The sequence below is a fragment of the Vibrio sp. D54 genome (assembly GCF_021728075.1).
Lineage (GTDB): Bacteria > Pseudomonadota > Gammaproteobacteria > Enterobacterales > Vibrionaceae > Vibrio > Vibrio alginolyticus.
On the sequence record NZ_JAKKCS010000020.1, the window covers coordinates 1 to 57,671 of the forward strand.

Annotated in this window: 51 protein-coding genes and 1 tRNA gene (1 of these 52 running past the window's edge); 19 read left to right on the top strand and 33 right to left on the bottom strand. The window is 44.9% G+C overall.

Annotation, left to right across the window (positions count from 1 at the left end):
* On the top strand, positions 1–94 hold a 94-nt coding region (locus L3V37_RS20435; protein WP_155489908.1), incomplete at its 5' end, for an integrase core domain-containing protein.
* A gap of 65 nt (positions 95–159) precedes the next feature.
* Here L3V37_RS20435 and L3V37_RS20440 read toward each other — a convergent pair.
* From L3V37_RS20440 to rbsD, 8 genes are all read right to left on the bottom strand, one after another.
* The gene (locus L3V37_RS20440; protein ID WP_130546285.1) at positions 160–891 is read right to left on the bottom strand and encodes a nucleoside phosphorylase; all 732 of its coding nucleotides are present in this window, start codon (positions 889–891) and stop codon (positions 160–162) included.
* Between the two features lie 10 nt (positions 892–901).
* On the bottom strand, positions 902–1,633 hold the full coding sequence (gene pnuC / locus L3V37_RS20445) for a nicotinamide riboside transporter PnuC (RefSeq protein WP_237306919.1): 732 nt from the start codon (positions 1,631–1,633) through the stop codon (positions 902–904).
* Between the two features lie 499 nt (positions 1,634–2,132).
* Positions 2,133–3,155, bottom strand: a complete 1,023-nt coding sequence (locus L3V37_RS20450) for a substrate-binding domain-containing protein (RefSeq protein ID WP_025767871.1) — start codon at positions 3,153–3,155, stop codon at positions 2,133–2,135.
* Positions 3,156–3,190: 35 nt separating this feature from the next.
* On the bottom strand, positions 3,191–4,108 hold the full coding sequence (gene rbsK, locus L3V37_RS20455) for a ribokinase (RefSeq protein ID WP_047101385.1): 918 nt from the start codon (positions 4,106–4,108) through the stop codon (positions 3,191–3,193).
* A gap of 222 nt (positions 4,109–4,330) precedes the next feature.
* Positions 4,331–5,209, bottom strand: a complete 879-nt coding sequence (gene rbsB, locus L3V37_RS20460) for a ribose ABC transporter substrate-binding protein RbsB (protein ID WP_005373143.1) — start codon at positions 5,207–5,209, stop codon at positions 4,331–4,333.
* 87 nt (positions 5,210–5,296) lie between these two features.
* Positions 5,297–6,280 carry a ribose ABC transporter permease gene (gene rbsC / locus L3V37_RS20465; protein WP_005382618.1) on the bottom strand — a complete coding sequence of 328 codons (984 nt, stop codon included), beginning with the start codon at positions 6,278–6,280 and terminating at the stop codon, positions 5,297–5,299.
* A complete protein-coding gene (rbsA, locus tag L3V37_RS20470) occupies positions 6,277–7,782 on the bottom strand; it encodes a ribose ABC transporter ATP-binding protein RbsA (protein ID WP_025767874.1) in 1,506 nt (501 codons plus the stop codon). Before rbsA ends, rbsC begins: the two co-directional genes overlap by 4 nt.
* Before the next feature lie 23 nt (positions 7,783–7,805).
* A complete protein-coding gene (rbsD, locus tag L3V37_RS20475; RefSeq protein ID WP_005382620.1) occupies positions 7,806–8,225 on the bottom strand; it encodes a D-ribose pyranase in 420 nt (139 codons plus the stop codon).
* A gap of 473 nt (positions 8,226–8,698) precedes the next feature.
* On the opposite strand from rbsD, the gene L3V37_RS20480 reads away from it, so the two are divergent.
* Positions 8,699–11,059: an EAL domain-containing protein gene (locus tag L3V37_RS20480; protein ID WP_054574642.1), complete on the top strand. Its 2,361-nt coding sequence runs from the start codon at positions 8,699–8,701 to the stop codon at positions 11,057–11,059.
* A 139-nt stretch (positions 11,060–11,198) separates the two neighbouring features.
* Here the strand turns inward: L3V37_RS20480 and L3V37_RS20485 are convergent, their stop codons facing one another.
* Positions 11,199–11,774, bottom strand: a complete 576-nt coding sequence (locus L3V37_RS20485) for a DUF1629 domain-containing protein (RefSeq protein WP_053349404.1) — start codon at positions 11,772–11,774, stop codon at positions 11,199–11,201.
* An 848-nt stretch (positions 11,775–12,622) separates the two neighbouring features.
* On the opposite strand from L3V37_RS20485, the gene L3V37_RS20490 reads away from it, so the two are divergent.
* The 3 genes from L3V37_RS20490 (at position 12,623) to L3V37_RS20500 (ending at position 14,460) form a co-directional block, all read left to right on the top strand.
* Entirely contained in the window at positions 12,623–13,264 is a 642-nt protein-coding gene (locus L3V37_RS20490; protein ID WP_017633652.1) for a murein L,D-transpeptidase catalytic domain family protein, read from the top strand.
* A 327-nt stretch (positions 13,265–13,591) separates the two neighbouring features.
* On the top strand, positions 13,592–14,050 hold the full coding sequence (locus L3V37_RS20495) for a hypothetical protein (RefSeq protein WP_017633653.1): 459 nt from the start codon (positions 13,592–13,594) through the stop codon (positions 14,048–14,050).
* Positions 14,051–14,136: 86 nt separating this feature from the next.
* Positions 14,137–14,460 carry a hypothetical protein gene (locus L3V37_RS20500; RefSeq protein WP_054574645.1) on the top strand — a complete coding sequence of 108 codons (324 nt, stop codon included), beginning with the start codon at positions 14,137–14,139 and terminating at the stop codon, positions 14,458–14,460.
* 125 nt (positions 14,461–14,585) lie between these two features.
* On the opposite strand, the gene L3V37_RS20505 is transcribed toward L3V37_RS20500, so the two are convergent.
* The gene (locus L3V37_RS20505; RefSeq protein WP_237306921.1) at positions 14,586–15,266 is read right to left on the bottom strand and encodes a DedA family protein; all 681 of its coding nucleotides are present in this window, start codon (positions 15,264–15,266) and stop codon (positions 14,586–14,588) included.
* Positions 15,267–15,841: 575 nt separating this feature from the next.
* Positions 15,842–16,360 (bottom strand): DUF4136 domain-containing protein, encoded by a 519-nt coding sequence (locus L3V37_RS20510; protein ID WP_005382627.1) that lies wholly within the window; start codon positions 16,358–16,360, stop codon positions 15,842–15,844.
* A 371-nt stretch (positions 16,361–16,731) separates the two neighbouring features.
* Between L3V37_RS20510 and L3V37_RS20515 the strand changes: the two genes are divergently transcribed.
* Positions 16,732–16,806 (top strand) — tRNA-Gly (locus L3V37_RS20515).
* Positions 16,807–16,822: 16 nt separating this feature from the next.
* On the opposite strand, the gene L3V37_RS20520 is transcribed toward L3V37_RS20515, so the two are convergent.
* Positions 16,823–17,680: a sterol desaturase family protein gene (locus L3V37_RS20520; protein ID WP_005373167.1), complete on the bottom strand. Its 858-nt coding sequence runs from the start codon at positions 17,678–17,680 to the stop codon at positions 16,823–16,825.
* A gap of 7 nt (positions 17,681–17,687) precedes the next feature.
* Positions 17,688–18,698 (bottom strand): DUF2804 domain-containing protein, encoded by a 1,011-nt coding sequence (locus L3V37_RS20525; RefSeq protein WP_017633657.1) that lies wholly within the window; start codon positions 18,696–18,698, stop codon positions 17,688–17,690.
* 305 nt (positions 18,699–19,003) lie between these two features.
* Here L3V37_RS20525 and gdhA point away from each other — a divergent pair, with 305 nt between their 5' ends.
* Positions 19,004–20,356, top strand: a complete 1,353-nt coding sequence (gene gdhA, locus L3V37_RS20530; protein ID WP_005373174.1) for an NADP-specific glutamate dehydrogenase — start codon at positions 19,004–19,006, stop codon at positions 20,354–20,356.
* Positions 20,357–20,431: 75 nt separating this feature from the next.
* Here gdhA and L3V37_RS20535 read toward each other — a convergent pair whose 3' ends face one another.
* From L3V37_RS20535 to L3V37_RS20545, 3 genes are all read right to left on the bottom strand, one after another.
* Positions 20,432–20,899, bottom strand: a complete 468-nt coding sequence (locus tag L3V37_RS20535) for an OsmC family protein (protein ID WP_237306922.1) — start codon at positions 20,897–20,899, stop codon at positions 20,432–20,434.
* 99 nt (positions 20,900–20,998) lie between these two features.
* Entirely contained in the window at positions 20,999–23,356 is a 2,358-nt protein-coding gene (locus tag L3V37_RS20540) for an ATP-binding protein (RefSeq protein ID WP_237306924.1), read from the bottom strand.
* Entirely contained in the window at positions 23,349–24,239 is an 891-nt protein-coding gene (locus L3V37_RS20545; protein ID WP_225466146.1) for a cytochrome-c peroxidase, read from the bottom strand. The genes L3V37_RS20540 and L3V37_RS20545 overlap by 8 nt, the downstream gene beginning before the upstream one ends.
* A 576-nt stretch (positions 24,240–24,815) precedes the next feature.
* On the opposite strand from L3V37_RS20545, the gene L3V37_RS20550 reads away from it, so the two are divergent.
* Entirely contained in the window at positions 24,816–26,189 is a 1,374-nt protein-coding gene (locus L3V37_RS20550) for a nodulation protein NfeD (RefSeq protein ID WP_237306926.1), read from the top strand.
* A 14-nt stretch (positions 26,190–26,203) separates the two neighbouring features.
* On the top strand, positions 26,204–26,986 hold the full coding sequence (locus L3V37_RS20555) for a slipin family protein (protein WP_005373196.1): 783 nt from the start codon (positions 26,204–26,206) through the stop codon (positions 26,984–26,986).
* Positions 26,987–27,027: 41 nt separating this feature from the next.
* Here L3V37_RS20555 and L3V37_RS20560 read toward each other — a convergent pair whose 3' ends face one another.
* On the bottom strand, positions 27,028–27,462 hold the full coding sequence (locus L3V37_RS20560; protein WP_017633662.1) for a globin: 435 nt from the start codon (positions 27,460–27,462) through the stop codon (positions 27,028–27,030).
* Positions 27,463–27,705: 243 nt separating this feature from the next.
* Between L3V37_RS20560 and L3V37_RS20565 the strand changes: the two genes are divergently transcribed.
* Positions 27,706–28,362 carry an NAD(P)H-dependent oxidoreductase gene (locus L3V37_RS20565; protein ID WP_042523604.1) on the top strand — a complete coding sequence of 219 codons (657 nt, stop codon included), beginning with the start codon at positions 27,706–27,708 and terminating at the stop codon, positions 28,360–28,362.
* A gap of 96 nt (positions 28,363–28,458) precedes the next feature.
* Here L3V37_RS20565 and choV read toward each other — a convergent pair whose 3' ends face one another.
* The 14 genes from choV to L3V37_RS20635 all read right to left on the bottom strand — a co-directional run bounded on the left by choV (position 28,459) and on the right by L3V37_RS20635 (position 46,241).
* Positions 28,459–29,637 carry a choline ABC transporter ATP-binding protein gene (gene choV / locus L3V37_RS20570; RefSeq protein ID WP_042523602.1) on the bottom strand — a complete coding sequence of 393 codons (1,179 nt, stop codon included), beginning with the start codon at positions 29,635–29,637 and terminating at the stop codon, positions 28,459–28,461.
* Between the two features lie 2 nt (positions 29,638–29,639).
* Complete coding sequence (choW, locus tag L3V37_RS20575; RefSeq protein ID WP_005392552.1) at positions 29,640–30,482, bottom strand: choline ABC transporter permease subunit; 843 nt, start codon at positions 30,480–30,482, stop codon at positions 29,640–29,642.
* A 77-nt stretch (positions 30,483–30,559) separates the two neighbouring features.
* Positions 30,560–31,498: a choline ABC transporter substrate-binding protein gene (locus L3V37_RS20580; RefSeq protein ID WP_005382646.1), complete on the bottom strand. Its 939-nt coding sequence runs from the start codon at positions 31,496–31,498 to the stop codon at positions 30,560–30,562.
* 36 nt (positions 31,499–31,534) lie between these two features.
* On the bottom strand, positions 31,535–33,250 hold the full coding sequence (betA, locus tag L3V37_RS20585; RefSeq protein WP_005373209.1) for a choline dehydrogenase: 1,716 nt from the start codon (positions 33,248–33,250) through the stop codon (positions 31,535–31,537).
* A gap of 180 nt (positions 33,251–33,430) precedes the next feature.
* Positions 33,431–34,891 carry a betaine-aldehyde dehydrogenase gene (gene betB, locus L3V37_RS20590; protein WP_237306928.1) on the bottom strand — a complete coding sequence of 487 codons (1,461 nt, stop codon included), beginning with the start codon at positions 34,889–34,891 and terminating at the stop codon, positions 33,431–33,433.
* An 18-nt stretch (positions 34,892–34,909) separates the two neighbouring features.
* Positions 34,910–35,509: a transcriptional regulator BetI gene (betI, locus tag L3V37_RS20595; RefSeq protein ID WP_017820329.1), complete on the bottom strand. Its 600-nt coding sequence runs from the start codon at positions 35,507–35,509 to the stop codon at positions 34,910–34,912.
* Between the two features lie 605 nt (positions 35,510–36,114).
* Positions 36,115–38,163 carry a tetratricopeptide repeat-containing diguanylate cyclase gene (locus L3V37_RS20600; protein WP_237306930.1) on the bottom strand — a complete coding sequence of 683 codons (2,049 nt, stop codon included), beginning with the start codon at positions 38,161–38,163 and terminating at the stop codon, positions 36,115–36,117.
* A gap of 436 nt (positions 38,164–38,599) precedes the next feature.
* On the bottom strand, positions 38,600–39,358 hold the full coding sequence (locus tag L3V37_RS20605; protein ID WP_237306931.1) for an SDR family oxidoreductase: 759 nt from the start codon (positions 39,356–39,358) through the stop codon (positions 38,600–38,602).
* 9 nt (positions 39,359–39,367) lie between these two features.
* The gene (mmsB, locus tag L3V37_RS20610) at positions 39,368–40,264 is read right to left on the bottom strand and encodes a 3-hydroxyisobutyrate dehydrogenase (RefSeq protein ID WP_237306933.1); all 897 of its coding nucleotides are present in this window, start codon (positions 40,262–40,264) and stop codon (positions 39,368–39,370) included.
* A 19-nt stretch (positions 40,265–40,283) separates the two neighbouring features.
* Positions 40,284–41,414, bottom strand: coding sequence for an enoyl-CoA hydratase/isomerase family protein (locus L3V37_RS20615; RefSeq protein WP_237306936.1), 1,131 nt, complete (start codon positions 41,412–41,414; stop codon positions 40,284–40,286).
* Between the two features lie 10 nt (positions 41,415–41,424).
* Positions 41,425–42,201 carry an enoyl-CoA hydratase gene (locus L3V37_RS20620; RefSeq protein ID WP_140253821.1) on the bottom strand — a complete coding sequence of 259 codons (777 nt, stop codon included), beginning with the start codon at positions 42,199–42,201 and terminating at the stop codon, positions 41,425–41,427.
* A 49-nt stretch (positions 42,202–42,250) separates the two neighbouring features.
* Positions 42,251–43,405 carry an acyl-CoA dehydrogenase family protein gene (locus L3V37_RS20625; RefSeq protein ID WP_237306937.1) on the bottom strand — a complete coding sequence of 385 codons (1,155 nt, stop codon included), beginning with the start codon at positions 43,403–43,405 and terminating at the stop codon, positions 42,251–42,253.
* Positions 43,406–43,498: 93 nt separating this feature from the next.
* Positions 43,499–44,992: a CoA-acylating methylmalonate-semialdehyde dehydrogenase gene (locus L3V37_RS20630; protein WP_005373229.1), complete on the bottom strand. Its 1,494-nt coding sequence runs from the start codon at positions 44,990–44,992 to the stop codon at positions 43,499–43,501.
* 70 nt (positions 44,993–45,062) lie between these two features.
* The gene (locus tag L3V37_RS20635) at positions 45,063–46,241 is read right to left on the bottom strand and encodes a thiolase family protein (protein ID WP_025767891.1); all 1,179 of its coding nucleotides are present in this window, start codon (positions 46,239–46,241) and stop codon (positions 45,063–45,065) included.
* Between the two features lie 209 nt (positions 46,242–46,450).
* On the opposite strand from L3V37_RS20635, the gene L3V37_RS20640 reads away from it, so the two are divergent.
* The 7 genes from L3V37_RS20640 to L3V37_RS20670 all read left to right on the top strand — a co-directional run bounded on the left by L3V37_RS20640 (position 46,451) and on the right by L3V37_RS20670 (position 54,081).
* Complete coding sequence (locus L3V37_RS20640; RefSeq protein WP_005373242.1) at positions 46,451–46,837, top strand: MerR family DNA-binding transcriptional regulator; 387 nt, start codon at positions 46,451–46,453, stop codon at positions 46,835–46,837.
* A 45-nt stretch (positions 46,838–46,882) separates the two neighbouring features.
* Complete coding sequence (locus L3V37_RS20645; RefSeq protein WP_237306940.1) at positions 46,883–48,052, top strand: isovaleryl-CoA dehydrogenase; 1,170 nt, start codon at positions 46,883–46,885, stop codon at positions 48,050–48,052.
* A gap of 114 nt (positions 48,053–48,166) precedes the next feature.
* A complete protein-coding gene (locus L3V37_RS20650; RefSeq protein ID WP_237306943.1) occupies positions 48,167–49,774 on the top strand; it encodes a carboxyl transferase domain-containing protein in 1,608 nt (535 codons plus the stop codon).
* A 104-nt stretch (positions 49,775–49,878) separates the two neighbouring features.
* Complete coding sequence (locus L3V37_RS20655) at positions 49,879–50,661, top strand: enoyl-CoA hydratase-related protein (RefSeq protein WP_237306945.1); 783 nt, start codon at positions 49,879–49,881, stop codon at positions 50,659–50,661.
* Positions 50,654–52,702 (top strand): acetyl/propionyl/methylcrotonyl-CoA carboxylase subunit alpha, encoded by a 2,049-nt coding sequence (locus L3V37_RS20660; protein WP_237306948.1) that lies wholly within the window; start codon positions 50,654–50,656, stop codon positions 52,700–52,702. The genes L3V37_RS20655 and L3V37_RS20660 overlap by 8 nt, the downstream gene beginning before the upstream one ends.
* On the top strand, positions 52,683–53,585 hold the full coding sequence (locus tag L3V37_RS20665) for a hydroxymethylglutaryl-CoA lyase (protein WP_237306950.1): 903 nt from the start codon (positions 52,683–52,685) through the stop codon (positions 53,583–53,585). Before L3V37_RS20660 ends, L3V37_RS20665 begins: the two co-directional genes overlap by 20 nt.
* A 175-nt stretch (positions 53,586–53,760) precedes the next feature.
* Entirely contained in the window at positions 53,761–54,081 is a 321-nt protein-coding gene (locus L3V37_RS20670) for a DUF1840 domain-containing protein (protein WP_130546308.1), read from the top strand.
* Between the two features lie 98 nt (positions 54,082–54,179).
* On the opposite strand, the gene L3V37_RS20675 is transcribed toward L3V37_RS20670, so the two are convergent.
* Positions 54,180–55,046: a mechanosensitive ion channel family protein gene (locus tag L3V37_RS20675; protein ID WP_104976175.1), complete on the bottom strand. Its 867-nt coding sequence runs from the start codon at positions 55,044–55,046 to the stop codon at positions 54,180–54,182.
* Positions 55,047–55,379: 333 nt separating this feature from the next.
* Here L3V37_RS20675 and L3V37_RS20680 point away from each other — a divergent pair, with 333 nt between their 5' ends.
* Positions 55,380–55,928 carry a sugar O-acetyltransferase gene (locus tag L3V37_RS20680; RefSeq protein WP_005373259.1) on the top strand — a complete coding sequence of 183 codons (549 nt, stop codon included), beginning with the start codon at positions 55,380–55,382 and terminating at the stop codon, positions 55,926–55,928.
* 9 nt (positions 55,929–55,937) lie between these two features.
* Here L3V37_RS20680 and L3V37_RS20685 read toward each other — a convergent pair whose 3' ends face one another.
* Complete coding sequence (locus L3V37_RS20685; protein ID WP_275949460.1) at positions 55,938–57,371, bottom strand: PLP-dependent aminotransferase family protein; 1,434 nt, start codon at positions 57,369–57,371, stop codon at positions 55,938–55,940.
* A gap of 136 nt (positions 57,372–57,507) precedes the next feature.
* Here L3V37_RS20685 and L3V37_RS20690 point away from each other — a divergent pair, with 136 nt between their 5' ends.
* Positions 57,508–57,671, top strand: partial view of a cytochrome ubiquinol oxidase subunit I gene (locus L3V37_RS20690; RefSeq protein WP_005373264.1) — the 5' portion only. 1,201 nt of this gene lie beyond the right edge of the window; only the first 164 of its 1,365 coding nucleotides appear in the window; the start codon lies at positions 57,508–57,510; the stop codon falls past the right edge of the window.

Genomic DNA, 57,671 nt, shown 5'->3' on the forward strand with positions numbered 1-57,671 from the left:
GATGGTAGCAGAGTCCGTAGATATCTATAATCAAATGAGGCCTCATACGGCTTTAAAATACAAAACGCCCGATGAAGTACATCGAGCGTTTTAGTTAAAAAGTGTCAACCCATATCAGGACGGGTCACTGTTTATGTGACTTACTGAGATAGAGACTGGCTAACGCTGAGCAACCAAGGCTTCTAATGCCGTAATCGCGGCACTCTTCTCACCTTGCATCATTACTTTGGCTTCATCAACGTACTGACCAACACCTTCTTTCACATCTTGTTGATACAGCACCACGTTGTTTAATATCGAAGCCACATGAAGGCCTCGTAGTCGACCGACCGTAAACAGCGCAGAGGTTTCCATATCGGCACCTAAGATGCCTTTCTTGTTCCAATGTTGGCATATTGCATCTTCGTCATCGGTATAGAAACTGTCGTGAGAACGCACCACACCAAAATGATAATGCACTTTTTGCATCGACAAGTAACGCTCAACTTCCTTTAACAGTGAAAAGCTTGCGTAGGCTGGATAAGACGAATCGACATACGCTTTAGAGCCGCCCTCATCTCTTACCGCGCCTTCGGCAATGATCAACTCGCCAAGGTGAATGCCTGATTGCATTGCCCCCGCCGATCCAACACGTACCACATGAGTCACACCGCACTGTTTTAGCTCTTCCACTGCGATGATCATCGATGGCGCACCTATACCTGTACTACACACTGAAACAGGCTTGCCTTTGTAGTTGCCGGTAAACACACGGTACTCGCGGTTTTCCGACACCATTTCTGCATCATCAAATAATGCCGCGATACGATTCGCTCGATCTAGCTCGCCGCATACAATAACGAGAGGAGAGATTTGTGTTTCATCCACTCCGATATGAGGTTGTTTGGCCATTTTTCGTTCCTTACACAGCAGCGTGCGCTAAGGTTTTATCGCCATTGCGCTTAGCGCTACGAGCCCACTCACGCGTGCCATTGGCAGCGATGAACATAAGAATCGCGTACTGAACAGACATTGCGTAAACACCTTGCGTCGCGTAGATACCCACACTGATAATGTTAATCACGACCCATAGAATCCAGTTTTCGACGTATTTACGTGTCATCAGAATTTGTGCAACCACAGAAAGCACTGTCATGGTTGCATCCCAGAACGGGAACGCGTCAGGCTCAAGCACCGGTTCAGCCAAGCCAGCACCAAAGAGATTCAAGCTATCAACAGCAATGTTTGCTAGCGAAAAGAAAAATGGGTCGATATAGATCGTTAATAATGCGATACATGCAACGCTAATAGAGGCAGTAGTAATAAGTTTCTGTTTATTTAACCAGCGAACTTCCAGCGTTTCACCTTGTGCGTTTGGGCGGGTCCACGCATACCAGCCGTAAATGTTCGCACAGAAGAAAAACAATTGAAGAAGCAATAATCCGTATAACTGAATTTGAAAAAAGATAACGGCAAAAAGCGTGACATTCAGCAAACCGAATAAGTAGTTGATGGTTTTTTCTTGGCTGGCAAACCAAATGCAAAGCAGTCCAAAAACGGTACCGAAAGCTTCGATCCAACTCATTGCGTAGCCGTCGCCGATCGGAATGTTAACGAGAGTATTATTAATATCGAGTAAGGCAAAGAGGTCCATAACATGTCCTTTATTATTTTGTTTGGAATACGCTTATATTAGAGCGTGATCCCCAACAAAAAGGAGGACATTTGTCCTCCTCTTGATGCACTCGATCATAATTCAGTTCAATGTTTACTTGAAAGCAATAAATGATGCTATTGAACGATGTTGGAAATAGACGTGCCTATGAATCCAAGCCTAGATAGCGTTTTTTGAATGCAGAAGCTGATGCAAATAAAGCTGACGCCAAAAGTGTAATAATAAAGCCAATTGCGTACTCAAATGCTTCATTAACCAGTAGCTGATAGCAGCTCACAAAAAAAATCAATACAACTGTAATAACATTAACTCGGTGAAACCAAGGGTGTTTTACAGATAACTTAGCGTAACCTTTTGATAACATTTAACTAATCCGCCAGACAACAATTAATAGTTTTATTTATAATCAACGACGATAGTAAGGCTTTATCGTATAAAGAGAAACGACTTTTTTAATTTTTTAGCTCAACATCACACGTCATTCAGTGACGTTTGACTTTAACCTCTTGACGCTTTTTCGTTCCACTAGAGTCGGCTCTAATTGTACGACCTGTGCCTCTGTTGACTTTTCATCCAACTTTCGGACAAGAGTCTCAACGGCAGCCTGCCCCAAACGGTACTTAGGCTGATGAATGGTAGTTAGCGATGGCGACATAAATTTCGCGATATGGATGTCATCGTAACCAATAATGGACAGGTCGTCCGGCACTTTAATATCGAGCTCATTTGCGGCGTTAATCACCCCCATCGCCATCATATCGTTAGAGACGAAAATCGAGCTAGGTAATGCGCCACGCTGAGCCATTTTTTTGAACGCTTGATACCCACCCTCACACTCGAAGTCCGATTCAATGATCCAATTGGCATTAAATTCCAAGCCAGCTTCGTTCATTGCTCGCTTGTAACCTTCGTATCGCATTTGCGCTTGGTGTTTAATCAAAGGGCCAGTGATGCACCCAATTTCGGTATGGCCGCAATCAATTAAGTATTTCGCCGCTAAGTAACCGCCACGAAGTGAGTTGTCTTGGATTTTATCGCTTGTAAATAGCATCGGCCCCCAGTCCATTACCACAACTGGGATATCTGGGTAACGCTCAAATACATCGATACGCTCTCCTTCTAGCGACGAGCACATCAAGATCAAACCATCGACACGCTTTTGCAATAGCGTATTAATGGATTGACGCATACGTTCGTTATCACCCTCGGTGTTACATAAAATGAGGCTGTAGCCTTTTTGGTAGCAGCTGCGTTCGACGCCTTTTACGACTTCGCCAAAGAATGGGTTGGTTGAGGTTGTCACGAGCATACCAATGGTTTTGGTACGATTGACTTTGAGGCTACGCGCCAACGCAGAGGGCGCGTAGTAGTTAAGCTCTTTTGCGGCATTGTTAACGCGTTCAGAGATCTCTTCGCTCACAAAACGCGTCTTGTTAATAACATGGCTCACTGTTGAAGTGGAAACCCCTGCCAGTTTTGCGATGTCTTTCATCGTCGCCATGTTACTACTCCTATTTTAATGAGGCGTTGTGCGCCTTATTGTTCAGCGAGAAACGCGTCCACCTCTTCGCGGGTTGGAATCGACGTTTGCGCGCCAAAGCGGGTCACAGAAATTGCAGCCGCCGCATGTGCAAACTTAATCGCTGATTCTAAAGGTAAATCTTCTAGGAGACCAGTGACGAATGCCCCATTAAATGTATCGCCCGCTGCGGTAGTATCCGTCGCTTCAACGCGGAAACCCGAGATGATTTCGCCTCGACCGTTTTGGCTTAGCCAAACGCCTTTTGCACCGAGTGTGATCATGACAATTTCTATACCTTTACCATGTAGCACATTCGCCGCTTCTTGCGCGCTTTCGTTGTCTGTTACAGTAATACCTGTCAGAACTTCAGCTTCCGTTTCATTTGGTGTAATCACGTCAATGCAAGACAGTAATTCATCTGACAGTTCGCGAGCTGGCGCTGGGTTCAGAATGACATTGGTTTTGGCATCTTTCGCTACACGCGCAGCTTTCTCAATGCCGCACATCGGCGTTTCCAATTGCATTAGCAAGTAATCTGCTTGGCGAATACGCTCTAAATCTGGCTCAATCGCTTCTGCTGTCAGTTTGGCGTTTGCTTCAGCTGAAATGCAAATGCTGTTCTCACCACTGTCCGACACTTGAATCATCGCGATACCTGTCGGGCAATTTGGCTGCATCTTCACACCAGTGATATCGATGCCGTCCATTTTGAAGTTTTCGCGAATGTTAATGCCGAATGAGTCGTCGCCCACACAAGCGATAAAACCGATGTCTGCATTTAATCGCGCCGCCGCGACGGCTTGGTTGGCACCTTTGCCACCTGGGATAACTTGATAGTTGCGACCATGCAGCGTCTCGCCTGGGCGAGGGAAAGAAGGCACTTGAAGAACATGGTCAGCGTTTACACTACCTAACACCACTAACTTATTCATACGGTTATCCTCGGTTCTGAATGAACCCTTTTTAAAAACTGTTTAGGAAAATACATTAGATGACTTTAACTTCTCTTCCTGATGAAGGAGTCTCGATAAAAAGCCAAAGGCATCTATACCCCACACTTTGCAGTATTTTGGGTAAGTTTGCCCTCACCTCCTAAACGACAGATATAAACGGAGGAGAGAGCAAAAATTAGGATGATTTATTGAACTTAAAACTTACTTAGTGACTACTTTTAGTGGTACTGGGATGTACTCTTCTACTTCTTCACCTTTCAAAACTTTGTCAGCCGTTTCAACACCTAAAGCACCGATAAGGTCTGGTTGCTGAGCAATAGTTGCCGCTAGTTTGCCACGGTTAACTGCTGCAATGCCGTCTTCCGTACCATCAAAACCAACGATAACGACATCTTTGCCAGAAGCTTGAACTGCGCGAAGTGCACCTAGCGCCATTTCATCATTCTGTGCAAATACCGCTTGTACATCCGGGTTAGCCGCTAGCAGGTTTTCCATTACGTTTAGACCTTTCGTGCGGTCAAAGTCAGCCGGTTGGCTAGCAAGAAGATCCATATCGCTGCCCTTCACGGCATTCATAAAGCCTTCACCGCGCTCACGCGCTGCCGATGTGCCCGCAATACCTTCAAGTTGAATGACTTTTGCTTTTTCGCCGACTTTTTCCATGATGTAGTGGCCTGCCATTTCACCACCAATTACGTTGTCCGACGCGATGTGACTCACAACTTCACCACGGCTTGCACCACGGTCTAATGTCAACACAGGGATCTTAGAACGGTTCGCCATACGAATTGCATTAGACACTGCATCAGAATCCGTTGGGTTGATAAGAATTGCTTTTACGCCGCGAATACTTAAATCCTCGATGTTCGACAGTTCTTTACTCGGGTCATTTTGCGAGTCCAGTACAATTAAGTCGTACCCCAATTCTTTCGCTTTTGCTTCCGCACCGTCTTTCATCGTTACGAAGAACGGGTTGTTTAGCGTCGAAACCACAATCGCCATGGTATCTTGAGCTTGCGCCGCTACCGATACGGTTGAAGAAAGAAGTGCAGCAGAGATAAGAGTTGCAAGTTTTTTCATCGTTCTAGTCCTTTGTGTAGGGTGAGCCAGTACACGTCCCCTGACTCGGTTTGTATTCACTGTTTTATATATACAGATTGTTATGAATTACTTGTTTTTGTTGTCTACCAATACCGCCAGCAAGATAACCACTGCTTTTGCAATCATTTGGTAGTAGGAAGAAACATCAAGTAGGTTAAGTGCATTGTTCAAGAAACCGATGATCAGCGCACCAATCAAGGTACCCATGATACGGCCTTTACCGCCCATCAAGCTGGTACCGCCAAGAACAACCGCTGCGATAGCGTCTAGCTCGTAGCCCATACCCGCTGTAGGTTGCGCCGAAGAAAGACGAGACGTTACGATAATACCTGCAAGCGCTGCTAGCATACCGCAGATGGCGTAGACACCAATCTTCACTCGGTCTACATTGATACCTGATAGGCGAGTCGCAGACTCATTGCCGCCTAGTGCGTAAACATAGCGACCAAAGCGCGTGTGGTTAAGTAAATACCAAGCCGCAGCGAACACAACCACCATTAACCAAACAGGAACTGGAATGCCTAGCGCGTAGCCAGTACCAAACCATGCGAACGCATCCGCGGTGTCAGTAAAGCCTGTCGAGATTGGACGACCTTCGGTGTACACCATGGTCACACCGCGTAGTAACGTCATGGTAACCAGCGTAGCGATAAATGCCTGCACCTTACCCTTCGCAATAATGATACCGCTGATCGCACCTAACGCTGCACCTGCGACTAAAGCAGTTGGAACCGCCACCAGCACCGGAACCTCAAGCGCAATCATGCTTGCCGCAAAGGCACCACACAATGCCAATACCGAACCAACACTTAAGTCGATGCCTGCTGTTAAAATAACTAATGTCATACCCACTGCGATAATGGCATTCACGGAGGTTTGACGAAGAATGTTGAGAATGTTGTCGACCGTAAAAAAGTTCGGGTTCAAAAATGACACAACAACGATCAGAAAGATCAAAGCTATCAGTGATTTTTGCTCAATCAGCCACTCTTTTGTGAACAACTTCTTGTTGCCAGTTTCGGTTGGTTTGCTCATGGTATTCGTACTCATGCTGCTTCCTCATTGATCTCTTTGCCTACGGCACAGGCGAGTAATTTTTCTTGATCGGCGTCTTTCGCATCAAATTCGCCAGTGATACGACCTTCATGCATCACTAAAATACGGTCGCTCATGCCGAGCACTTCAGGCATCTCGGAAGAAACCAAGATGATGCTCATGCCTTCGGCCTTAAACTTGTTGATGAGCTGATAAATCTCTTTTTTTGCTCCGACATCAACACCACGTGTCGGCTCATCCAGAATCAGAACTTTAGGTTTCGTCATTAACCCTTTCGCTATCGCAACTTTTTGCTGGTTACCACCAGATAAGTTGCCGATGATTTGATCTCGCGTTGGGGTTTTAATGTTGAATAACTTAATAAAATCTTCCACTGCAATCACTTCGTCGCTGTGTTGAATCTGGAAGCCTTTGGTCAGCTGGTTTAGCGAACAAAGTGACATGTTCTCCTTAACCGAAAGACCTAAAACCAAACCATCGCCTTTGCGATCTTCAGAGATGTAAGCGATACCATTTGCCAAGCCATCTTGCGGGCTAACCGGGTTAATAGTTTTGTTATCAAGATTGATAACACCATGCTCACTAGGTAATGCGCCGTAAATGACTTTCATGAGTTCAGTGCGGCCTGCGCCCATCAAGCCAGAAATTCCAAGAATCTCACCACGCTTGAGAGTAAAGCTCACATCCTGAACGCCAGACCCAGTCAAACCAATGACTTCAAGACAAGTTTCGCCATGTTGGACATCAATACGTGGATATTGCTCTTCTAATTTTCGGCCAACCATCATTTCAATTAGGCCATCTTCATCAGTGTCGGACACCTTGCACTCACCGATAAACTTACCATCACGAAGCACGGTAATGTCGTCACAGATTTCAAAGATTTCTTTAAGACGATGCGAGATGTATACGATGCCGCATCCTTGAGCACGAAGCTCATTAATCACTTTAAACAGTGATTCCGTTTCGGTATCGGTCAATGCGTCCGTTGGCTCATCCATAATGATGACTTTCGACTCAAACGAAAGTGCCTTTGCAATTTCCACCATTTGTTGTTCACCAAGGCTTAAATCGCCAAGCAATGTTTTTGATGAATGCTTTACATTCAGACGTTTTAAAAGCTTGTCAGCCTCGTCATACATTTTGCCCCACTGGATACGCCCTAAGGAGCCAGTGAACTCTCGTCCCAAGTAAATATTTTCGGCAATCGTCAGTTCAGGAATCAGGTTCAGCTCTTGGTGAATAATGCTAATACCAGCTTCCTGTGAATCGCGTGGACCTTTAAAGGCCGCCGGCTGACCTTGATATTGAATGCTCCCCGCATCCATGTGGTAAATGCCTGTCAACACCTTCATTAACGTTGACTTGCCTGCTCCATTTTCACCCATCAGTGCCATAACACGGCCTGGATAAACATTCAGGCTTGCTTTGTCGAGTGCTTTTACGCCCGGAAACGCCTTCTCAATTTCGCTTAGTTGTAGAATGGCTTGAGTCATAATCTGTCCTCAATATCTCTGGCTTAAAAAACCACGCCCGCTTGGAAAATAACGTTCGCATATGGCGAGCATTCGCCCGTTCTTACGATAGCGCGACTTTGGGCCGTGCGTGCTTTAAACGCTTCATGTGACACGTAGCTCACCTCAATAGATTTGCCCGTTTCTTCACTCTCTTTGCTCAGTTCGTTGAGCAACGCTTCATGCAAAACTGGGCTTGCATCAGAGAACTCTTCCGCAATGATGACCCCTTCGATTTGGGACTCAGATAGAATTACGCGAACAGTATCAAGAAAACTTGGTACCCCATGCGTTAGCGCCAAATCGATTCGCTGAACATGCTCTGGGATTGGTAGACCAGCATCACATATCGTGATCTCGTCGGTGTGGCCTAGCGTCGCCACCAAGTAAGAAATATCTGAGTTAATTAGGGTACTTTTTTTCATCTCATCGACCTTTCGGTTACACGTTCATACAACCATGAGCGCCTGTTTTAAAGTGTTTTCGTTATTAACAGAAAACTCATCGAAACGTTTCGATGAAATAATAATTCGTCATCGCAATTTGACCAGTGTGAGATCGATAAGGTGTGAGAATGATCTGTAATTCAATTGTCATTGAATAGGAAAAGTGCACTTGAGTCACACTTTGTCATCGAAACGTTTCGATGACAGTATTTCCCTGTCATTACAGTTAGGTTTTATACAGGGAGGGAGGAAAAGAGACGTCCAACTACTGAGAAAACCTCTAGTTAATAAGCTCGAAACCTTTCACGTCATCACAATTCTTAGATAGCTGCCTGATTTTGGAGAACGCTCACCTTACAATCTGGTTACAATTTGCCAAAACACATCATCCGTTCAGTACCTTACCTGGTACGCGACGTTTGTAGGGACACAAACGGAAACTAAGAACCATAATGAAGTTAAGCAATAGAGTCATTTTGCTTGTCGCGCCAGTGATCTTATTAAGCGCGTTAGTATCTAGCTATATTATTTATAGCATTCAAAAAGTGACGCTCATCAAGCGGGAAGACAGCTATATTCAGTTGCAAATGGAAAAGCTCGCCGGGCAGTTTCGACAAGCGAATATTTTTCTTAATAGCTATGCCTATACGCTCAGTAAAAGTGATGTATTACAAGACTATTTGGTTAATCATAACAACCCCTATCGTGAGCGAGTCTTGTTTAATCGATTAGACGAGACCGCTGAAGTATTAAGCCATGGTTACAAAGGCGATGCGAGCATGGCGATCCTCGACGGCAAACAAAACCTTCTCTACTACACAGAAAACAAATATTACGAATCATCAGGTGTGGTCGACCCAAAGGTGTTAGAGTACATATCACGAAGTTTCAATGAGAGAGAGGCTTTCAGTCACACTGGCTTTATTTATAACTCCAGTGGACAAAGCATTCTTCTTCAATATGAGGTCGTCGACAAAAGAACGGGGACTCACCCTTTGAGCTTTGACTCGAAAAATGTGTTTTTTGTGGTAGTTTCCGTATCACTTGAAGCCTTTAACGAGATTAAGCATGACATCGAGTTTGACACGCACAGCGTGATTACTTTCGCCGACAAACCCATTTATCTTGATATTCCTCTAGCTCAAACCATTGAGCTGCTGCCGCACTTTTATGCCGTGCTTTCTCCTGCCGAATATTTAATGTGGAACAAAGTCGATAAAGTGTGGCTAGAACTTGCTTTCTCCTTTGGCGTAGCGGCGTTTTTCACCATCACATTAATCATTTTGGTGTTGTACCGCTATGTGTTGCGCCCTGTTTCTCGCCTTGATAAGCAGCTGAACGAACTTGAATCTAATCAACGTGACAATATTGAAAAGCTAGAAACAAACGATGAAATAGGACGCCTCTCTGCACGCTTTTTTGATATGTATGAGGAACTTAATGTCATCTATAAAAAGACAAAACGCCTAGCTGAAACGGATCACCTGACGCAACTCGCCAATCGCCATCGTTTTCATGAGCTTGCCACTCGTGAACTTATCTCCCCTTCGCAGTTTCTGTGGGTTGTTTACGTCGATCTTGATAACTTTAAATACGTGAATGATAAATACGGGCATGAATTAGGAGATAACTTATTAAAAGTGTTCTCATCACACATCAAGAATGCCTGTCAAAAGTTCTCGCACGATTACAACAGTCCCTGCTTTGCCGCCAGGTTATCTGGTGACGAATTTGCGATTTTGCTGAGCTCAAATCAAGAGGTAAAACGCTTGCCTGATTTGCTTGCATCAGAGCTGCTAAAACCGATTAGTAATCTCAGTTCATCTTGGAGTAATTCATTTCCCGTTACGGCAAGCGTAGGTATTGCACAATATCCTCAAGACGGTACTGACATCGCGAAGTTACTCTCCAGTGCCGATGCGGCTATGTATCAAGCAAAACGGGCAGGGAAAAATCAATACGCCTATTATTCAGCCGCTCTCAATATTGAGTCTCAAAGACGAAGTCAACTTGAACGTGCGCTCCGAAAAAGCAATGTAGAGGAAGAATTTCACCTTGTTTTTCAACCCTATATGAACAATCGAAGCAACGAAATTGAGGGGTTAGAAGTCTTGTTGCGCTGGGAAGCCGAAGGTATCGGCCCTATCCCTCCAAAGGAGTTTATTCCAATTGCAGAGCAAGCCGGATTATTTGATAAAATTGACCGCTGGGTTTTCGCCAATGCAACAGCGGAATACCATCAATTAAGGAATATTTTCGGTAAGGATATTGTTCTTTCGGTCAATCTTTCATCAGCAGAGCTAAACTCGATAGAAATGGCAAACTACATCCATGAACAAGCGACACTGCACAGTGTTAAACCAGAATGTATTGAGATAGAAATAACCGAAACCTTTGCCGCAGAACAACAAGGCACGGCTCTACTTGATGAGCTATCAAAACGTGGCTACCGTCTTGCAATTGATGACTTTGGTTCTGGTTACACATCGTTAACTCAGCTCGTTCAGTATCCGGTTCAAAAAATCAAATTTGATCGAGAGTTCCTCGTTACATTGATGAACACCAACAACGGCCATGTGATCAAACCTATTATTGAGCTATGCCATGCCCAAAATAAAACGGTTACAGCAGAAGGTATTGAACACAATATGATGCATGAATGGCTATCGGCATACCGCTGCGACTATATGCAAGGCTATTTATTTGGCAAACCAATGACTAAAGAACAATTGAGCTTGTGGTGGCAATCGGCAAATGACGACAGTCGATTTGATGCGTCCATGGTCAGCTCAATTAGGGTTTCAAGAACATAAGTTAAGGGGAGACGTACAGCAGTCATAACTGTGGCGGCTGTATTTAGCTGTATATGAGCTTCATTGATAGATGCTCAGCTTTTGTTCCCCCATACCTATATCTATGACTTTAGTTGAGTAAATCACTATTTATTCGTTTTTAAACCAGCACTTCCTTGAAATCCAAACCGGTCAAATTCAGCGCTTTGACGCTATCGTACAAGCCACCTTTTTTGTCCGTGCAAAACGTTCTGAGCCCAGCACCTTTTACTCTGAACAAGTCAGATTCATTAACGGCTTCTCTATTCAAAACGAGTTTCTTAAACGGTCTAGCACGACTTAGCTTACCATGACGAAGATTATACTCGGTAGCAGAGGTATCAATGGCATCAATTTGAGTGACAATGTTTAATGCTCGCCAAGGCTTTCCTTGTAGATTTAATGGTAAAAATTCGACATTCTCGCTCAACACATCGAGCTTATCCGCAATAGAAGCGGATACAGCAAGAGTAAAAGATCCCCATGCTGCAATATCAGGCCTGGGTAATGGCTTTTCACCCTTAACGTCTAACCATTCAATATCAATACTTTTCCAACTGGCTTTAACAGACTCTCCATAGAGTTGGATAGGTTTGCTTGCCGTTACTTGAAGAGACATTTCCAATGGCGACTCTTGCAACATTGCAAAATCATTAACATTGGGAGTGACAATAAACACTTTATTAAATGCTGTCATAACCGTCCTTAAATAAATTTGAGCGCTTTTCTTAATGAGACGAGCACTCTCACACCAAACCAAACATAATAGATAGAGTTTACTTTCATGTTCAAAAATTTAATGAATTCAGATATGGCGTTCTTATCTTTTAATTTCGAATTTTTACTATTTATATTTTTTAATCCACACGATAGAATTATTTTTTCAATTTTTACCATGTACCCTTCCTTATGTAATCGAATAAATTAGAGAATAAACAATAGCACGCATCACTTCACTTTTGTCGAGCTCATCACTCTCACTTAAACGATACATTCACAAGTTCAATTTTTGTACGACTTAGACTTGGCTTTGTCAATCGTGAATTAAAAACAACCGATTCACCGCTGTTTTACTGCCTTTTCTTACCACCCTGTTGTTTATTCATACATTATAAATGCACTTATACACATAACGATTCGGCGTTACGATTTGTTACGAGTTAAATCACAAACTTTTGAGGTATTGGATAAAGCGTAGAAAAAGAAAACACATTGAAATAAAAAGAGTTTCTAAAGTACGAAAAATAAAACGCCGTTTTTATAAATTGGCAACTTCACAAATATCCTTAAACACAGTTTTATTAATTACATATATCAGATATTATTTACGCCGAAGTTTATAGAAACCATCGTCAAACTTCATATTTTATATAAGTTTCAAACAGTTAGTTTTTAACTCGATAAATTATCGTCAACCCAATATCAAGCACCTAAGCGTGCAATAAGAAACATTGGGAATAGAATTATATTGATGTGCATGTTGTTTTAACGAATGCATGAAGCAATCGGTAAATTTGTAACACCATAGAGTTTTATTTAGCCAAGATGAAAAAGTTAATTATATTATTTACATGTGCGCTGTTGTCTGTCTCACCTTTTGCTTTTGCAAAACAATCAGATAACGAACCCAGGGATCATTTACGACCAAAGCAAGTTGAACATGTGTTTAAACAAGCCAAGCTAGATGGCATAGTAGACTTTAAGTTGTTCAGTGACGCTTACATCGCTTATCAGAAGACACCCGATAGAAAGAAGTCGGTACTAACGATCATCGACTATAGTAAACCGTCAACTGAAAAGCGTTTTTATGTGGTTGATTTAGATAAAAAGAAGCTAATTTACAATACGTATGTTTCTCACGGCGTGAACAGCGGAAAGAAAACAGCGACACAGTTTTCAAATGTCGTGAACTCGCGAAAAACATCATTGGGCACTTTTTTGACTGATACCACTTACTACGGCTCAAATGGCTATTCACTTCGATTAGATGGGCTAAGCTCTGGATTAAACGACAAAGCTCGCGAGCGTTACATTGTCGTGCACGGTGCCGATTACGCAAACCCTTCCTTCATCAAGAAGAATGGATACCTCGGACGCAGTTGGGGTTGCCCTGCTTTGCCAGAGAAGTTGTCTCGCGAGATCATTGACACTATAAAAGGCGGAAGCGTTATTTACGCAAGCGCGTAATACCTGTGTGACACATATGGGGAAGAAAAAAGAAGATTCTATTTCTTCCCCAGTAATAATCCTGTTAGCTTAATCGTCCTGTGCAACAACTCTCTTTCCATTTTCGCTTACTCGAAAGCGAAAATTATTGTGTTATTCGCTCATATGCCTAAGTGCGATCAGAAAATTCTGTTCATCCCCCTTCCATCTCGTTAGTATACGCTGAGTTGATCAGACACTGGCTTTCATCGTTATCATAGTTCCACTAAGATTCCTTAATCATGGTGGGTAACTGTGGCTTTATATGTTTAGGGTTACTTCTTGCGTTATCTACACCGTATATTATTGATGCTTTCTTTGTCCCTGCTCTCAGGGCTCATCACAGCTTCATATGCGCATGAGTGGCACCACACCAAACATTACACTTCCGAGCGTTTACTTAAACTCTCACAACAAGACGATTTTGAGCTAGCACACACTGATTTTCATGCCTCAGCTTCTCTGAGTTCTTGGGGATCAGAAAGTTACTACCTACATATAAAGCGCGAGTTGTTCGGGCTTGTCTCCTGTCGCCGAACATCAGCTACTGATGGCGTTTTATCATCAGATTTTACTCCTGATTATTTTTTACTTATTGCTTTCTCTTCTCCACCACTACTGGAGTTGGCAAAACAAGCATCTCGCTTACCTCTAGACAGTTATGGCGGACTCATGAGTCAACGCTCTCTTTATCGCCTCTCAGGAAGAAAGGAAGCGAACTTAATGTACGTCTTTACTCATGGTCGCAACGCCTTCTCTGTTGTTTAACTTTTTATGACATACAGAGAACACGAAAATGTAACGATAAGAGCCAATATGCTCATTGTTACTAGAACCAATTTGAGGTCCATATAATGACAAGAATCGCTACAACCATCGCACTAGCATTACTATTTTCAGCGGGCTCAACGTTAGCAAACACAGAAACTAAGCCAGAAGAAATGAGTAACGACACTCTGTTAGAGTGTGCCAACGTTTCTAACGCACGTATTGCAGTTCCGGAACACAGAGCGATGTTCAGACACTACTTAATGTCTGAGAGAGACTACAGCTTTGACCAGCTATCGTCTGCCGAACTCGAATTTAAAGCAGCAGATAAGAATGAGTCTGAAGTAGAGAACATCTACAAGTCTCAGTGTAAAGAAGTTGGTGAATACCTATATAGCATTGGCTATTAAATTCGAAACCCTAACGACACTCAAAAAGAAAGGCGCAATGTATGCGCCTTTCTTTTTACTGACAAAAACCTGTCGATTAGATGTCTAATCTGCATACAAGCTTAAAAGTGCAAATCAAAGTAAACTTACTGGGAAAACTCTGACACATCCTTGGGTTTACAGAACGCTCGACGTGCTTTAACAAACAAGAAACTAAGCACTCCAATCACAAGAGTAATTATTGGTGCCGCCATTAATAGCATTGTGATTGCTTTGCTCATATTTTCTGGTAGCAAAGGAAGTAATGAACCAAAACCGCATAATATCAGCGTCCATAAAATCGCACTCAGCCACGCAAAGTAATGGAATTTACTAATACGTTTCACTCGCAACCCCATCATTAATGGCAATAGGGAACGAACAACCGGAATAAACCGCGCACAAAAAAGCGCAATCAATCCATGTTTACTGAGTAATACGTCGACTTGTTCCAGGCGCTTTTGAGGAACCGCACTCACCCAGCCTTGGACCTTAGGTAAGCGATTTAGCCACTTGCCTTGTAAATAAGCCGCCCAACTTCCCAATCCCGCACTAACAGCTATCACCAACATGATCATAATTGGGTCAAGGGCGCCAACCGCCGCCAGCGTACCGGATAATACGACGACACTGTCGCATGGGAAAGGTGCAGCAGGAATAAAGCCACTTTCCAAAAAGATAATCACAGCAACAACAAAATAAACCAAACCTGCACTGCTTGGCGCCATTAACGCCGTGAAATCTTGATGCCAAAAGGCACTCAAGACCTGAACTATCGAATCAAACATAAACCGCTCCTAAGCATAATTAACCAAAAGTTGCAAAAACATGGAGTGTGTTAGCGAGCATGTATAAAGCGGTATATGAAATTCGATTTTTTTCTCACGCCGATTCTGTATTTAGAGTGGGTAAAAATACATTCAATACAACAATCTAAAGCCTCATTGCCGATGCGTTTTAGCCACTTCATCGAGTAAATTGCCGAACGATGCGCCCACCATGCTACATCAAGCATTTCAAACCATTCGGGTTCTACATCGTCGTTCGAGCTCATTTCCTTAGCATGGCTAACCCTCAATCTATTCCGGCTGTTTAAACTCGGATAGTCTTGTTGTACTGGAGAGATAGGATGTTCTGAAAAGTGCTTCGACTTAGCGTCAACAGCAATATTCTGGTTATGAAAGGAAAGAAAATTTGGGTGTGAGTACGCAAGGCTCATGCTCGGAGCCAACAAGCAGAAAAGTAGTCCGAGTAAAGCAATCAGAGTCGTACGCACAAAGGTAACCAGAACCAAAATGATAAGTTCTTTTAACCCTGTGCGTAACTATTGGCAATTAGTATTCTTAATCGTTAAGAATACTAATTATTTTTCACCGTAAGGGTAGCTTTCAAACATCTTCGCGATTTCTTCTTGGATGAGAGATTCTCTTTTCTCAGAGCTCATTGACTCAGACAGTTTACGACTTGAAACGCCTTTCCAAACGACTTGATTAGCCTTTGCATCAACCAGTTCAACCACCAACTTCCCATACTTACGTTCTTTATATCTTTCTGGGCTTGAAGTGATCACACCAAAGCTATTCCAGCCATAGCCAAAGCTCACCGACGATCCTGAAGAAACAAGCTCGGATTCTTCTACGATATCATGATGTACGTAAAGGTCACCGCCACTGTTTACCTTAATTAACCCCTTACCCTCAAGCTGTTCAGCAAGCCCTTGCTCAATACGTCGACCATCAATACTGGTAGGAGCTTCCGCCTGAGCACCGAAGTCAAACGTTCTGTAAGCTGAAAAGTCGGCTTGTTTATCTACATCGGTTGTAACGGTAGTACAAGCAGATACCAGCATCACCACCAGCCCTAATATCAAACCTCTCATCATGTTAAATCTCCTTTGGTTAAGCTGACTGTTTCAGCAGAATTACCCTGTGTTATACATACGCATCAACAGTAAAAAGTAATCATTTCAATATCTAGTCTTGACCATGAAACGTGACTGTTCAATAAACGAGATTAACCTTTACACAGAAAATCTTGAATATCATCAACATCTAAACACCTAAGAATTCGGTGTTTACGACCTAATTGGAAGCCCCTAGGCTTCGTAGCGGAATCGCGAGTGCCACAAAAAACCAGAGACAATGAACACTTTAACATCAGTCCGCTACTTTTTTAGGCAACTGACAAACATTTGATGAGAAAAGACTTTTCTTTTTCGTCCAGTGTGGCATATTAACTGAGTCCTATCGATGCGCGGGCATCGTATAATGGCTATTACCTCAGCCTTCCAAGCTGATGATGCGGGTTCGATTCCCGCTGCCCGCTCCAATCTCTTTATCCCAATTTACTCATAAAAATCCGATGGCGGAGCGAACAAACGGCGGCAGCGTTGTTTCCATGATAAGTTTGGTCGAGTTACGTCATAAAACATGTCTTTCCATTCTGCAAACGTCACGCGGATGGGATTAAAGCTGTTTACAGGTTTAGAAACCCCATACCGAACCGTTTCCACCTCTGGTTCAAACGTTCCGAACATTCGATCCCAAATAATTAATACACCCGCATAATTTTTGTCGATGTACTGACGGTTCACACCATGATGAACGCGATGATGAGACGGCGTGTTAAATACCCACTCTAGTGGCCCGAGCGAACGAATTGATTGGGTGTGAACAAAAAACTGTAAGCCCAGATTAAACAACACAACGAAGACAACCCATTTTGGCTCAAAACCAATAATCACCAAGGGCAACCAAAAAATCCACATCCCCGCTAGCGGATACATTAAACTTTGACGAAATGCGGTACTGAAGTTCATTCTTTCCGAACTGTGATGAACAACGTGCGCGGCCCACATCCAACGAATACGATGGCTAGCCCGATGAAACCAGTAATAGAAAAAATCTTGCAGGACAACAAGTAAAAGAAAAGCTGAGACGCTCATTTCGATATCAAACAAACGCCAATCGAACCACCACAAATACAACTGAGCAATCAGTAAACCCGTGAGTATGTCTGTCGCTTGGTGTAAGCCCGCAAGAACAAAATTACACGCTACTTCAGGGAAGTAATACGTCGCGCTTTCAGGCAAGCGTCCCCTTCTTTGTCCGAACCAATATTCGGCAAGCATGCAGAAAAAGAAAACTGGAGCCAGAATCATCAGAAGTAATTCTGGGCGGTCCATCAACTGCGTCCAATCCATTGTGTTTCTACCATTTTGCATAGTGATCTTCAGTAAGACCCATAACTTCTTCTAACTGATGTTTGATGCCATTTCCATCGATAATATAGCCAGAGAAATAACCGATGTACTGACGAAAGTTACTTTTGAGAAGCCAAAAATTTTTCTTCTCTGAGCGTCGATTCAAAGGCGTGAACTGTAAGTTAACTCGTTTATCTTCAGACGTAATATGCCACTTTTGCCCTTCATCACTTCGTGAAAACTGAAACTGCACAGGTTGCAAAAAGTGACGCTGACCATTAATCCACAATACATTTTCGCAATAGCCAGTTTCATTAACGCCAGCTGCCAAGTTCAACCCCAGACGCCTGTCATCCTCAAAGCAATTGATACTCGCCCAGCGCCAACTTGTTTCTCGCCGCATGTACCCAGCGGAAAAATCGTAACCAGCAGCCACCTCTGAAAGATCTTGCTCTTTTCCTAATATGAACAAGTTACCGTCTACTGCTAACGCATTGTGCTTCTGAGTATATGTCCAACCCGCATAACCTGTTGGCGTACACAACATTAATGGCAAACTCATATTTTCTGGACGTAAATAGAGATCCGCATTGACTGACTCTGTCACAAAGTGGACGTGCCAAATACCATCCTTAATAGAAAACTGAACTCTTTTGTTAGCAAGATGGGCAAGACTGCACCAACTGGAAGGCTGAGTTTGATAACCTATATTAAAAGGTTTCAACCATTGTTGCTCAATCAACTTATTCTTTTTAATATCAAACAGGTAGCAAAAGCCGGATGCTAAATACCGTATATCAGCAATCGCTACTCCAATGACGTAATCAGGTGTGACCAAATTGACGAACTGAAACTGCTTATAATCGCGGTAACGGCGCCACTTAGACACTGGCTTATCCATCTCATCGAGGTAAGTAAATTTATCTAGCTGTAACGATGTTGGAATTCCATCAAGGTGGCCAAACGCTGGTAGGCCATTCTGCTGAATAAACGAGTTCAGAACCTTAAGCTCATCCATATAGTTGTCTTTTCACAAGTTATCACACACAAAAACTTTAACATGACGTTAACATAAACAATTTGCGTAACTGCACAACAACATCGACTAAAGTGATTTCTGCTTGTTATATGTGAAACTGATCACTCAACCACCCGCTTACTTAGCTCGCCCTACCTATCTCAACCAACACAGCCCGGGTTAGAAGCTGCACATTCTCATCCGCAGGAAAGACCACTACAGCCATTGAATCTTGGTCAAAATCACTATTTAATGGAAATACATTCATATAAACTGATTGCTTATTCACATCAAGGAAGAAATCTATGTCATACATACACGATACTATTGTTGCGTTGCAACACAGTAGCCCTGCGCAAAAAGAATTTTACCAAGCGGTAGAAGAAGTATTAACTTCTCTCGCGCCGGTAATAGAAGGCAATAATAAATATAAGGAACAAGCGATTATCCAGAGGATCGTCGAGCCAGAACGTCAAATCATGTTTCGAGTTCCTTGGGTTGATGATGCTGGAAATGTACAAGTAAACAAAGGTTATCGAGTTGAATTCAACTCTGCTTTGGGGCCGTACAAAGGAGGATTGAGATTCCATCACTCAGTCAATGCGAGCATCATAAAATTCCTCGGCTTTGAGCAAATCTTTAAAAACGCACTGACTGGCCTTCCTATCGGTGGCGGCAAAGGCGGTTCAAACTTCGATCCTAAAGGAAAATCCGACGGCGAGATCATGCGATTTTGCCAATCATTTATGAACGAGTTGTACCGTCACATCGGTCCTACCACCGATGTGCCCGCAGGCGATATCGGTGTCGGGGCGCGCGAAATTGGCTATATGTTTGGTCAATACAAACGATTGACGGGGCGCTACGAAGGTGTGCTTACAGGCAAGAGTCTGCTTTGGGGTGGCTCACTCGCCAGAAAAGAAGCGACAGGATATGGCGCCGTCTATTTTGCAGAATGCATGCTCAACGACCGCAACGATTCATTGAAAGGGAAAACTTGCCTCGTTTCTGGTGCTGGCAACGTGGCTATCTACGCCATTGAAAAACTGTACCATATGGGAGCAACGCCAGTCACATGCAGCGACTCTCGAGGTACGATCTATCATGAGCACGGTATTGATCTTAAGCTCCTAAAACAACTGAAAGAAGTGAAAAGAGCAAGCTTAGAAGAATATTTAGAAACTTACCCTGAAGCAGAATACACACCAGAGGGCGACTATCCTAATGAAGGACATGCTGTTTGGCGATATCAGGCTGATGCTGCCTTCCCTTGTGCGACTCAAAATGAATTAACGTCAGACGACGCACTGGCTCTTATCGAAAACGGATGTATTTTGATTAGTGAAGGGGCGAACATGCCAACCACCCGTGATGCTGCCAATATTATCGTGGACTCAGACATAGCTTATGGGCCTGCCAAAGCAGCCAATGCAGGCGGTGTTGCAACCAGTCAACTTGAAATGGCGCAAAACGCCAGCATGCAAAACTGGACTTTTGAACAAGTGGATAGTCAGTTGCAAACCATCATGAAAAATATTTTCATCAATGCAAACGAAACCAGTAAAGAGTTTGGCCAACCTGGAAATTTAGTTTTAGGCGCCAACATTGCAGGCTTTAGAAAAGTCGCTGATGCAATGATTGAGCAAGGTGTCGTCTAGATGAACGAGCCAGCAGGATGACTGCTGGCTTAATATAACTCTGTAATAGGCCGCGCTTTTGATAAAGAGCTCCACTTAATTCGCAATAAGCGTTGTCACTTCTGTTTTAACGGAGTTGGCGATAAAGCAATTCTCATGGGCCATGTGGTGCAGTTTTTCTAATTGAGATGGTGTCGGTTGTTTTTCACCTGAAAATGTTATCTTAGGGTTTAACGTTACCTTTGATACCCACTCTTTTCCGTTTTCGCCTTTTTCAAGCTCCCCTACCGCTTCATCGAAGTAACTGTCCACAACGTAACGCCGCTTTGCTGCAATAGACAGGAAAACGAGCATATGACAACTAGAAAGTGCCGCGACAAACGCTTCTTCTGGATCAACGTTTTCTTCTACGGATAGTGGTAATGGTACTACGTGGGGAGATGGAGATGCTGGGACTTGCAACCCTCCATCAAATTGCCAAATGTGTGCCCTACTATACTTATTATCCTTAAACTCTTCGCTAGCTTTACGATGCCATTTGATTAAAGCGGAATGCTTACTCATTCTAACTCCCTGATTTTCCGACGACGAATCAACACTATCCGTCCTTGCCACAGTAAACCACAACAAAATGAGTTAAGGAAAGCATCGCACTCACAGGGACTATAAAATCTGTTGAGGATCGGCATTGTTCTTCTGGATATCATCCAAAAGTCTATGAGACTGATGGATGTTGACCTGTAACCGATTGATCAGCATCTGCAACTGCTCAATCTCGGGACTTTGGTTGGCTTTAAGTTGAGTTTCCAGGGCCTCCGTTTGGCTCGCCAAAATAGGTAAACTTAGGTTCAGTGCCATCCCTTTCGTTTTGTGCAACGTCAGCTCTAATGAAGCAAAGTCTTCAGCCATAAAGTATTCAATAAGCTCATCAACAGATGTCTCAAAATCGACAATAATGCTTTTTAGCAGCTCGTCGATCGCTTCTGGCTCATCTCGTAAAGAAGCAAACATGCCTGAGCGGGAGAGTTCTTCCTCTGTTAACCTTAAGTTCTCGATTGGCTTACGTTGCAACTGAAGCACATTGCTGTCACTCGTTAGTGGCGGATTCTGTTTCGGTTCGAGTCTGGCTGCAAACTGTTTGAGAGCGTCTGAAAAGCTCTCATGCTGTAGCGGTTTTGTAAGCACATGGTCTGCTCCTGCTTGAATAAAGCTATCATGGGCTTCACGAAATACGTCTGCCGTGTACGCAAAGAGTAATGTCTTGATACCTAACTCTTGTCGGATAACGCGTGTCGCCTCAACGCCATTCATCTCGGGCATATGGTTGTCCATCAAGATCAGGTCGTACTCGTTCTCTTTCGCCTTTTTAACCGCGATTAATCCATTTTCTGCAACATCCACTTCATGCCCAAGCTTTTCGCAAAAACCCTTTGCCACAATGGCATTCACACGGTTATCATCAGCAAGTAGTATCTTTAAATGGTGTGATTTTGCGCGAGGTTTCGGTGCTTCTTGCTGCTTTTTCGGAGCAGATTCTACCCAAGGAATCGGCAACTCAACGATAAATTGACTTCCAACGCCTTCTATACTCTTCAGAGTAATATGGCCACCCATCAAATCGGTTAGTTTTTTGACGATGGCTAACCCAAGCCCTGTTCCGCCGAACCTTCGAGTCGTTGATGAGTCTGCTTGCTCAAACGAGTTAAAAATATGCTCGTGCTTGTCTGGCGCAATACCAATACCGGTGTCGCTCACGCGCATGACCAACAACTGATTCGATTCATCTAACTCAGTTCTAACCAGCACATGCCCTTCATTGGTAAACTTCACCGCGTTACCGGCGAGATTAAACAAGATCTGTCGTAAACGCGCACAATCTCCAGTAAATTCAGTATATTCAGAAACCTCGTTTTCCAAGATTAACTCGATATTTTTTTCATCAACAAGTGGTTTTATTGCGCTACACACCGGAGAAAGCACTTGATCGAGCTTAAACTTAGCTTGCTCAAATTCCAGTTTGTTTTCTTCAACTTTAGAAAAATCCAAAATATCGTTGAGGATAGTCATCAGATGCTGGCCAGAATCAAGAATAACCCTAATATGCTCTTTCGTCGTCGGCTCTTTGGTCTCTTCTGCAATCATTTGAGAAAGCCCTAGTACACCATTCATCGGCGTCCTTAGTTCGTGACTCATTGCAGCGAGAAAATTTGATTTCGCTTTTGCCGCTCGCTCGGCTTTGTTTCTCGCCTCTTCAATTTCAAGATTCAACTGTTTTAAGTTATGCATTCGGTGATGTGACTGATAAACAAACGCGCTAACCAGAAACATCACCGCGATAAATACAAACAACCACGTAAAACGCGCCTCACTTTGAGCAATATTGAGTAACCGATGCTCTGAGCTTTCGACAAACTCAATATAAGTGTGATCAAGCAGTTCATTCGTCAGCAATTCAATTCTTTTATCACTCGTTTGAAGCCGTTTAAGGAAGTTCGCTTCCTTTTCACTCTCAACTTCAGTTTGTGTTAGAAGCAACTGGTTGAGAAATTCAAAATAACGACTGCCACCCAATGATTGACCGCTCTCGATAGAAACCTCTTGCTGATATAAATTGAACAACATGAGTAATGCATACCGATTTTCTACCTGAACACCAATTAACATATCAAGCTTCAACGTTGTTTGAAGCACTCGCTCCTTAAACTGTTCAAGCGTATCCCTAACTTTTATACGATTGGGTGTCACGGGAAACCAAACTGATGCCTTTGATGATTCCAACAGTGCCTGTGCTGCGATTTCTATCTCTACTAAAGATGTTGTTAACTCATAGTTTTTCCTATCTTCAACGGCATATCGGTTCACGATAACATCACGCTCTTCAATCAACTCATGTCCGATATTCATTAGCTCTGCATGAAATTCTTGAGCGTTTTTTGAGTTCATATACGACATATACGCCAGTGTGCAACACGTCAGTATCCCAATAAAAAAGCAAAAGTTGATCAGTTTGAATTTATTCATTTTCCAACACCTCTAAAATTATGGGTCTAGGTGCTGTCAACGACTGCAAGAATGCTTCAATGTCCGCGACATTCTCATCGTTCATCGTTATACCGAGCTGGGTTTTAGCCATGATTTGTATCGCGTCGGATAACTTATCGACTTGCCCATTATGAAAATAAGGACTCGTTAGCGCGACATTGCGTAAACTGGCTACTCTAAAATAGAATCGCTCTTCATCTTCTATCGTAACGAGTTGCCTGCCCGAGTCCTCTACTACTGGCTTATCCTTGAAATAGGCGAACCTTTGGATCATCGCTCCGCCGATATTTTTGCCCTGATGACACTGCACACAACCTGAAGTCTGAAATGTTTTCCAACCTCTGATTTGCTGTTCACTCAGTACATGCGTGTAACCCAATAAGTAAGCATCGAATGGTGCGCCAGGCGTCTGCAGCCCTTCAACAAACTCCACAATAGCGGACTTGATATTATGAACGTTAATCGGCAATTCACCGTCACGATTAAATAGCGCTTGATAATGTTCACTCTCTTTTACATATTGCTCTATTGTTTGCCAGTTTGAGTCCATTTCCATTGGATTATGGATTGGACCATCAATCTGAGCCATCAAGGTGTTTTCCGTACCATCCCATAAAAAACGATAATTTAACGCTGCATTAAACACTGTTATAGAATTTCTAATTCCATCACCTTTCACCCCCGTAGAGACAGGTGTATTTTCAGCGCCATTGGTTTGCAGATTGTGGCATGTCGCACAGCTGACATTACCATTTGACGATAATTGAGGATCGCGGAAGAGATGCCAGCCAATTCTCGCTAGCTTAATATCCACATTAGGATCACCCTGTATGGGCTGAACTAGGGAGATATCACCTAACATCTTCGCGTTTCTTGCGGTTGTTGTTTGGCTCAAAATGAGTGTTACAACAGCTAGTGCGATTGCGCTGAATTGCCTCATCAACTACATACCTTAAACTTGTCATTGATATGAATTTAGTTGCATTTTGGCGTTTTTTCCACCGACAGGAAGTTGAAAAAACGAGTTAAGTATTGCTTTGTTTAAGGCTTTGGTTGAAGAGGGAGTAATAAGGCGAATAGGAAGAAACCTATCGCCTTATGAGTAGCTAACGTATTGAAATCTGAGTTTAGTGTAGAAAAGCCAAAAACCGTTGAAACCAAGTCACCTCTCCATACGAGATCAGATCGAAAATAGTAAAGAATACGGCACAGATAACGGCCAACTTAATCAAACGCTGAACAATAAACATAAACATCACAATTACCAATAATTTGCTTTAGTTTACTATCTCACACAGCGTTTATATATAAAAAAGTAGTCTCCTAATTAGCCTCGGCAACTTATTCATTAGAACCTATACTCAAGCATCTCTAAGTTATTTGGATATACTTGAATTAGGATTTCAAAAAGTCCCTGTGACCACACAAGGAGGACTGCATGAAACGACTATGGATATGGTTCTTACCTTTACTCTTGATTGCCAGTCAAGCACTGGCGAATACCGTTTGGATTGTTCCTGTCAAAGGCGCTATAGGGCCTGCTACTAGCGACTATTTATCTCGTGAAATAGAAGAAGCTCAACTAAACGGTGTCAGTTTAGTGATCTTAGAGATGGACACACCAGGCGGCTTAGATAGCGCAATGCGAGATATTATTCACGCGATTACCACCTCCTCGACTCCCATTGCGACTTGGGTCGGCCCATCTGGTTCTAGAGCCGCCAGTGCCGGAACATACATCTTGCTCGCTAGTCACGTAGCCGCCATGGCTGAAGCGACAAACCTCGGAGCTGCAACGCCCGTCGCGTTAGGTGGTGCGCCTCAACCTCCTTCATCGGATGATGGCAAAGATCAAAACGCGGAAGAAACGCCAGAAGGAACCAACGAAAGCTCAGAGAAAGTTCCCGCTAAAACCGCAATGGAGAAAAAGGTAATTAACGATGCCAAAGCCTACATTAAAGGCTTAGCAAAACTTCATGGACGAAATGCAGAATGGGCAGAGAAAGCAGTAAGCGAAGCAGCGAGTTTGGACGCCACAGAGGCATTGGAATTAAACGTTATTGATTATATAGCCAACTCACCAGAGGATTTAGTCAAAGCCATTGATGGACAAACTGTTAAAGTTAACAATCGTGATGTGACATTGTCACTGGAAAATCCCGTATGGATTGAAAGAACACCCGATTGGCGAGCAGAAATGCTAGCCGTTATAACCAATCCAAACGTTGCCTACATTCTAATGCTCATCGGCATCTACGGTTTACTTCTTGAATTTTACAACCCAGGAATTGGCTTACCCGGTGTGCTAGGTGGGATTTGTCTGCTTCTTGCCATGTACGCACTACAAATGATGCCTGTCAACTACGCAGGTCTTGGTCTGCTGTTACTCGGTATTGCACTAATGATAGCGGAAGCATTCAGCCCGAGCTTTGGTATTTTGGGCTTAGGCGGCGTTGTCGCCTTTGTACTCGGTTCGATATTTCTCATGGACAGTGAGTTACCAGGATTCCAGATCGCCCTTCCTTTGATTTTTGGTATTGCCATATTTTCCGTGGCTCTAATCGTGCTGACCGTCGGCCTGCTGCTCAAAATTCGTCGCCGGCGTGTAACGACGGGTTTAGAGACTTACCCTGGGAAGGTCGCCGTGGTAAGCGATGACTTTATCGATGGCGAAGGACGCGTTCAACTCAACGGTGCGTTATGGCGAGCTAAAGCCAAAGACCATCAACAATTCAAACAAGGTGATCACGTCACCATTGTTAATGTTAAAGGGCTGACCTTAACTGTGATGCCTGATGACCGCCCAAAATAAATAGGAGGCGCTTTATGATGCTCTATACCGTTGCGGTGATCGTGGTGCTGCTGTTCGCACTAGCGACCCAAATGTTCAAGGTTTTGAGAGAATACGAACGTGGGGTTGTGTTCTTTCTTGGTCGATTTCAAGAAGTCAAAGGACCTGGTTTGATCATCCTTATCCCATTTATTCAGCAAATGGTGAGGGTTGATTTACGTACTGTCGTTTTGGATGTGCCGACACAAGATTTAATTACCAAAGATAACGTTTCTGTGCGCGTCAACGCGGTCGTTTATTTTCGCGTAGTCGATCCTCAAATGGCGATTAACAATATTGAAAGCTACAGCGATGCTACCAGCCAGCTAGCACAAACCACGCTGCGCTCGGTATTGGGTCAGCATGAACTCGATGAATTGCTATCAGAGCGAGAACGCCTCAATAAGGATTTACAATCCATTCTCGATCAACAGACTGATGACTGGGGAATCAAGATTGCTACGGTTGAAGTCAAACATGTTGATTTAAATGACAGCATGGTCAGAGCCCTAGCCCGTCAGGCAGAAGCAGAACGTAACCGTAGGGCGAAGATCATTCACGCTACTGGTGAGTTAGAGGCTTCAAATAAATTAAAAGAAGCAGCGCAAATGCTCAACGAAGCACCGAATGCACTGCAATTACGTTACATGCAGACACTCACTGAAATCACTACAGACAAAACATCCACTATTATTTTTCCAATGCCGATCAATCTTGTCGAAGCTGTCAGTGATATCGCCGAAGCGGTGAAAAAGAATAAAGAGACACAAGATAAGTAAGATTCTGCCCCTAGGAAGTAACGACCACTCACGTTACTTCCTTATTTGGTACTCGCTTTAAGGATGTGCCCATCTTCTTTATCACATTCTTGTTTCATTACTTCTAAGCCCGTTTTAAAGCATGTTCGCCAAGCGGTTTCAACATCGGCATCATACCCGGAATCACACTGTCGAACCGTTTCTAACAAACTCTCAAGCCAAACATCAAAATCCTGCGGCTCTATACCAATATCTGCACTTGCATGCTTTTTCCCATACTTTTCCACCATTTTGTGCGCTTCGGTCGAGGTATCTGCCATCATAAAAAATACGATAGACCCTCTAAGCATTCTCACTTGTTGGTGCATGTCTATACCGTCAAACTTCTGTCTAAAGTTGGCACTTTTCGACCATAAATTTTTGTAGAACAAGTCGAAAAACTCCTGATCTGAAGTACAACGTTCATAGCTATCATTAAAAACTTCAATCACGTTCATGTTGCTTTCCCCTACGCCTCAATATGAGTTTAATTTAGTATCAAATAAAAGCTTCCAAATAAGGACATTTAAGTTTCAAATCGATCAACTCACATCGATTTTCAACAAAAAGTAAAAAGTGATTTAAATAAACACCCTCTTATCAATGAAAAAATATCCATTATCATGAACCCATATTCGAGGTACGCATGGTTGCCGATGCTAGTGCATCCTCATCTGTCATCACATAAAGAGGATATAAACGTGTCCCATCAAATCATTACCGATCTAAATAACCGTTACACTGCAAAAAAATATGATGAAACCAAGCGCGTTTCTCAAGAAGACATGGCGATAATCAAAGAAGCACTGCGTTTGTCGGCGTCTTCTATCAACTCACAACCATGGAAATTCATCGTTATTGAAAGTGATGAAGCGAAGCAACGTTTCCACAATACGTTTGCAAATATGCACCAGTTTAACCAACCACACGCGAAAGCCGCATCACATACGATTCTGTTTGCTTACGATCCTAAATTTACTAAAGAGAAATTTGCGAAACGTGTGGATGCAGAAGTAACATCTGGCCACTTGCCAGCGGAGATGTACAACAACTTTATGGGTGCTTACGCTTTTGCCGATGCAAATACGGACGAAAATGGCTTCAACGGAAACTGGACAAAAGCACAAGTCTATTTGGCACTAGGCAACCTACTACACACATTGGCACGACTAGGCATTGATTCAACACCGATGGAAGGTGTCGATCCGGCTCTGATTGGAGAAGAGTTTAAAGAAGAGCTCGAGGGCCATATTTGTGAAGTTGCGCTGGCGATTGGCTACCATAAAGATGGGGAAGATTATAATCATGGTCTTCCAAAAGCACGCCTTGCAATGGATGACGTAATTACGACTCTATAGTCGACCATTGTCTTAGCTTAGCGACTTAAATCATTGTTTAAACTAAAAAGAGCCGCATTAATGTGCGGCTCTTTTTTACTTGGTTCTGCGTCAACTTTACGCAACTTGCTCTGACTTAAAATTACCAAGCAATGCATCGTAAAGCTCATTGTCGCTTAACACACCAACCAGCTTATTATCTTCAACCATAAGCAGAGGCTGATTGCTACGCTGTTTAAGTTCAATCGCTTCTCGCATACTGATTTCTGGACTAACCTGAACCAGAGAGTTTTCATTAACTTCGTCAAGGTTCGAAGAGTCGCTCTTCCATTGAATCAACGATTTATCTTTATCCGCTAAACTTAACCCCTTGCTCTCTTGTATCACCCAAATATCTTTGTCAGGGCAAATCAGAACACGCGTATCTTCGCGAACCAAATCGTCACGCATTAAGGAACGTCCCTTCAGCACATTTAATGGATTAGTGTGAGCAACAAAGTCCGCCACATAATCGTTTTCTGGAGCAAGAATGATCTGTTCTGGCTTGCCATGTTGAATCAGCTTTCCTGATTCCATAATGGCGATGTTGTTACCGATTTTAAGTGCTTCATCCAAGTCGTGACTCACAAAAAGAATGGTTTTGTTTAGCTTTTCTTGAAGCAGAATCAATTCATCTTGAAGCTGAGCACGAATCAATGGATCAAGTGCTGAAAACGGTTCATCCATTAACAAGATATCAGTGTCCATCGCAAACGCTCGCGCTAGGCCAACACGCTGCTGCATACCACCAGAAAGCTCGTGCGGGAATTTGGTTTCCCACTCAGATAAACCGACCATTTCGAGCTGTTCACGCGCCTTTTTACGACGCTCTGCTTTACCAATGCCTTGCATCTCTAGACCAAACGCTACATTGTCTAACACCGTTAACCAAGGCATCAATGCAAACTTCTGAAACACCATGGACACGCGGTGCGTACGAAGGTGGCGCAGTTTCTGTTCGTCACAGTTAGAGAGCTCAACCATATCGTCGCCATCTTTAATTTTCAGAGAGCCACGAGAAATATCGTTCAATCCGTTAACCGTTCGCAGCAAACTTGATTTACCCGAGCCTGAAAGCCCCATCAAGACACAGATCTCACCCTGTTTCACGTTCAGCGAAACATTATCAACCCCAACCACTTGGCCAGTTTCATCAATGATTTCTTGTCGAGACTTCCCTTGATCTAGTAGTGCTAGCGCCTGTGCTTGTTGCTGACCAAAAACGACATCAAGATTTTTAATAGTAATAGCGTCCATGATTATGCCTCCTTCTGGTTTGGTGCTTTACACAAGCGATCAAGAATGATGGCAACGAGTACAATCGCTAAACCAGCTTCAAAACCTTGCGAGATGTTTACCGTATTCAGTGCGCGTACGACTGGTTTACCAAGTCCATCAGCACCAACAAGCGCCGCAATGACTACCATAGACAGAGACAACATAATGCACTGCGTAACGCCAGCCATAATACTTGGCAATGCCGCAGGTAACTCCACCTTAAACAGTAGCTTCATGCGGCTGGCACCAAATGCTTTACCCGCTTCAAGTAGCTCCTCCGGAACTTTAATAATGCCGAGGTACGTCAATCGAATTGGCGCAGCGATAGCGAAAATGATGGTCGAGATTAGGCCAGGGACAATACCTAAGCCAAACAGAACCAAGGTTGGAATTAGGTAAACGAATGTCGGTACGGTCTGCATCAAATCGAGTATTGGCCGCAACAAGGTGTATAACCAAGGACGGTGCGCCGCCATAATGCCCAACGGCACGCCAATTAATACGGAAATCGTTGTCGCTGCAAACACAAGGACAAAGGTTTCCAGCATTTCTTGCCAGTAACCAAGGTTGAGAATTGCGAGTAAGGCCAACACGATAAATACGACAAGAGGAATGCTGCGATGTAAGAACCAAGCAATTGCCGCCGTCATAATGATTGGCGCTGCAGGTGGCATCCATTTAAAAATGTCCACCACGAAAAGAATGATCGTTTCAAGTGTAATAGAGATTGCATCGAAAAAACCCGATGCATTGATGGTTAACCAATCGACGCCAGTTTCCATCCATTGGCCCAACGGTAGTTTGTTGTCCGTAATAAAATTCAAAATAAAACCTTTGTGTTAATGAAGCGGGCAAAACTCTGCCCACTTTCTTTTAAAAAAACGAGCTCAAATACTGCTTATTAAGCGTTTGTTTTTAAGTAGTTTGTAATAGCTGTTAGCGCATCTTGGCCATCTACCGTTTTCACGCCCTCTAGCCACGCTTCAATTTGCTCTTGGTTTGCATTCAACCATGCTTGCGCTGCTTTTGATGGCTTCTGTTTCTGGTTAAGAATCGCTTCCATCAGTTCATTTTCCATTTCTAGGTTAAACTCTAGATTTTTCACTAGCTGACCTACATTTGGACACTCAGCGAGGTAATTTTTACGTACGTTTGTGTAGACGTTCGCGCCGCCGTAGTTAGGACCGAAGAAGTCATCACCACCCGCTAGATATTCCATTTCAACGTTACTATTCATTGGGTGCGGCGCCCAACCTAGGTACACAATCCATTGATTGCGGCGTGCGGCACGTGATACTTGAGACACCATGCCAGCTTCACTGGACTCAACTAGGCTGAAATCTTTTAGGCCGAATGCGTTGCTATCAATCATTGACTGAATTAAGCGGTTGCCATCGTTTCCTGGTTCAATGCCGTAAATGCGGTCTTTAAATTTGTCGGCATGTTTTACTAGGTCAGCGAAGTTGGTTACGCCTGCGTCATAAACGTATTTTGGAACCGCTAGCGTGTACTTTGCGCCAACGAGGTTCGCGCGTACGGTTTCAACAGTACCTGCATCACGGTATTTCGCGATATCACCTTCCATCGTTGGCATCCAGTTACCTAAGAAAATGTCGATATCGCCATTAGCCATAGAGGAGTAAGTTACAGGCACAGACAGAAGATCGGTCTTCGTTTTGTACCCCAACCCTTTAAGTAACTCTGATGTAACGGCAGTGGTCGCTGTGATGTCAGTCCAACCTACATCTGCGAAACGAACCGTTTCACATTGGTTGGCGTAAGCGCCTGTTGCTAAAGTACTTAGTGCAATTGTTGAGAAGATTTTTGTCATCTTAGACATGTTGAATTCCTTGTAATGATTACTGACTTTTTCATTTTATGAGATCGAATCGAGATCTCTTTTTGGCGGATGCATTCGTTGCATCTCTTGCCAGTCCGGTGCAATCCAAACTGGTACGTTGTTCGACGTTTCTAGGGCGTTATCCAAAATCATATCCGCGGCGCGTTCTGCCACCATAATCGTTGGCGCATTTAAATTACCGTTCGGAATGGTTGGGAAAATAGAAGAGTCCACCACACGCAAGCCTTGAATACCGCGTACTTGGCATCGCTCATTTAAGACGGCTAATGGGTCATTATCTGCGCCCATTTTGCAGGTACAAGATGGATGGTAAGCACTCTCGACGTTTTGCTTCACCCATTCATCAATCTGTTCATCCGTTGTGATGTTCAGACCGGGTTGGATCTCATCCCCACGAAACTCATCCATGGCTGGCTGATTGAGGATCTCGCGAGTAAGGCGAATACAATCACGCCAATCCTGCTTATCTTGTTCAGTGGAAATGTAGTTAAACTCAATCTTCGGCTTATCATTCGGATTCGCAGAGACAACTTCGACCGACCCGCGACTTTCTGGCTTGTTAGGTCCAACGTGCACTTGGAAACCATGACCATCAAAAGCAGCTTGCCCGTCATAACGCATTGCCGCTGGCAAGAAGTGATATTGAATATTTGGCCACTTTAGCCCTTCTCGAGAGCGGATAAATGCACACGATTCAAAGTGGTTAGTCGCACCAAGGCCTTTGCGAGTTAATATCCACTCAGTGCCAATCAAGCCCTTGCTCACCAAACCTAATTTGCTGTTGAGCGTGATAGGTTGTTTACAGTGATATTGGAAGTACACTTCTAAGTGATCTTGCAGGTTTTTACCTACCCCCTCCAACGAGTGTTTCACCTCAATGCCCGCTTTTTCTAATACTGCCTTAGGGCCAATGCCTGAAAGCTGCAACAGCTGAACGGAGCCAACCGAACCCGCACTCGAAATCACTTCATTATTCGCAAAACATTGCTGAATTGAACCTGACTTTTCAAATTCAACGCCTACCGCTTTCTTTCCTTCTGCACCAGTTTCTTCTAATAAAACTCGATGAACCGTCACCCTCTTCATTAGGGTGAAGTTTTTGCGTTTTTTAGCACGGCTTAAGTATGCATTAGAGGTTGAAGCGCGTACGCCTTTGTCGACCGTCATATGCATTGGGCCAAAGCCCTCTTGCTGATAGCCGTTGTAATCTTTTGTTTCTGGGTAGCCCGCTTCTTTGCCTGCATCAATAAAAGCTTGGTACAGCGGGTTGAGCTTCATATCGTTGCCGTTACATGTGCCGACTGGACCGTGATCGCCCCGATATTCATCAGCACCACCAATCCAAGACTCTGCTTTACGGAAATAAGGCAAACACGACTGATAGTTCCAGCCTTTCGCGCCTTCCTCTTCCCACTGGTCAAAGTCACAAGCGTGTCCGCGAACGTAAACCATGCCGTTGATAGATGAGCTACCGCCCAGAACTTTTCCGCGAGGACAATGAAGTTGGCGACCATCCAACCCTTGCTCTTCAACCGTCTCAAACTGCCACGCGTATTTTTCAGTGTTCATCGGGTAAGAAAGCGCTGTTGGCATTTGGATAAAAATACTTTTATCCGACCCACCCGCTTCGAGTAATAGGACCGAATTTTGACCACTTTCACTTAAGCGATCCGCTAACACACAGCCGGCCGAACCCGCACCGACGATGATGTAATCGTAGTGTTGTTGCATTTTTATTCTCCTAGGAGTTAATACGAATCACCGTAGATAAGTGAACGAAATTAGCGTAGGAAAAATGCTTGAGAACAACGCGGAAATTTTGATAAGTAGTTAACCTACAATCAAAATTGACAACGTAGTTATCGAGCATTTTAACAAGCTAAAGTGGTCAGTTATCTACTATGAGTAGTATCATTTGTAAGGGCTTTCGAAGTCGCTTAGCTGAACCAGAACACTCTTCGTTTGTGTGTAATGTTTAAGGGTTTCGACTCCATTTTCACGGCCAACACCTGATTGCTTGTAGCCGCCAACTGGCATTTCCGCAGGTGAGTCACCCCATGTGTTCACCCAACAAATACCCGCTTGAATTTGATGGATCACACGGTGCGCACGAGATAGGTTTTGAGTAAATACACCTGCCGCTAAGCCATAATCGGTGCCATTTGCACGCGCAATCACTTCCGACTCATCGCGGAATTTCAGAACTGACATTACCGGGCCAAAGATTTCTTGTTGAACGTGGTTCATGTCATCATCGCAATCGACAAATACGGTTGGAGCAACAAAGTTACCATTAGCCAGGCCATTGTCTGTTACTTTGTAGCCGCCAGTGAGTAACGTCGCGCCACTCGCTTTCGCGGCTTCAATCGCTCCTAGAACTTTCGATTCATGATCTTTAGAGATTAGCGCGCCAATTTGCGTGTTCTCATCAAGCGGATCGCCGACGACTAACAACTCGGTTCGGGCTTTAAGCTGTGCGATAAAGTCGTCATAAATACCTTCATGGACAAATACACGTGTACCGTGCGTACAAACCTCACCTTGGGTGTAGAAGTTCGCCACCATGGCCGCAGAAACGGCATCGTTTAACTTCGCATCATCAAAAATAATCAGTGGAGACTTACCACCAAGCTCCATCGTTACTTGTTTTAGTGTCTTAGCGCTGTCACTCATGACGACTTTACCGGTGCCTGACTCACCCGTGAATGACACTTTTGCGATATCAGGATGCGCCGTTAGCATCTGTCCTACTCGGTAATCCCCTTGCACGACATTAAATACGCCATCTGGCATGCCCGCTTCTGAATAAATTTCGGCGAGCTTAAGCGCCGTTAATGGTGTTTCTTCTGATGGCTTGAAGATCATTGCGTTACCCGCAGCCAGTGCTGGCGCCGATTTCCACATCGCAATTTGAATTGGATAATTCCAAGCGCCAATACCCGCGCAAATGCCCAATGGCTCACGACGTGTATAGAAAAACTGATCGTCGCTGAGCGGCTGCTGTTCACCTTGTAGACTTGGAGCAAGACCCGCATAGTACTCAAGAACATCGGCACCTGTTGTGACATCAACCGCGATAGCTTCTTGAATTGGCTTACCAGTATCTGCCACTTCCAATGCAGCCAACTCGTCATTACGCTCACGTAAAATGGCAACGGCTTTGTGTAAAATACGGCTGCGCTCAATCGCAGTCATCGCCGACCATGCAGCAAAACCTTTTTTTGCCGATTCAATCGCTGCTTGAAGATCGTCTTGGTTCGCTTGTTTAATGTTGGCCAATGGCTCACCATTCGCCGGATTGTAAGTGGTGAAGTGTTCATCTGAACACCCGTCGTACATCGCACCATTGATATAGTGTGCTTTCATTTCCATTTTGAAGACCTGTAACTTTTATATTTTTTCAGAATAAAACGTAAGTTGTTTTTCGAGATAATCGTTGATGATAATTCTCGCTCTTTCTGCATCAATGCCTTGCGGGTTGAGCGTTCCGCGCAGCCAAATTCCATCAATAAGTGATGCAATACCATGAGCAACCAATTCAGCCTGCTCTGCATTTAATAATGCTTTGAGTTCTTTTCTTAGGTGGGACAATAGACGTCGTTCGTTGACACGCTGCAAACGCTTGAGCTGCTCGTCATGCATTGAGTACGACCAAAACGCCAGCCAAGTCTTAGCAACTTGGTTTTCTGCCTGATAGCCGACAAAGTTACCATCAATGATGGCGTTAATTCTTTGGTGATGAGCATCACTTGGCAGCTCACGTAACTTCTGTGTGATAGTGGACGAAAGCTGACGCAATATTTCGCGCATCGTTTCCTCCAGCAATCCGTGCTTACCACCGAAATAGTGGTTGATAATCCCCGTTGATACACCGGCTTCTTTGCTGATTAACGAAATACTCGCCGCGTGTAAACCGACTCTATCAATCACTGACATTGTCGCTTTCACAAGCTGCGGTTTTCTGATTTCAGGCATCCCCACCTTTGGCATTTTGCGTCCCTGTTATTTTTAATTGAACGGTTAGTTAAATATAAAATGCCTGAAAATTAATTCGAACTCAAATTATTTTTAAAGAAAAATGTTAGTAAAAAAGGATGAAAAGTTGAGGGTGTACGAAAAATTGCTCAGCAAGAACTTGTCGGGACAACTAGATTTCAGTTTAAGAACAAACAAGCAAGAAAAACAAAATCAAACACTTAACTCTTTCTCTATTTTTAAAACGATGATGAACGAGTTGATTTTTGAACAACAAAAATCTGTGCCACAAAAAATTTATATCGACCACTAATCATTTCACCTGTACATGGTTTGTTTGTACAAAGAATAGACACCCTAGTTTGTTATAGTTTTGTAGACACAAGTGGCATTCGCACTTTGAAGGTGAAGGAGGCAAAAAGAGAGGTTATATTGAACGCCATGAATATGCGATTCGATATCCTTAAGCCATTTTTAAGTAATATCGCCAAGTGACTTTAAGATGTTAGATTCAGCGTTTTATATTCGAAGCAAGGATCTCAAAGTCACTTGGCTATCAAAGTAAATGGGAGGGATAAGTTCAGATTCATCGTGCGATGAGCCTGAACTTTTGATTTCTGTTACGCTAGCGAGCGACCTTTCACGCAGTTGCGTCCGTTCGCTTTCGCTTGATAAAGCAATTTATCGGCCTGATCGCAAAGTGATTTAAAACTCATCGCATTATCTTCAGTGGTAACGACTCCAAAACTACAGGTCACTCTCACTTCTTCTTTCTGTTCCGTAACAAAGCCATGTAGGGATAAAGCGCTACGTAAACGTTCTGCAGTAATAAGGGCGTTTTTATGGTCTGTATTGGGCATAACAACAACAAACTCTTCACCACCAAAGCGAGCAACAATGTCGTTCTCACGTACAGTATCCTCCAACACTTTGGCAACGCCCGTTAGTACGGTATCTCCAAACACATGCCCATAGGTATCATTTACCTGCTTGAAATAATCCACATCGATTAACGCTAAAGTTACTGGCCCCGATTGTGGTTTATTTGGCACCATTTTCTGTTTATCGAGTTTGCTATCTACCCATTTATTTAAAGCTAAATAACCGTACTTAACTTGCTCGACTTGCTCAAAAACAAAGTGTTGTATCTTTTCTTGCTTAGATTGAGGTACCGGTTTCTCTTTTCGCTCACGCCTCACTTCTACTGGCTTAGTGAACCAGTCCTCTAAAAAACGGCGATTGAACAACCCTGTCAATGTGTCTGTCTTTGCGAGGCGACGCATTCTCAAACGCGAGCGATTGACGACGAGAAATACTACCGCCATCAAAAATAGAACACCGATGAGCGCAAGTAGCGCTTCACCCAATAAGTAAAAAGTACGACGGTTATTTTCTAGCTCCATACGCTGCAACACATTGTTCCAGTTGAGATCTTCGTTCTCATATTCAAGTCGTTCCAACTCAAATAACGTCTGCTGGCGCTCAAGATTTTCAACTTCTCTTTGATTGCTAAATTGGATAAATTTATCGTGATAGTTACCGTAAGTTTCGAATGCTAGTTTAAAGTCATTGCTTCCCGCATAGGCCATAGCGGCGACTTTTAGTAGCTCCATTTGCTGTTGCTTGACGTATCGACTCTCTATAATCTCCGGCAGCATTGGTGCGATCATCGCTAAAAGTATTTCAAATTGATGCTGCTCTAACATATATTCGGCTTGTAACAACTTAAATGTTGCCAAATATGCGCTAGACGTTTCTCTGTACTGTAAATTCTCCGCCAGCTTCAAGTGGTTAACCATCTTCTTTTCTTGATTCGTCTCGCGATATAAAGCTGCAAGTTCAAGGTTAACTCGAAATCTAAAGCGTCCATCACCGATAATTTGAGCCAGCTTTAACGCTCGCTGATATGACGCTATCGCCTCTTCGTATTGGAACTGTGCTTTATGAAGTTTCGCTATCGTCAAAACGCTCAACAACTCATTGAACGACATACGCCTATCCCTAAAATAGCGATATGCTTGTTCCAAAAGCGCCTCAGATCGGTCGTAACCCTGAATTTTGACAAGTACGTCACCTAGCTCTAGTGCTGCACGTTCTACCAGCCCGTGAACACCTGAAGATTCAGCCGCATCCATGGACGACATAAGTGCAGCATAGGATTTTTTAAACTCACCTTGCTCATCGTAATAGCGTCCTTTTAGCAACAGGATTTCTGATTCAAGTTGCTTATCACCATTCTCACGCGATGTTTCCAACAAGCTATCCAACGCAGAAAGCGCGGTATCGATATCGCTCTTTCCAACCATAGTTCGCATCTGAATCAACTTAAACAGGAGATACTCATGGCTCTGTGGACGCACAAGCTCCAATCCTTTTTGAACGACACTCTGACTCTCTTCTACGCGCCCTAGCAGCTCTAAAACCGTGGCCTTGGCAAGCCAGTAACGCACCAACAGCGCTGTTGGTTGGTTTTGTAGTAAAGACTCTTCTTCTAACGCTTCAATCAAAGCTAAAGAACTCTGAGGTAATGCGTAAATTTGATTTTCGATGCCTTCTAACGACTGTAAAAACTTACCTTCCTGTTCCACCTTTTCTGTGGAGGCCTGAACAGAAAAACACAGACACCCCAATAATAGCGGCATCGTCCTAAGCGAATGAAATAGTGACATTATTGCTCTTCCCTAATGGGTAGTTACTTCAGTGTAATTGAGAATTCTGATTATTTATTATTAAGACAACTGAAGGTTATTCAGTCAGCCTCATATTCCCATGTATTTTGCGCTGAATAATAAATCACCATCTTTAGATGCCGAAATAGTTTTCGGTCACAATATAACCAATGAGAGTGTTTTTTACACACCAAGAATAATGATCTCGTTAGTGAGACAAAAGATCGTCTTAGTTGTGAGTTGATGCATTTACATGACAAGCAATATAGAACTAACCATTCACATTAGAAATAGAACCAATTTTTATACCGTTCGATGAGATAGCAGTCGACCATGCATCCAATACATTTTTCAGATAGAAGCAATAAAAGAAAGAAGAAAGTGGAAGGAAGCGGACAATCAAACTCGCTCCCCTTTTTTTATGTTGCAGAGGGGGTTACATTCGCATTCCGCCATCGACTTCGAACACTCGTCCGGTCACGAATTCGTTGGTTAACACGTATTTTATGGTCGATGAAATTTCATCCGCCAAACCTAAACGTCCAACCGGAATCATTCCAATTAAACGTTCCATCGCTTCAGGTTTTATTTGGTCTGTCATGGCAGTTTTGATGACACCCGGAGCAATCGCCACTGAGCGAATTCCGAAACGCCCTAACTCTTTCGCCCACACCGTTGCCATGGTGGCTACCGCCGCTTTAGATGCAGAATAGTTGGTTTGACCAATATTCCCGGCACGCGCAACGCTGGATATGTTGATCAGAACCCCTTTGCTATCGGTGTTCAGCATTACCTTGCTCGCTTCACGGCCACACAGGAAAGTGCCTGTTACATTCACATCTAGAACAGACTGAAATTGTTCCAGCGACATCGTGTTAACCTGACCATCTTTGACTTTAATGAACATACCATCACGCATAATACCTGCGTTATTGATAACGCCATTGAGCTGCTTGAAATCTGCCTCAATTCGCTCAAAAGCAGTGCACACCTGCTGTTCGTCAGTCACGTTCGTCACATAAAAACGAGCGGTAACGCCGAGAGATTCACATTCCGCTTTCGTTTCAGCCAGTTGCTCTGAATTGAGGTCGATAAGCGCAAGATGAACGCCATTTTCCGCCAGTGACAGTGCCATTTGTTTACCCAGCCCCTGCCCTGCCCCCGTGATCGCAATGACCTTATTTGCTAACTCCATAAGCGCTCCTTAGGCCTGATTTTGCTTTTGGTAGAACTCAAACAAGCTTGAAAAATCTTTTTGCCCGTTGCCCTGACCGTTGTGAAAATTAAACAGATTACGAGCCAAGCTGCCCATTGGCGTTGATGTTTGACTGGCAACCGCCGCTTCCATCGCAAGACCCAGATCTTTAGCCATTAACTGGCTCATAAAGCCGCCTTGATAACCATTGCTTGCAGGCGTATTTTCCATCACACCTGGACAAGGGTTATAAAGCTCTAGCGCCCAGTTACGTCCTGAACTTTGCAACATGATGTCGGAAAGCACTTTGGGATCGAGTCCGTTTTCCATCCCTAAATTAAGTGCTTCACAGGTGCCGCTCATCAAAATGCCCAACATCATGTTATTGCAGATCTTCGCCACCTGACCAGCTCCAGCATCGCCCGCATGGAAGATGTTTTTACCCATGTGGCTAAGCACCGCTTTGGCTTGAACAAAGTTCTCTTGCGAGCCGCCAACAATGAAAGTTAACGTACCTGCTGCTGCGCCCGCAACGCCACCAGATACTGGGGCATCAACAAAACTGATACCAAGTTGCGATGCTTTTTCGCCAACCAAACGAGCAGTCGTAGGATCGATGGTGGATGAATCAATCAGCAAGGTGCCTGATTCGACGCTATCTAAGATGCCATCTTGACCAAGATAAACGCTTTGAACGTGTTGGCTCGCTGGCAGCATAGTGACAACTACGTCCACACCTTGTACTGCCTGCTGAACGGAATCGGCACTTGAAGCGCCCAATGCGGTCAACTCCTCAACTGCGCTTGGGTTCAAATCAAATACTTCGACGTTCAAGCCCGCTTTGAGTAGATTCTTAGCCATAGGCGCACCCATGTTACCAAGGCCAATAAATGCAATTTTGTCCATATCGTATTTCTTCCTTGTACTAAAGTGCCGCTATAGCTACCGACGATGCGGTCAGTGGGTATTCTGCTGAGTCAATTGGCGAGAAGAAGCGCTCCAAAACTTGTGGCGTTACGTCAGAAACCGTGCGATGTTGCCAAGTCGGTTGATTGGTTTTATCAATAATCAGCGCACGAACCCCTTCTCTAAAATCACCTTCTAAGCCACAACGTAGTGTTAGGTTAAATTCCATATCAAAACACGCTTTCAAAGAGAGGTTTTGATACTGCGTTAACTGCTGATAAGTGATACTGAGCGACAACGGACTGCCATAGTTCAGTGACTTCTGCGCATTGACGAACCACTTGTTATCAACGTTAGCACGGCTGATTGCATCAACAATTGACGCTAAGTCACCCGAACATAACTGCTCAATCAATTCCGCATAGGGCATCAACATCCCTTCGGTTGGCTCATCAACTTGTACCGAACGCAGCACAGTGGCGATTTTTTCGTTGATGTTCGCTTCACCTTTCCAACTTACCGATGCAAGCAGATCCAACAGTGCTTGTTTGCTTTCTGGCTTTGCAATCCATTGGCTTAATCCCAACGCTTTCATGTCTGTCGCGTTAATTTGGCAAGCCGTCAAACTTAAGAAAAGTGCCAAATGTTTTGGTAACTGATTTAGGAAATAGGTAGCGCCTACGTCTGGGTAAAGGCCGATCTTGATCTCTGGCATCGCAAAGCGTGTGGTGGTTTCTGCTACGCGATGACTTGCGCCCATAAATAAGCCCACACCGCCGCCCATCAGATAACCATGCCCCCACGCGATGATCGGTTTTGGATAAGTGTGAATAAGATGATCACAGCGATATTCGAGGTCAAAGAAGGTTTCCATCGCTGAAAACGCAGAATCAAAGTCTTGCTCTTTGTTTTCAAGTGCACGGTAGATCGCTTGAATATCACCACCAGCACAAAACGCTTTTTCACCTTGAGCATGCAAGAATACCGCGACGACGCTGTCGTCCGTTTGCCATTCATTAAGCTGTTTGTACAACTTCTCAATCATCACGTAACTCAACGCGTTGAGAGCTGCTGGGTTATCAAGCTCTAGCACACCAATAACAGAGCCATCAGCGCACTCAAGTTTTGAAACATTTACTGTACCTGTCATTTGGCCTCCGCTAGCTGTTTGTCCATTGTGGCTTGCGCTTTTGCAAAAACGCATTCACACCCTCAGTCTGATCTTGTGTATTGAACAGCTGTAAAAACAGTTCACGCTCCAAAACCAATCCAGCTGCATGAGTTTGGCTGCGTCGACCTTGAATAAGCGTTTTGCATGCAGACACGGATTTCGGCGATTGACCTGCGACGCGCTGTGCAAGTTCCATAGCCGCTTCCAGTGCTTTGCCTTTTGCAACCATTTCTTCGACTAAACCAATTTTTTCCGCTCGCTCGGCCGTCACACGCTCACCACACAGGATCATGCGCTTCGCCCAACCTTCGCCTACCAACGCGGTCAGGTTTTGCGTCCCGCCCGCGCAAGGCAACAAGCCGACCGATGCTTCAGGAAGTGCCATTTGTACTTGTTCTTCTGCGATGCGAATGTCACACGCCATTGCCACTTCCAAACCGCCACCCATCGCGTAACCATTAATTGCCGCGATGGAAACACCATCGAACGCTGACAACGCTTCAAAGGCTTCACCAAATGCGAACGCCATATCTGCGGCTTGCGATTTATCGCCGGATGCAAAGTTGTTGAGATCCGCTCCAGCAGAAAAAAATTTCTCGCCTTCGCCTGTTAATACCAACGCATAAATGGAGCGATCATTACTGAGTTCAATCGCCAACTCTTTTAGCTGATTCAAAGATTCAAGCGTCCAGGTGTTTGCTGGCGGGTTACTAATCGTGAGCTTGGCAATGTGCGCTTCACGCTCTAGTTTGATTTGTGCCGTCATAATCTTTCAGTCCTTTTTAATTTCTTTAGGTAAGGCTGTGTCTCGCTGACTAAAGCAGCTCAACGCCTTCCGTTAGTAATCGTCTTGCGACGATCAGACGCATGATTTCGTTGGTACCTTCAAGGATTTGGTGAACACGAACGTCTCGGAAATGGCGCTCGACTGGATATTCTTTGATGTAGCCATAGCCACCGTGAATTTGCAGCGCCTGATCGCAGACTTTAAAGCCCACATCAGTAGCAAAGCGTTTTGCCATGGCACAGTACGCACTTTTTTCTGCGTGCTGGGCATCGAGTTTAGCGGCAGCGAGTCGCACCATTTGACGCGCAGCGACCAGCTCAGTCGCCATATCAGCAAGCTTGAACTGCAACGCTTGAAATTGCGCCAGTGAACGGCCGAACTGTTTGCGTTCGTTCATGTATTGCTTGGCTTCGTTCAGTGCTTGTTGCGCAGTACCGACGGAACAAATAGCGATATTGATTCGACCACCATCAAGGCCAAGCATGGCGAACTTAAAGCCCTCTCCCTCTTCACCCAACAGATAGTCAGCCGGAATGCGGACATTTTCGAAGGTAATCATGCGAGTTGGCTGGCAGTTCCAACCCATTTTGGCTTCTTTTTTACCGTAGCTAATGCCTTCGCAATCAGCAGGAACAACGAATGCAGAAACGCCACCCGCTCCTTCACCACACGAACGCGCCATCACGACCAATACATCTGTATCACCCGCGCCAGAGATAAACACTTTTGCGCCATTGAGGACAAACTCATCGCCATCACGCACTGCGCTAGTCGTTAGAGAAGCGGCGTCAGAGCCGGCATTAGGTTCGGTTAAACAGTAGGAAGCGAGCTTTTCACCCGAAATTAGATCCGCGCTAAATTGCTGCGCCACTTCGGCTTTGGCAAAGCTGGTGATCATCCACGTCGCCATGTTGTGAATGGTCATAAACGCAGTAGTCGCGGTACAACCCATAGCCAACTGCTCGAAAATGATCGCCGCATCCAAACGAGATAACCCCAAGCCACCGTGCTCTGGTGGCGTGTAGATACTCAAAAAGCCCAGCTCACCCGCCTGACGCAGTACATCTTTAGGGAAGTGATGGTTTTCATCCCACTCGGCCGCGTGCGGCGCTAACATTTGGTCTGCAAACTGCTTTGCTACTTCGGCAAACGCGAGTTGATCTTCGTTTAATTCAAAATCCATCTTGAAGTCCTAAGGTCTAATTCGTTGCATTTGTATCCGAGCCAAGCCCACTTAAACGGTGGCGCTTGGCTAGAGGTGTCGCTAATCCAGTAATTAGCTAAGTTGAATGGTCATGTTTGGACCGCTTGGAATGTCATCTTCAAACCAACGCGCGGTGACAGTTTTCGTCTCGGTGTAGAAGCGAACCGCTTGTTTACCGTAAGCATGCAGGTCGCCGTAGAAGCTGCCTTTCCACCCAGTAAACGAGAAGAACGGCAATGGCACCGGAATCGGTACGTTGATGCCTACGTTACCTACTTCGATATTGTGTTGATACTTTCTCGCGGCAGCGCCGTTCGCCGTGAAAATAGACGTACCATTACCAAAGCGGTTTGCATTGATCAGTTCAATCGCTTCATCTAGGTCATCCACTTCCATAGTTAACAGTACAGGCCCGAAAATTTCTTCCTGATAAATCGACATGTCTGTGGTCACGTTGGTAAACAGTGTTGGCCCCACCCAGTTACCGTTCGGGAAGCCAGGTACTTGGCAATCTGTCCCGTCCAGAACACAATTCGCGCCTGACGCTTTGCCTTCATTAATCAGATTCACCACTCGCTGCTTCGCTTGAGGGCTAATCAGTGGACCATAACCGGCGGTTTCATCATCCCACGCGCCAGGCTGAACCTGAGCTAACGCCTCTTTAAGCTCTGGAATCCATTCTTTGGTTTCGCCGACAAATACGGCAACCGAAATCGCCATACAGCGTTGGCCTGCAGCACCAACTGACGCGCCAACTAGGTTATTGATGACTTGCTGTTTGTTTGCATCCGGCATGATGACCATGTGGTTCTTAGCACCTGCAAATGACTGCACGCGTTTCAGGTTGTCTGTACCTGTTTTGTAGATGTACTCACCAACGGGCACAGAGCCAACAAAAGAGATCGCACGAACAACTGGATCAGTCAGAATGCGGTCGACTTGCTCTTTGGTCCCGTGAACAACTTGCAATACGCCTTTTGGTGCGCCAGCTTGTTCAAACAGCTCCGCCAGTTTCATTGCCGTTAGTGGCACTTGCTCTGACGGCTTCAGAATAAAGGTGTTGCCACAAGCGATCGCCATCGGGAACATCCACAATGGGATCATCGCAGGGAAGTTAAACGGTGTAATGCCAGCACAAACGCCGAGCGGTTGAATGTAAGAGTAACCATCAATATTGGTCGCGACGTTCTCAACCGTTTCGCCCATCATTGAGCTACAAATGTTTGCAGCTTGCTCTACCACTTCAATTCCGCGCCAAATGTCACCCTTTGCATCCGCGAGGGTTTTGCCTGTCTCACTTGAAAGCAGTATCGCCAACTCATCGTGTTGCTCTTTTAGCAGATGTTGGTAGCGCAACATCAATCTAGCACGCTCCGGCGCTGCAACTTCTTTCCAGCGTTTGAACGTTTCTGTTGCGCTGGTAATCGCCGCATTCATTTCCGATTCCGTGGCACAAGGTACTTGTGCAATCACTTCGTTGGTTGCCGGGTTGGTTACATCTAGCCATTGTTTTGAATCGGAGATGGCAAATTCACCACCGATATACTGCTTTACTTGTTCTGTCATGATGACATCCTTGTATTTTTCAGCTTGTTACTGACTACTGTTATGTAAGTGAAACTTTGTTGAGAGTGATTTAGCAGATTTCAATCGCGATAGCGGTAGCTTCGCCGCCGCCAATACAAAGCGATGCAACGCCACGCTTACCACCAGTTTGTTTTAGCGCATGAATCAAAGTGACAAGGATTCGATTGCCACTTGCGCCTATTGGATGCCCCAGCGCACAAGCCCCTCCGCGAGGGTTCACTTTGCTCTCGTCCAGTTCGAGAGCTTTCACCGCGTATTGAGTCACGACAGCAAAAGCTTCATTGATTTCCCAAAGGTCCACGTCTGATTTGTCCCAGCCCGTTTTTTCCAGCAGCGATTCAATCGCGAAGACTGGTGCGATGGTGAACTCATCAGGCTGTCTTGCATGCGTGCTGTACGCGACAATTTTGGCTAGAGGCTGAAGGTTTTCCTGACGACCAAACTCACTATCGACTAAGATCATTGCCGACGCACCATCCGAAATGGAACTAGAGTTTGCTGCGGTTACGCCGCCATCTTTGGCAAACGCAGGGCGTAAGGTAGGAATTTTAGTGACGTCGAGTTTGCTCGGTTGCTCATCATCTACAACCAAGGTTTCGCCGCGTCGACTTTTTACGTTAACAGGCACGATCTCTTCTTTGAACAAACCTTGTTCGATTGCTTGCTGCGCACGAGTCAACGACTGTTGCGCCCAGGCATCCATACTTTCACGGCTGAACTGATACTTTTGCGCCGTCTGTTCTGCAAAGACACCCATCAGCTCGCCTTGGTAGGCATCCTGCAACCCGTCATAAAACATGTGATCAAGCACTTGCTCGTGACCTAAACGGAAACCATCACGCGCTTTCTTTAATAGATAAGGAGAAGACGACATGTTTTCCATGCCACCAGCGATGACAGCATGCGCATTACCAGATTGAATAAGGTCATATGCCAGCATCACGGTTTTCATACCCGATCCACAAACTTTGTTCAGTGTCGTACAACCAATCGATTGTGGCATTTCAGCTTTAAGACTTGCTTGTCTTGCAGGCGCTTGCCCCACACCGGCGGGTAAAACGCATCCCATCAACACTTCGTCTATTTTGTGCACATCGAGTTGGCTTTCGGCTAGCGCCCCTTGAATGGCTTTCGCACCGAGTTCCGTGACATCTGTTGAAGCTAATGCACCTTGAAAAGAGCCGATAGGCGTTCGCTTAGCGGCAACAATCCATGTTTCATTTTTCATTCCATTAACCTTTTGTTGACGTTTACGTCATAACTATACTAACATTTACGTTAACGTCAAGTTTGAGGTTATTGTTTGTTCGAGTGATTCTTTGATTTCGAGTAAATGCGAGTGATATCAAGGCTCAAGAGTGGATGTTGTTTGTTTACTTTAACGTTAACGAATTGTATATTCATGTAAATGTTATACGAAAGTCGTAAGGTTAAGGAATGAACACATTTAAGATCAGCGAGCTCGCGAAAGAGTTCGACATTACTACTCGAAGCATTCGCTTCTACGAAGATTTAGGTCTCCTAACTCCAGAACGTAAAGGCAACACTCGAATCTACAATGGTCGCGATCGAATTCGACTAAAACTGATTTTGCGAGGTAAGCGATTGGGCTTTTCTCTTGCAGATATCAAAGAGTTATTTGAACTCTACGATACCGATCAAAGTACTGAGCAGTTGAACTATATGATTCGGTTGATCGAAGAGAAGAAGGCAGCATTGCAACAGCAAGCAAACGACATTCAAGCGGTAATGATGGAGTTAAATGCTGCGCAGTTGCGATGCCAAAACACACTGAGATCCATGAAAGGCGAAAAAGTCACCTAACACCTCAACTCTGGGATGTAGGTGACGTAAAGGCAAGGACACGCAATGAAATCTACCTACTCTTCCCTGAACTTTGTTTATGACGAAAATACCGATTTGCTTCGCGAGCAAATCAATAGTTTTGCTGCAAGAGAAATTGCGCCGCTAGCGCAATCTATCGACCAAACTAACGACTTTCCAAACCATCTTTGGTCCAAATTAGGTGACATGGGTCTTTTAGGTGTGACCACCAGCGAAGAGTTTGGTGGTGCAGGCATGGGCTATCTCGCCCACGTTATCGCTATGGAAGAAATCAGCCGAGCATCCGCTTCGGTTGCGTTAAGTTACGGCGCTCACTCCAACCTTTGCGTCAACCAAATCCACCGTAACGGCACACAAGCGCAAAAAGAGAAATACCTACCTAAGCTCATCTCCGGTGAACATATCGGCGCCCTTGCTATGAGTGAACCCGGCGCCGGCTCTGATGTGGTCTCTATGCAGCTTAAAGCCGAACGTAAAGGCGATATTTTCCTGCTAAACGGCAACAAAATGTGGATCACCAACGGCCCTGATGCACACACCTATGTTGTCTACGCAAAAACCGACCCAAGCCAGCACTCCAAAGGCATCACGGCATTTATTGTGGAACGCGGATTCCCTGGATTTACTCAAGCACAAAAACTCGACAAGTTGGGTATGCGCGGCTCGAATACGTGTGAGCTGGTCTTCCAAAACTGCGAAGTCCCTGCGGAAAATATTCTCGGCGAAGAAAACCAAGGCGTGAAAGTATTGATGAGCGGCCTCGACTACGAACGTGTGGTGCTTGCAGGCGGCCCACTTGGCATCATGCAGGCGTGTATGGATATCGTTGTGCCTTACATTCACGACCGTAAACAGTTCGGTAAATCCATCGGTGAATTCCAGCTAGTTCAAGCAAAAGTCGCGGATATGTACACACAAATGAATGCCGCTAAAGCGTATGTTTACGCCGTCGCTGCCGCTTGTGATCGCGGTGAAACCACCCGTAAAGATTCTGCTGGCGCGATCCTCTACAGCGCAGAGCTGGCAACCAAGATGGCACTGGATGCGATTCAACTACTTGGCGGTAACGGCTACATCAACGAGTTTGATACGGGCCGTTTGTTGCGAGATGCCAAGCTGTATGAAATCGGTGCGGGCACTTCAGAAATTCGCCGCATGCTTATTGGTCGCGAATTGTTTAACGAAAGCGCCTAATCATCATACCTAGGCGTTCTAACTCGAAACAACTTCCTTATTCAATCTAAATCTTATTCAACCTAAATAAAAACGGGTGGTGACACCCGTCTACCGAATGGAGATCGGCTATTTATGGCTTGTTTGACGACCAATATTAATACCCATTCAGAGCAGTATCAGGAAAACTACCGCTCTATGGCGTCACTTGTAGATCAACTTTATACCGTGACTGCGCAAATCGAAGATGGCGGCGGTGAGAAAGCCCGCGAGCATCAGCAGAAGAAAGGCAAACTTCCGGTACGTGAGCGCATTCTTGCCCTACTCGACCCTGGTTCGTCCTTTCTAGAAATTGGTCAATTTGCTGGCTGGGATGTGTATCCAGATTACGTTCCATGTGCTGGAGTGGTTGCAGGTGTGGGTGTGATTGACAGCACTGAGTGCATGATCGTCGCGAACGACGTGACGGTAAAAGGCGGCAGTTACTACCCACTTACCGTGAAAAAGCACTTAAGAGCACAAGAAATTGCAGAAAAATGCCAACTGCCGTGTGTTTACTTAGTAGACTCTGGCGGCGCTAACCTACCCCGCCAAGATGAGGTATTCCCAGATAAAGACCATTTTGGCCGTATTTTCTACAACCAAGCCCGTATGTCGGCCAAAGGCATTCCACAAATTGCGGTGGTCATGGGGCTATGTACCGCTGGCGGCGCTTATGTTCCTGCGATGTGTGATGTTTCCATCATAGTCAAAGAACAAGGCACGATTTTCTTGGCAGGTCCACCTCTTGTAAAAGCAGCGACAGGTGAAGAAGTCAGCGCGGAAGATCTTGGTGGCGCAGACGTTCACTGTCGTACCTCTGGCGTGGCGGACTATTACGCAGAAAACGACCACCATGCATTAGAGCTAGCAAGACAGGCCGTTTCTCAAATTAACCACTTGAAACCCGCTCAACTCAAGCAAAAAGCACCACAGGAACCACATTTTCCTGCCCAAGAGCTGTACGGTATCGTCGGAACCGATCTCAAAAAGCCGTTTGATGTTAAAGAGGTCATTGCCCGAATTGTTGATGATTCCCAGTTCGATGAATTTAAAGCCTTGTTCGGCGAAACCTTGGTCTGTGGCTTTGCCCATATTCACGGTATGCCGATTGGCATTGTCGCTAACAACGGCATTCTATTTTCGGAATCAGCACAAAAAGGCGCGCATTTTATTGAGCTGTGCGCACAACGCAAAATTCCTCTGCTCTTCTTGCAGAACATCACGGGCTTTATGGTCGGTCAGAAGTACGAAGCCGAAGGCATCGCCAAACATGGTGCGAAAATGGTAACTGCTGTTGCATGTGCAGACGTGCCGAAGTTTACCGTGGTTATTGGTGGATCGTATGGCGCAGGAAACTACGGCATGTGTGGCCGCGCTTATGATCCAACCATGATGTGGATGTGGCCAAACGCACGTATTTCCGTAATGGGTGGAGAGCAAGCGGCTGGCGTGATGGCGCAAGTGACCCGCGATATCAAAACTCGCAAAGGTGAAAGCTGGAGCGCGGAGGAAGAAGAAGCGTTCAAACGTCCAATTGCGGAGCAATATCAGACTCAAAGCCATGCATACTACGCCAGTGCACGCCTGTGGGACGACGGCATTATTGACCCTGCGAAAACCCGTGATGTTGTCGGCATTGCTCTGTCTGCTGCGCTTAATGCGCCGATACCAGACAGCAAATTTGGCATCTTCCGTATGTAGTCGGATGCAAGGCAAACCTTAACTCCTCGCGAATACCGATGTTTAACAAGTAATGGTTAGCGAGCATTGAAATACAGACTGAAATGTCAGACAAAGGAAGTCACATGACCGGACTACTGCTTGAAAAAGACAGCAATGGCGTTGCCTGGTTGAGCCTGAATCGGCCAGAAAAACACAACGCGTTTAATGACGCATTGATTGCCTCACTAATTGAGACACTAGAACAGCTCGAAAAGGACGATTCTCTCCGTGCACTGGTGTTAACTGCACAGGGAAAACACTTTTCTGCGGGAGCAGATCTGGGCTGGATGCAGTCAATGGCCACCAAAACCGAGAGTGAAAACCTGCAAGATGCACAGCAACTAGCAAAACTTTTGCATACGCTGGATACCTTTAGCAAACCAACCATTGCTATAGTGCATGGCGCTGCATTTGGCGGCGCACTTGGGCTTATCTGCTGCTGCGATATCGCTATTGGTACACCTGAAAGCCGCTTCTGTTTGAGTGAAGTGAAGCTCGGTTTGTTACCCGCCACCATCGGACCTTACGTAATCCGAGCGATTGGACAACGACAAAGCCGACGCTACTTTTTAACCGCGGAACTGATTGATGCCGAAACCGCGCTATCGATGAGTATTCTTCATCAGATAGACGCTCAGCCACGTGAAGCCGTCAATCGCACCATTGATCACCTGCTCAACAACGGTCCACAAGCCATGCAGGCTGCAAAAGCACTTTGTTTACGCTGTGATAACCAACCTATCGATAATTCATTAATTGAATACACCTGCCAAGCTATTGCAACCGCCCGCGTGTCCGCAGAAGGACAAGAAGGACTGAGTGCATTTTTTGAAAAGCGCGCCGCCAATTGGAGGAATCATGTTTAAAAGAATACTGATCGCAAACCGCGGTGAAATTGCCTGCCGAATCATTAAAACCGCAAAAAGCATGGCTATCGAGACGGTTGCCGTCTATTCCGAAGCGGATCGCAGCAGCTTACATGTTAAACAAGCGGATTTCGCTGAATTCATTGGCCCCGCTCCGGCGAGTGAATCGTATCTCGATATCGATGCGATTATCGGCGCTGCGAAAAAATGGCAAGCCGATGCTATCCACCCTGGGTATGGTTTTCTTTCCGAGAACCCGAAACTAGCCAAAGCGTGCAGCGAAAATGGCATCGCCTTTATTGGCCCTTCCACCAGCGCAATTGAAGCAATGGGTTCGAAGTCGCAAGCCAAAGCCATCATGTCTGAGGCGAACGTGCCCTTGGTTCCCGGCTATCACGGCACAGACAACAGCGTAGAGCACTTATTAGCGGAAGCTGAAAAAATCGGTTACCCAGTGATGCTTAAAGCAACCCAAGGGGGTGGCGGTAAAGGCATGCGAGTAGTCAATAGCGCAGCCGAAATGCCGCTGGCCATCGACGGTGCGCAGCGTGAAGCACTTTCAAGCTTTGGCGACAAGCAGCTTCTAATCGAAAAATGCATATTGCAGCCTCGCCACGTTGAAGTTCAGGTATTTGCTGACCAACATGGCAACTGTGTCTATCTTTCTGATCGCGATTGCTCCATTCAACGCCGTCACCAAAAAGTTGTGGAAGAAGCACCAGCTCCCGGTCTTAGTGATGAACTGCGTAAACAAATGGGTGAAGCTGCGGTTCAGGCCGCTCAAGCGATCGACTATGTTGGCGCGGGCACGGTGGAGTTCTTACTCGATAGCCGAGGTCAATTCTACTTCATGGAGATGAATACCCGTCTGCAAGTTGAACACCCTGTCACTGAATTGATCACCGGCGTTGATTTGGTGGAGTGGCAATTCAAAGTCGCAGCTGGCGAGCATTTACCTATTTCGCAATCGGAAATCACCCACAACGGTCATTCAATTGAGCTGCGAATTTACGCAGAAGATACAGACAATGACTTTATGCCGTCGACTGGCCGCATTGATTACTTAAAAGAACCCGTATCAGACAGTAATGTGCGCCTAGCGTACGTGCGCGTTGATAGTGGCGTTACTCAAGGCGATAGCATCAGCGAATATTACGATCCTATGATCAGCAAACTGATCGTCTGGGGGCAAACTCGTGATATCGCTCTAAAGCAGCTTAAGCAGGCGTTAACCCAATACCACGTGCGTGGAGTGACGACAAACATTGGTTATCTGCACAGCATTATTTCGCAGCCAGCCTTTGCCAATATCGAACTTGATACCGACTTTCTGGTTAAACATCAGCAAGGCATTAGCGCTCAGCAAAACGTGTCGGATTCTATTTGGCTAACGTTGGCGGCGGTTGCTCGCTGGAATGATCTCATTTCAAAATCAGACAGCTCAACGTTACCCGCGCCAACCAAACGAGGTTTTAGACTGTCAGTTGACAACGTTTACCGATTTAACTTCACGGATGCCAATGCCAACCATCAGGCACGCTTGCAACAATCATCGCAAGATACAGGATCTCACTTCACTGTCCGATGTGGTGAGGAGCTGCATCAGGTCATCCTGCTTGAAAGTGACAACCAGTTTATCGTCGATATTGATAATGTGCGTTACACCTTTAATGCACTTAGCGATGAACAAAGAACAACACTATTTTATCTTGGTCAGCAGCGCACGTTCGCTCATCAACCTAACTTTGACTCTGCAAAAGATGTAGACGACGAACTAAGTCCAACCGCACCACTCAACGGCATAATTTCAGCAGTTATGGTGGCTAAAGGTGACGAAGTGGCGGCGGGCGATCCGCTTTTGGTACTCGAAGCAATGAAAATGGAATACACCATCACGGCTCCGGTAGCAGCAACAGTCGACGAATTGTTTTATCAGCACGGGGACCAAGTACAGCACGGTTCCATCCTGCTGGATTTGTCTTTGATATCGGATAACGTCAGTGAAGATAAGGAACGCGAATATGCTACCAGCGAAGGTTAATATCGTCGAAGTCGGCGCTCGTGATGGTCTGCAAAATGAAACGTCAGTGACGCTGGTTGATAAAATCCGTTTGATTAACCAACTAAGCAGCAGTGGCTTAAAGCATATTGAGGCGGGATCTTTCGTCTCTCCAAGGTGGGTGCCTCAAATGGCCGATTCCGATCAGGTGTTTGCTGGTATCTCAAAAAAGCCTGACGTGGTTTATAGCGCTCTCACACCAAATCTCGCAGGGTTAGAACGTGCGCTGGAAAGCGGTGTAAAGCGAATTGCGGTGTTTGGCTCCGCTTCAGAAACGTTCAGCCAGAAGAACATCAACTGCAGCATTACCGAAAGTCTCGCTCGATTTGAGCCCGTTATCGAATTGGCGAACCAGCACAACATTCCTGTGCGCGGGTACTTGTCTTGTACCATGGTGTGTCCATATGAGGGGGACATCATGCCAGAGCAAACTGCCAAGGTCGCAAATACGCTGTTTGATATGGGATGTTATGAGATTTCTCTCGGTGATACTGTCGGAAAAGCAACTCCAAATCGCGTTATCGCCATGCTGGATTCGTTGTTAACGCTACTGCCAAAAGACGCGCTCGCGGTACATTTTCATGACACTTATGGACAAGCGTTGACCAATATTTACCAAGCCTTGCTGATGGGGATCAATACCATTGATAGTGCTGTTGCTGGTTTGGGGGGCTGCCCTTACGCGAAAGGAGCCAGTGGGAATGTTGCAACGGAAGATGTGCTTTATCTGTGTGAACAGCTTGGTATTGAAACAGGCGTTGACCTCAACATCATCAACCAGGCGGGTTGGCAAATTTGCCGTGCGTTAGGAAAACCTCCAGCTTCTAGGGTCGCATTGGCTCTAGGCGATCCGTATAGCTTGTAAATCATCAACCATCATAATCAAATAATGTATTTAAACGGGCATGCAGACGTACGTGCCCGTTTTTTATTGTTACTCATAAAAACCTTAACGCTCAACGGTCTTCATCACATTAATTAGTGCCTGATTTCAGCTACAATTTAGTTTCAAAGCGAACATATAAAACAGGATCAGGTAAATGCTCATAACATTTCGTTGTCGAAGCCACTCAAACGTCACAATGTTTGGTGATATTGCATTAGATATGCTCAAAATGATGGGTCACAGCGGCACGGTGCCGGGATCAATTTCCGCTCAAGATGTTCCTGACGCGCTATCAAGATTAACTTCTGCTCTATCTGCGAAAAATGCAACTGAAGAAAACCTCCATACTGATGTAGACGAAGAGGAAGAACAAGCAGAGCCCGCGGTAAGCCTAGGACGCAGAGCGTTTCCACTTATTGAGTTGCTAAAATCAGCAATCAAAGAAGAATGCGAAGTCATGTGGGACAACCAATAACGTCTTCAAACTGGTTTCTAGCGAGGTGAATCCGTGTTGTGACCGCCTCGCTATGGTTACTCGACACCAAGATAAGAACACCAATACCGCTTATCGCCCTATCCGTTTCTCTCCCTAGACAACTTGATTTGCCCATCAATGTGCACATCTCGTTGTGGAAACGCGATTTCAATGCCATGCTTTTCGAAAGCTTCGTAGATTTCAAAACGTATGGCACTTGCGACCGAGCGAATACCGCCCTCAACCGTTGAGTTAATCCAAAAATAAGATTCGAAGATCAAAGCATTGTCACCAAAGTCTTGAAAAAACACATCTGGCGCTGGCGAACTCAGAACTTGCGCTTGCTGCGAAGTCACTTCCGCCATTAAGGCAGCAACCTGTTTGACATCGCTCCCATACGCGACACCGACGACGACAGAGCCACGAACTAATCTGTCGCATAACGTCCAGTTGATCACCACGTTCTCAATCAACTGACTGTTGGGTATGAGCATATGAACACCATCGGTTCGTCTGATTCTCGTTGAGCGTGTATTTATTTGCTCGACAGTGCCTTTGGCGCCCTCAACCTCTAAAAAGTCCCCAATTCGGATTGGCTTTTCACCAATCAAAATCCAGCCACTTATGAAGTTGTTAATGATGTTTTGCGCACCAAAACCGAAGCCGATAGCGATGGCACCAGACAGAAAGGCAAACGCGGTGATTGGCACATTGATCATCGAAAGTGTGGTCATAAAAATAATGGCGAGAGCGATGACAAATAATATCCGTTTAACCAAATGAATCACGTTTGGGTCTTTCCCCGATGAAGACATTCTTGACGTAACGGTTTTGATTAAAATTTTGGACAACCATAAAGCGACAATCACCCATGTCGGCACCATCAATATCGCCCACAACGTGATAGGTTGTTCGTTAAAGGTAAACAGTGTTGTTTCTAAAAATGAAATGACCCGTTCGAACATAAAGTGCTCACTCTTGATTCATCGTTGCCAGCAAGCCAGAGCGCATAAGTCATAAATTTTTGGATCAATCGATAGCGCAGCGGCTCAATTAAGTTCTTCTTATTAACTATATTGTAATCTACGTAAAACGCTTCGAGTGGTTTCCCACTTTGGCTTCAACCGATTAAGCCATTTAGGGAATACGTCTTTGTGAACTAAACGAGCCAATCAACCAACTGGATACGCAAGGCAAATCAGTGATAACTTTCTGATTTTTAAGCATCAAATTTTCACTTCGAATCACTCTCACCTATTATGCACCTTATTGCAAATAACATTGATGGAATGATTGTTATGTCAGAACTGACTCGGATGCGCTCTGGAGAAACCTATAATTGTCTGGATGAAGAACTAAAGCTAATGCGCGCCAAAACTGCGCAGCTTGTCTTCCAATTTAACCACGAGCCAAACCCAGATATCCGTAGACAACTATTGGCGGAAATGGGCGTCCAATTAAAAAACAGCGCCTGTATAGAGCCACCGCTACAACTTACCTACGGTTGTCACTTGTCCATCGGAGAAAACACCTACATCAACTGGGATGCCATTATTCTGGACAATGGGCAGGTTGAGGTTGGCGCGAACGTCATGATTGGGCCTAGAGTGCAAATTTACACAGCCGCTCATTCACTCGATACACAAAGACGCTTAGCCGGAGATGAGATCGCCAAACCGGTAAAAATCGGCAATAACGTTTGGATTGGTGGGGGCGCTATCATACTGCCAGGCGTGACCATTGGCGATGAGGCCGTCGTCGGCGCTGGCTCTGTTGTAACCAAAGACGTTGCGCCGGGCGATCGAGTTGTTGGAAATCCGGCGCGCTCCATTAAACCAAAAAACTGAAAAAAGTCGCTATTTCGCCAAATGATCGCGAATAATATTAGCAAGCAGATTGAGAGCATGAACATATTTGTCATTGAGCTCAAAAGAAGCGTTAAGACGAATACAGTGATCGTATTGTTCTGTCAGGCTGAACATCTTTCCCGGTGCGATGCTGATATTATCTTTTAGCGCTTCTCGATATATCTGCAAGGCGTCAATATGCTCGGGAAGCTCTAACCAAATAAAGTACCCTCCGCTTTGGCTTAACACGTTGACTGCTTCAGGTAACAGCTCACTAAGCAGAACCGTCATCTTACTTTTACGTTCAAACAGCTTTTTCCGTAACTGCTTCAAATGAGATTCATAATTGCGGCTTGTTAAATAGTGTACCAATGTCATTTGCACTGGTGCACTCGTCGCTAATGTACTCATTAGCTGTAACTTTTGTACCTCTAGCGCCCGCTTTCCCGCCGCAACCCAACCAATACGTAGCCCTGCTATTAATGATTTTGAAAACGAGGAGCACAACATGGTATTGCCCGTGTCATCAAACATTCTTAGTGGGTAAACCGAGTCATTCCCTGGATGCAGTTCGCTGTACACATCATCTTCAATCACTGGCACGTTATATCGCTGTGTCAGCTCAATCAGCTTTTGTTTTTTCTCGTTGGTGAGCGTAAAACCCAGAGGATTTTGGAAGTTCGACATCAGCCAACATGCTTTCACATCATGCGTTTGCAGCGCTCGCTCCAATGAGTCTAGGTCAATGCCCGTGACTGGGTCTGTTCTTACTGAGAGCGCTTTCAAACCTAACCGCTCTAAGGATTGCAAAGCGCCATAGAATGCAGGCGACTCCACAACCACCCAATCTCCCGGTCTTGTGCAGGCTTGCAAACTGAGCGTTAACGCCTCCAGCGCGCCTGCCGTAATGACAATTTCATCGGGTGAAATTTCAATGCCTTTCGCAGCATAACGCTTCGCGATGATGGTGCGTAATTGTTCATTTCCCGGCGGTAAGTTATCAAAGGTGGTGGAAATCGGCATATTGCGAGCGGCTGCGCTCATCGCCCGATTCACGTGATATCGTGGGTACAAACTTGGGTCTGGATAGGCAAAGCCAAAATTGATCATGGATGGATTTTTACTCGCCTGCAGAACATCAAAGATAAACTCATTGATGTCTACCTGCTCTGTCCACGAAACCGCGGCTGGCGCTTGGGGTTCATTTGAACTCTTAATATTGGGCGCGACTCGATAACCAGAGCGCGGCTGTGACGTCACCCAGCCTTGAGATTCCAGAATTTGATACGCGTGTAACACCGTCATCAAGCTCAAACCCGAGTGTTCAGATTGGCGACGCAGCGAAGGCAGCTTGTCACCCGGATGCCATATCCCCGATTTTATCTGCCTTTTAAGCTGTTCCACTAACTCTTGATACTTCGCCAAACGCAAATCCCCTTCCATAAAGCCGAATTCAAAATAATAACACTTCAATATTTAATCTGTTATAGGTTTATAGTCACTGTCTGTACCTACTTCCCTCATTCCGCTCCTTTTAAAATAGCTCTCTCATAAAACTTAAAAGATCAAAGGAAGTTTAATGTTTGGCCTCGACGCATTTATGCTTGCACGGATACAGTTCGCCTTTACGGTATCCTTTCATATTATTTTCCCCGCTATCACCATAGGTTTGGCCACCTATCTCGCCGTGCTGGAAGGCTTATGGCTAAAAACACGTAATCCCGATTACCAAAAGCTCTATCA

Bases quoted from the DNA above. Each gene is read 5' to 3' on its own strand.
- L3V37_RS20630 (WP_005373229.1), bottom strand. From the start codon at position 44,992: ATGACAGAACAAGTAAAGCAGTATATCGGTGGTGAATTTGCCATCTCC.
- L3V37_RS20635 (WP_025767891.1), bottom strand. From the start codon at position 46,241: ATGAAAAATGAAACATGGATTGTTGCCGCTAAGCGAACGCCTATCGGC.
- L3V37_RS20480 (WP_054574642.1), top strand. From the start codon at position 8,699: ATGAAGTTAAGCAATAGAGTCATTTTGCTTGTCGCGCCAGTGATCTTA.
- betI (WP_017820329.1), bottom strand. From the start codon at position 35,509: ATGCCAAAGGTGGGGATGCCTGAAATCAGAAAACCGCAGCTTGTGAAA.
- L3V37_RS20625 (WP_237306937.1), bottom strand. From the start codon at position 43,405: ATGGATTTTGAATTAAACGAAGATCAACTCGCGTTTGCCGAAGTAGCA.
- rbsA (WP_025767874.1), bottom strand. From the start codon at position 7,782: ATGACTCAAGCCATTCTACAACTAAGCGAAATTGAGAAGGCGTTTCCG.
- L3V37_RS20640 (WP_005373242.1), top strand. From the start codon at position 46,451: ATGAACACATTTAAGATCAGCGAGCTCGCGAAAGAGTTCGACATTACT.
- L3V37_RS20670 (WP_130546308.1), top strand. From the start codon at position 53,761: ATGCTCATAACATTTCGTTGTCGAAGCCACTCAAACGTCACAATGTTT.
- L3V37_RS20645 (WP_237306940.1), top strand. From the start codon at position 46,883: ATGAAATCTACCTACTCTTCCCTGAACTTTGTTTATGACGAAAATACC.
- rbsD (WP_005382620.1), bottom strand. From the start codon at position 8,225: ATGAAAAAAAGTACCCTAATTAACTCAGATATTTCTTACTTGGTGGCG.
- L3V37_RS20655 (WP_237306945.1), top strand. From the start codon at position 49,879: ATGACCGGACTACTGCTTGAAAAAGACAGCAATGGCGTTGCCTGGTTG.
- L3V37_RS20580 (WP_005382646.1), bottom strand. From the start codon at position 31,498: ATGTCTAAGATGACAAAAATCTTCTCAACAATTGCACTAAGTACTTTA.
- L3V37_RS20450 (WP_025767871.1), bottom strand. From the start codon at position 3,155: ATGGCGACGATGAAAGACATCGCAAAACTGGCAGGGGTTTCCACTTCA.
- gdhA (WP_005373174.1), top strand. From the start codon at position 19,004: ATGTCATACATACACGATACTATTGTTGCGTTGCAACACAGTAGCCCT.
- betA (WP_005373209.1), bottom strand. From the start codon at position 33,250: ATGCAACAACACTACGATTACATCATCGTCGGTGCGGGTTCGGCCGGC.
- L3V37_RS20560 (WP_017633662.1), bottom strand. From the start codon at position 27,462: ATGAACGTGATTGAAGTTTTTAATGATAGCTATGAACGTTGTACTTCA.
- choV (WP_042523602.1), bottom strand. From the start codon at position 29,637: ATGGACGCTATTACTATTAAAAATCTTGATGTCGTTTTTGGTCAGCAA.
- betB (WP_237306928.1), bottom strand. From the start codon at position 34,891: ATGGAAATGAAAGCACACTATATCAATGGTGCGATGTACGACGGGTGT.
- L3V37_RS20485 (WP_053349404.1), bottom strand. From the start codon at position 11,774: ATGACAGCATTTAATAAAGTGTTTATTGTCACTCCCAATGTTAATGAT.
- L3V37_RS20680 (WP_005373259.1), top strand. From the start codon at position 55,380: ATGTCAGAACTGACTCGGATGCGCTCTGGAGAAACCTATAATTGTCTG.
- pnuC (WP_237306919.1), bottom strand. From the start codon at position 1,633: ATGGACCTCTTTGCCTTACTCGATATTAATAATACTCTCGTTAACATT.
- rbsC (WP_005382618.1), bottom strand. From the start codon at position 6,280: ATGAGTACGAATACCATGAGCAAACCAACCGAAACTGGCAACAAGAAG.
- rbsK (WP_047101385.1), bottom strand. From the start codon at position 4,108: ATGAATAAGTTAGTGGTGTTAGGTAGTGTAAACGCTGACCATGTTCTT.
- L3V37_RS20605 (WP_237306931.1), bottom strand. From the start codon at position 39,358: ATGGAGTTAGCAAATAAGGTCATTGCGATCACGGGGGCAGGGCAGGGG.
- L3V37_RS20620 (WP_140253821.1), bottom strand. From the start codon at position 42,201: ATGACGGCACAAATCAAACTAGAGCGTGAAGCGCACATTGCCAAGCTC.
- mmsB (WP_237306933.1), bottom strand. From the start codon at position 40,264: ATGGACAAAATTGCATTTATTGGCCTTGGTAACATGGGTGCGCCTATG.
- L3V37_RS20520 (WP_005373167.1), bottom strand. From the start codon at position 17,680: ATGGATTGGACGCAGTTGATGGACCGCCCAGAATTACTTCTGATGATT.
- L3V37_RS20525 (WP_017633657.1), bottom strand. From the start codon at position 18,698: ATGGATGAGCTTAAGGTTCTGAACTCGTTTATTCAGCAGAATGGCCTA.
- L3V37_RS20550 (WP_237306926.1), top strand. From the start codon at position 24,816: ATGAAACGACTATGGATATGGTTCTTACCTTTACTCTTGATTGCCAGT.
- L3V37_RS20540 (WP_237306924.1), bottom strand. From the start codon at position 23,356: ATGAATAAATTCAAACTGATCAACTTTTGCTTTTTTATTGGGATACTG.
- L3V37_RS20685 (WP_275949460.1), bottom strand. From the start codon at position 57,371: ATGGAAGGGGATTTGCGTTTGGCGAAGTATCAAGAGTTAGTGGAACAG.
- L3V37_RS20665 (WP_237306950.1), top strand. From the start codon at position 52,683: ATGCTACCAGCGAAGGTTAATATCGTCGAAGTCGGCGCTCGTGATGGT.
- L3V37_RS20555 (WP_005373196.1), top strand. From the start codon at position 26,204: ATGATGCTCTATACCGTTGCGGTGATCGTGGTGCTGCTGTTCGCACTA.
- rbsB (WP_005373143.1), bottom strand. From the start codon at position 5,209: ATGAAAAAACTTGCAACTCTTATCTCTGCTGCACTTCTTTCTTCAACC.
- L3V37_RS20545 (WP_225466146.1), bottom strand. From the start codon at position 24,239: ATGTTAGGTGATATCTCCCTAGTTCAGCCCATACAGGGTGATCCTAAT.
- L3V37_RS20500 (WP_054574645.1), top strand. From the start codon at position 14,137: ATGACAAGAATCGCTACAACCATCGCACTAGCATTACTATTTTCAGCG.
- L3V37_RS20490 (WP_017633652.1), top strand. From the start codon at position 12,623: ATGAAAAAGTTAATTATATTATTTACATGTGCGCTGTTGTCTGTCTCA.
- L3V37_RS20495 (WP_017633653.1), top strand. From the start codon at position 13,592: ATGCTTTCTTTGTCCCTGCTCTCAGGGCTCATCACAGCTTCATATGCG.
- L3V37_RS20600 (WP_237306930.1), bottom strand. From the start codon at position 38,163: ATGTCACTATTTCATTCGCTTAGGACGATGCCGCTATTATTGGGGTGT.
- L3V37_RS20615 (WP_237306936.1), bottom strand. From the start codon at position 41,414: ATGACAGGTACAGTAAATGTTTCAAAACTTGAGTGCGCTGATGGCTCT.
- L3V37_RS20510 (WP_005382627.1), bottom strand. From the start codon at position 16,360: ATGATGAGAGGTTTGATATTAGGGCTGGTGGTGATGCTGGTATCTGCT.
- L3V37_RS20535 (WP_237306922.1), bottom strand. From the start codon at position 20,899: ATGAGTAAGCATTCCGCTTTAATCAAATGGCATCGTAAAGCTAGCGAA.
- L3V37_RS20650 (WP_237306943.1), top strand. From the start codon at position 48,167: ATGGCTTGTTTGACGACCAATATTAATACCCATTCAGAGCAGTATCAG.
- L3V37_RS20660 (WP_237306948.1), top strand. From the start codon at position 50,654: ATGTTTAAAAGAATACTGATCGCAAACCGCGGTGAAATTGCCTGCCGA.
- L3V37_RS20440 (WP_130546285.1), bottom strand. From the start codon at position 891: ATGGCCAAACAACCTCATATCGGAGTGGATGAAACACAAATCTCTCCT.
- L3V37_RS20675 (WP_104976175.1), bottom strand. From the start codon at position 55,046: ATGTTCGAACGGGTCATTTCATTTTTAGAAACAACACTGTTTACCTTT.
- L3V37_RS20505 (WP_237306921.1), bottom strand. From the start codon at position 15,266: ATGTTTGATTCGATAGTTCAGGTCTTGAGTGCCTTTTGGCATCAAGAT.